General features: G+C 72.7%; 51 protein-coding genes and 1 riboswitch (2 of these 52 only partly in view). Of the genes, 38 read left to right on the top strand and 13 right to left on the bottom strand.

Annotated elements, in window-relative coordinates; translation table 11 throughout:
- From ACFXKZ_RS16635 to gcvP, 12 genes are all read left to right on the top strand, one after another.
- A protein-coding gene (locus ACFXKZ_RS16635) for a sugar phosphate nucleotidyltransferase (RefSeq protein ID WP_380000947.1) crosses the window boundary here: on the top strand, positions 1-398 show its 3' end. Its footprint begins 2,098 nt before the window's first position; only the last 398 of its 2,496 coding nucleotides appear in the window; the start codon falls outside the window, past its left edge; the stop codon is at positions 396-398.
- 223 nt (positions 399-621) lie between these two features.
- Positions 622-1,599, top strand: a complete 978-nt coding sequence (locus ACFXKZ_RS16630) for a DUF881 domain-containing protein (RefSeq protein WP_380000945.1) — start codon at positions 622-624, stop codon at positions 1,597-1,599.
- The gene (locus ACFXKZ_RS16625; protein ID WP_020548716.1) at positions 1,596-1,928 is read left to right on the top strand and encodes a small basic family protein; all 333 of its coding nucleotides are present in this window, start codon (positions 1,596-1,598) and stop codon (positions 1,926-1,928) included. The genes ACFXKZ_RS16630 and ACFXKZ_RS16625 overlap by 4 nt, the downstream gene beginning before the upstream one ends.
- A gap of 367 nt (positions 1,929-2,295) precedes the next feature.
- Entirely contained in the window at positions 2,296-3,234 is a 939-nt protein-coding gene (locus ACFXKZ_RS16620; protein ID WP_380001153.1) for a DUF881 domain-containing protein, read from the top strand.
- Between the two features lie 74 nt (positions 3,235-3,308).
- The gene (gcvH, locus tag ACFXKZ_RS16615) at positions 3,309-3,695 is read left to right on the top strand and encodes a glycine cleavage system protein GcvH (RefSeq protein ID WP_380000943.1); all 387 of its coding nucleotides are present in this window, start codon (positions 3,309-3,311) and stop codon (positions 3,693-3,695) included.
- Positions 3,696-4,074: 379 nt separating this feature from the next.
- Positions 4,075-4,593, top strand: coding sequence for an FHA domain-containing protein (locus tag ACFXKZ_RS16610; protein WP_126640676.1), 519 nt, complete (start codon positions 4,075-4,077; stop codon positions 4,591-4,593).
- Entirely contained in the window at positions 4,590-5,351 is a 762-nt protein-coding gene (locus ACFXKZ_RS16605) for a MerR family transcriptional regulator (RefSeq protein WP_380000941.1), read from the top strand. Before ACFXKZ_RS16610 ends, ACFXKZ_RS16605 begins: the two co-directional genes overlap by 4 nt.
- Positions 5,352-5,511: 160 nt before the next feature.
- Positions 5,512-5,985 carry a bifunctional nuclease family protein gene (locus ACFXKZ_RS16600; RefSeq protein WP_020548711.1) on the top strand — a complete coding sequence of 158 codons (474 nt, stop codon included), beginning with the start codon at positions 5,512-5,514 and terminating at the stop codon, positions 5,983-5,985.
- A 364-nt stretch (positions 5,986-6,349) separates the two neighbouring features.
- The gene (locus ACFXKZ_RS16595) at positions 6,350-6,964 is read left to right on the top strand and encodes a MerR family transcriptional regulator (RefSeq protein ID WP_380000939.1); all 615 of its coding nucleotides are present in this window, start codon (positions 6,350-6,352) and stop codon (positions 6,962-6,964) included.
- Between the two features lie 47 nt (positions 6,965-7,011).
- Entirely contained in the window at positions 7,012-7,698 is a 687-nt protein-coding gene (locus tag ACFXKZ_RS16590; protein ID WP_380000936.1) for a vancomycin high temperature exclusion protein, read from the top strand.
- Between the two features lie 97 nt (positions 7,699-7,795).
- Positions 7,796-9,196 carry a DNA polymerase IV gene (locus ACFXKZ_RS16585; RefSeq protein ID WP_380000934.1) on the top strand — a complete coding sequence of 467 codons (1,401 nt, stop codon included), beginning with the start codon at positions 7,796-7,798 and terminating at the stop codon, positions 9,194-9,196.
- A gap of 71 nt (positions 9,197-9,267) precedes the next feature.
- Positions 9,268-9,364, top strand: a riboswitch (glycine riboswitch).
- A 199-nt stretch (positions 9,365-9,563) separates the two neighbouring features.
- The gene (gcvP, locus tag ACFXKZ_RS16580; RefSeq protein WP_380000932.1) at positions 9,564-12,485 is read left to right on the top strand and encodes an aminomethyl-transferring glycine dehydrogenase; all 2,922 of its coding nucleotides are present in this window, start codon (positions 9,564-9,566) and stop codon (positions 12,483-12,485) included.
- Between the two features lie 37 nt (positions 12,486-12,522).
- Here gcvP and ACFXKZ_RS16575 read toward each other — a convergent pair whose 3' ends face one another.
- From ACFXKZ_RS16575 to ACFXKZ_RS16550, 6 genes are all read right to left on the bottom strand, one after another.
- Positions 12,523-13,122 carry a TetR/AcrR family transcriptional regulator gene (locus ACFXKZ_RS16575; protein WP_380000930.1) on the bottom strand — a complete coding sequence of 200 codons (600 nt, stop codon included), beginning with the start codon at positions 13,120-13,122 and terminating at the stop codon, positions 12,523-12,525.
- A gap of 184 nt (positions 13,123-13,306) precedes the next feature.
- The gene (locus tag ACFXKZ_RS16570) at positions 13,307-13,507 is read right to left on the bottom strand and encodes a DUF5999 family protein (protein ID WP_126640671.1); all 201 of its coding nucleotides are present in this window, start codon (positions 13,505-13,507) and stop codon (positions 13,307-13,309) included.
- A gap of 152 nt (positions 13,508-13,659) precedes the next feature.
- Positions 13,660-14,229 carry a hypothetical protein gene (locus ACFXKZ_RS16565; RefSeq protein WP_380000928.1) on the bottom strand — a complete coding sequence of 190 codons (570 nt, stop codon included), beginning with the start codon at positions 14,227-14,229 and terminating at the stop codon, positions 13,660-13,662.
- A gap of 222 nt (positions 14,230-14,451) precedes the next feature.
- Positions 14,452-15,438, bottom strand: a complete 987-nt coding sequence (locus ACFXKZ_RS16560; protein WP_380000926.1) for a hemolysin family protein — start codon at positions 15,436-15,438, stop codon at positions 14,452-14,454.
- Entirely contained in the window at positions 15,438-16,652 is a 1,215-nt protein-coding gene (locus ACFXKZ_RS16555; protein ID WP_380001151.1) for a hemolysin family protein, read from the bottom strand. Before ACFXKZ_RS16555 ends, ACFXKZ_RS16560 begins: the two co-directional genes overlap by 1 nt.
- Before the next feature lie 335 nt (positions 16,653-16,987).
- A complete protein-coding gene (locus tag ACFXKZ_RS16550; protein ID WP_380000924.1) occupies positions 16,988-17,773 on the bottom strand; it encodes a polysaccharide deacetylase family protein in 786 nt (261 codons plus the stop codon).
- Between the two features lie 352 nt (positions 17,774-18,125).
- Here ACFXKZ_RS16550 and ACFXKZ_RS16545 point away from each other — a divergent pair, with 352 nt between their 5' ends.
- From ACFXKZ_RS16545 to ACFXKZ_RS16485, 13 genes are all read left to right on the top strand, one after another.
- Complete coding sequence (locus ACFXKZ_RS16545) at positions 18,126-19,604, top strand: glutamate--cysteine ligase (RefSeq protein ID WP_380000922.1); 1,479 nt, start codon at positions 18,126-18,128, stop codon at positions 19,602-19,604.
- A 28-nt stretch (positions 19,605-19,632) separates the two neighbouring features.
- On the top strand, positions 19,633-20,436 hold the full coding sequence (locus ACFXKZ_RS16540; RefSeq protein WP_380000920.1) for a CPBP family intramembrane glutamic endopeptidase: 804 nt from the start codon (positions 19,633-19,635) through the stop codon (positions 20,434-20,436).
- A gap of 195 nt (positions 20,437-20,631) precedes the next feature.
- Positions 20,632-21,210, top strand: coding sequence for a hypothetical protein (locus ACFXKZ_RS16535; protein ID WP_380000918.1), 579 nt, complete (start codon positions 20,632-20,634; stop codon positions 21,208-21,210).
- Positions 21,211-21,309: 99 nt separating this feature from the next.
- On the top strand, positions 21,310-22,530 hold the full coding sequence (locus tag ACFXKZ_RS16530) for a hypothetical protein (RefSeq protein ID WP_380000916.1): 1,221 nt from the start codon (positions 21,310-21,312) through the stop codon (positions 22,528-22,530).
- Entirely contained in the window at positions 22,527-24,539 is a 2,013-nt protein-coding gene (locus tag ACFXKZ_RS16525) for a hypothetical protein (RefSeq protein WP_380000914.1), read from the top strand. Before ACFXKZ_RS16530 ends, ACFXKZ_RS16525 begins: the two co-directional genes overlap by 4 nt.
- A complete protein-coding gene (locus tag ACFXKZ_RS16520; protein WP_380000912.1) occupies positions 24,536-25,636 on the top strand; it encodes an AAA family ATPase in 1,101 nt (366 codons plus the stop codon). The genes ACFXKZ_RS16525 and ACFXKZ_RS16520 overlap by 4 nt, the downstream gene beginning before the upstream one ends.
- A gap of 3 nt (positions 25,637-25,639) precedes the next feature.
- Positions 25,640-28,333, top strand: coding sequence for an SAV_2336 N-terminal domain-related protein (locus tag ACFXKZ_RS16515; protein ID WP_380000910.1), 2,694 nt, complete (start codon positions 25,640-25,642; stop codon positions 28,331-28,333).
- A gap of 245 nt (positions 28,334-28,578) precedes the next feature.
- Entirely contained in the window at positions 28,579-30,537 is a 1,959-nt protein-coding gene (locus ACFXKZ_RS16510) for a hypothetical protein (RefSeq protein WP_380000908.1), read from the top strand.
- A complete protein-coding gene (locus ACFXKZ_RS16505) occupies positions 30,534-31,505 on the top strand; it encodes a hypothetical protein (RefSeq protein ID WP_380000906.1) in 972 nt (323 codons plus the stop codon). Before ACFXKZ_RS16510 ends, ACFXKZ_RS16505 begins: the two co-directional genes overlap by 4 nt.
- A gap of 3 nt (positions 31,506-31,508) precedes the next feature.
- Positions 31,509-33,338 (top strand): vWA domain-containing protein, encoded by a 1,830-nt coding sequence (locus tag ACFXKZ_RS16500; RefSeq protein ID WP_380000904.1) that lies wholly within the window; start codon positions 31,509-31,511, stop codon positions 33,336-33,338.
- Positions 33,339-33,395: 57 nt separating this feature from the next.
- Positions 33,396-37,223: a VWA domain-containing protein gene (locus ACFXKZ_RS16495; RefSeq protein ID WP_380000902.1), complete on the top strand. Its 3,828-nt coding sequence runs from the start codon at positions 33,396-33,398 to the stop codon at positions 37,221-37,223.
- Between the two features lie 5 nt (positions 37,224-37,228).
- Complete coding sequence (locus ACFXKZ_RS16490) at positions 37,229-38,026, top strand: PhzF family phenazine biosynthesis protein (RefSeq protein ID WP_380000900.1); 798 nt, start codon at positions 37,229-37,231, stop codon at positions 38,024-38,026.
- Between the two features lie 119 nt (positions 38,027-38,145).
- Positions 38,146-38,598: a VOC family protein gene (locus ACFXKZ_RS16485; RefSeq protein ID WP_380000898.1), complete on the top strand. Its 453-nt coding sequence runs from the start codon at positions 38,146-38,148 to the stop codon at positions 38,596-38,598.
- A 20-nt stretch (positions 38,599-38,618) separates the two neighbouring features.
- Here ACFXKZ_RS16485 and ACFXKZ_RS16480 read toward each other — a convergent pair whose 3' ends face one another.
- The gene (locus tag ACFXKZ_RS16480) at positions 38,619-39,530 is read right to left on the bottom strand and encodes a LysR family transcriptional regulator (RefSeq protein ID WP_380000896.1); all 912 of its coding nucleotides are present in this window, start codon (positions 39,528-39,530) and stop codon (positions 38,619-38,621) included.
- A gap of 128 nt (positions 39,531-39,658) precedes the next feature.
- Here ACFXKZ_RS16480 and ACFXKZ_RS16475 point away from each other — a divergent pair, with 128 nt between their 5' ends.
- Both ACFXKZ_RS16475 and ACFXKZ_RS16470 read left to right on the top strand, forming a co-directional pair.
- Positions 39,659-41,161, top strand: a complete 1,503-nt coding sequence (locus ACFXKZ_RS16475) for an MFS transporter (protein WP_380000894.1) — start codon at positions 39,659-39,661, stop codon at positions 41,159-41,161.
- On the top strand, positions 41,158-41,928 hold the full coding sequence (locus ACFXKZ_RS16470) for a siderophore-interacting protein (protein WP_380000892.1): 771 nt from the start codon (positions 41,158-41,160) through the stop codon (positions 41,926-41,928). Before ACFXKZ_RS16475 ends, ACFXKZ_RS16470 begins: the two co-directional genes overlap by 4 nt.
- A 76-nt stretch (positions 41,929-42,004) precedes the next feature.
- On the opposite strand, the gene ACFXKZ_RS16465 is transcribed toward ACFXKZ_RS16470, so the two are convergent.
- Positions 42,005-42,412, bottom strand: a complete 408-nt coding sequence (locus ACFXKZ_RS16465; protein WP_380000890.1) for an RNHCP domain-containing protein — start codon at positions 42,410-42,412, stop codon at positions 42,005-42,007.
- Positions 42,413-42,414: 2 nt separating this feature from the next.
- Complete coding sequence (locus tag ACFXKZ_RS16460; RefSeq protein ID WP_380000887.1) at positions 42,415-42,798, bottom strand: RNHCP domain-containing protein; 384 nt, start codon at positions 42,796-42,798, stop codon at positions 42,415-42,417.
- Between the two features lie 403 nt (positions 42,799-43,201).
- On the opposite strand from ACFXKZ_RS16460, the gene ACFXKZ_RS16455 reads away from it, so the two are divergent.
- Complete coding sequence (locus tag ACFXKZ_RS16455; RefSeq protein ID WP_380000885.1) at positions 43,202-43,693, top strand: GNAT family N-acetyltransferase; 492 nt, start codon at positions 43,202-43,204, stop codon at positions 43,691-43,693.
- 41 nt (positions 43,694-43,734) lie between these two features.
- Here the strand turns inward: ACFXKZ_RS16455 and gdhA are convergent, their stop codons facing one another.
- Complete coding sequence (gene gdhA, locus ACFXKZ_RS16450; protein WP_380000883.1) at positions 43,735-45,096, bottom strand: NADP-specific glutamate dehydrogenase; 1,362 nt, start codon at positions 45,094-45,096, stop codon at positions 43,735-43,737.
- A 192-nt stretch (positions 45,097-45,288) separates the two neighbouring features.
- On the opposite strand from gdhA, the gene ACFXKZ_RS16445 reads away from it, so the two are divergent.
- Both ACFXKZ_RS16445 and ACFXKZ_RS16440 read left to right on the top strand, forming a co-directional pair.
- Positions 45,289-46,239: a glutamate ABC transporter substrate-binding protein gene (locus tag ACFXKZ_RS16445; RefSeq protein WP_380000882.1), complete on the top strand. Its 951-nt coding sequence runs from the start codon at positions 45,289-45,291 to the stop codon at positions 46,237-46,239.
- Between the two features lie 97 nt (positions 46,240-46,336).
- Positions 46,337-47,254 carry an LLM class F420-dependent oxidoreductase gene (locus tag ACFXKZ_RS16440; protein WP_380000880.1) on the top strand — a complete coding sequence of 306 codons (918 nt, stop codon included), beginning with the start codon at positions 46,337-46,339 and terminating at the stop codon, positions 47,252-47,254.
- Positions 47,255-47,359: 105 nt separating this feature from the next.
- On the opposite strand, the gene ACFXKZ_RS16435 is transcribed toward ACFXKZ_RS16440, so the two are convergent.
- Complete coding sequence (locus ACFXKZ_RS16435; RefSeq protein ID WP_380000878.1) at positions 47,360-48,574, bottom strand: pyridoxal phosphate-dependent aminotransferase; 1,215 nt, start codon at positions 48,572-48,574, stop codon at positions 47,360-47,362.
- A gap of 341 nt (positions 48,575-48,915) precedes the next feature.
- Here ACFXKZ_RS16435 and ACFXKZ_RS16430 point away from each other — a divergent pair, with 341 nt between their 5' ends.
- The 3 genes from ACFXKZ_RS16430 to ACFXKZ_RS16420 all read left to right on the top strand — a co-directional run bounded on the left by ACFXKZ_RS16430 (position 48,916) and on the right by ACFXKZ_RS16420 (position 52,175).
- A complete protein-coding gene (locus tag ACFXKZ_RS16430) occupies positions 48,916-49,440 on the top strand; it encodes a GNAT family N-acetyltransferase (RefSeq protein WP_380000876.1) in 525 nt (174 codons plus the stop codon).
- A gap of 103 nt (positions 49,441-49,543) precedes the next feature.
- Entirely contained in the window at positions 49,544-50,545 is a 1,002-nt protein-coding gene (locus tag ACFXKZ_RS16425) for a ketopantoate reductase family protein (protein WP_380000874.1), read from the top strand.
- 280 nt (positions 50,546-50,825) lie between these two features.
- Positions 50,826-52,175 carry an SDR family NAD(P)-dependent oxidoreductase gene (locus tag ACFXKZ_RS16420; protein WP_380000872.1) on the top strand — a complete coding sequence of 450 codons (1,350 nt, stop codon included), beginning with the start codon at positions 50,826-50,828 and terminating at the stop codon, positions 52,173-52,175.
- A gap of 160 nt (positions 52,176-52,335) precedes the next feature.
- Here the strand turns inward: ACFXKZ_RS16420 and ACFXKZ_RS16415 are convergent, their stop codons facing one another.
- Positions 52,336-52,944: a PadR family transcriptional regulator gene (locus ACFXKZ_RS16415; protein WP_380000870.1), complete on the bottom strand. Its 609-nt coding sequence runs from the start codon at positions 52,942-52,944 to the stop codon at positions 52,336-52,338.
- A 157-nt stretch (positions 52,945-53,101) separates the two neighbouring features.
- Between ACFXKZ_RS16415 and ACFXKZ_RS16410 the strand changes: the two genes are divergently transcribed.
- The 4 genes from ACFXKZ_RS16410 (at position 53,102) to ACFXKZ_RS16395 (ending at position 55,773) form a co-directional block, all read left to right on the top strand.
- Positions 53,102-53,770: a class I SAM-dependent methyltransferase gene (locus ACFXKZ_RS16410; protein WP_380000868.1), complete on the top strand. Its 669-nt coding sequence runs from the start codon at positions 53,102-53,104 to the stop codon at positions 53,768-53,770.
- Between the two features lie 259 nt (positions 53,771-54,029).
- The gene (locus ACFXKZ_RS16405; RefSeq protein WP_380000866.1) at positions 54,030-54,353 is read left to right on the top strand and encodes a hypothetical protein; all 324 of its coding nucleotides are present in this window, start codon (positions 54,030-54,032) and stop codon (positions 54,351-54,353) included.
- 43 nt (positions 54,354-54,396) lie between these two features.
- Complete coding sequence (locus ACFXKZ_RS16400) at positions 54,397-54,828, top strand: proteasome activator (protein ID WP_380000864.1); 432 nt, start codon at positions 54,397-54,399, stop codon at positions 54,826-54,828.
- An 81-nt stretch (positions 54,829-54,909) separates the two neighbouring features.
- Positions 54,910-55,773: a thioesterase family protein gene (locus ACFXKZ_RS16395; RefSeq protein ID WP_380000862.1), complete on the top strand. Its 864-nt coding sequence runs from the start codon at positions 54,910-54,912 to the stop codon at positions 55,771-55,773.
- A gap of 38 nt (positions 55,774-55,811) precedes the next feature.
- Here the strand turns inward: ACFXKZ_RS16395 and ACFXKZ_RS16390 are convergent, their stop codons facing one another.
- Positions 55,812-56,690: an AIM24 family protein gene (locus tag ACFXKZ_RS16390; RefSeq protein ID WP_380000860.1), complete on the bottom strand. Its 879-nt coding sequence runs from the start codon at positions 56,688-56,690 to the stop codon at positions 55,812-55,814.
- Positions 56,691-57,018: 328 nt separating this feature from the next.
- On the opposite strand from ACFXKZ_RS16390, the gene ACFXKZ_RS16385 reads away from it, so the two are divergent.
- Positions 57,019-57,671, top strand: partial view of a TIGR03620 family F420-dependent LLM class oxidoreductase gene (locus ACFXKZ_RS16385; protein ID WP_380000858.1) — the 5' portion only. The gene runs 280 nt beyond the window's last position; the window shows 653 of its 933 coding nt (coding positions 1-653); it begins with the start codon at positions 57,019-57,021; its stop codon lies off the right edge, out of view.

Here is a 57,671-nt window from a genome sequence, read left to right as displayed (position 1 = left end):
GCGGCGACGGGCGCGGCGGGTTCGTCATTCCCGAGTTCAGCACCGTCTTCGACGGCACCGCCGCGTTCGTCCGGCTGATCGGCCTGGTCGCGCGCACCCAACTGACGCTGAGCCAGATCGACGCGCGCATTCCGCGCGCACACGTGCGCCGGCGGGACGTGGCCACGCCGTGGGCGGCCAAGGGCATGGTGATGCGCCGCGTGGTCGAGGCCGCGGGCGACCGGGAGATCGACACCACCGACGGCGTGCGCGTGGTGGAGACCGACGGCCGCTGGGCGCTGGTACTGCCGGACCCGGCCGAGGCGGTCACGCACGTGTGGGCCGAGGGTCCCGACGACGACGCCGCGGACGAACTCCTCGACGAGTGGAGCCGGGTGGTGGAGCACGCGGGCGACTGACGCCCGCTCACCCTCGCTCCGATCCCGCTCGCCGGCCGCCGCCGTCGGCGGTGGCCGGGAGTGTCTTGTAGGGTCTCTTCCGGCCGTGGATCGCCGCACGCGATCCGCGGCCGGATCCCGTATCGGACCCTGCAACGGGCACTCCGACCGGCATGGAACGATGGGGCGCATGTCAACGCGGGAGACACCGGGAACAAGCCGGTACAGGCGGCCGGACGCCTCGATGTCCCTGCTCGTGGACATGATGACCAACAGCCTCGACGCCGGCTACGCGGAGGCCACCGCGCGGCGTGCGGTGCGCGGCGACACCGGCATGAACAAGGGCCCGCTGGCCCGGATACTCGCGGTCGTCGGGGTCGCGCTGATCGCGATGATCCTGATGGTCGCCGCGATGAAGGTGCACGCCGCCGCGCCGCAGGCCGAGCGTGAGCGGCACCAGCTGGTCGACCGCATCCACGCCGACGAGGCCGAGGTGGACGGCCTCCAGTCCACCGTGGAACGGTTGCGCGACGAGGTGGACGCGATCCAGGAGGTTTCCCTGCCCAAGGGAGCCAAGGACCGCGTCGAACTGCTCGCGCTGCTCACCGGATCCGAACCGGTCGAGGGGCCGGGGCTGAAGGTGGTCGCCGACGACGCCAAGGGCTCGGACAACAGCAACGGCACCAGCGACCCGCGCCAGGCCGAGGCCGCGGCCAACGGCCGGATCCTGGACCGGGACCTCCAGCGGCTGGTCAACGGCCTGTGGAAGGCCGGCGCCGAGGCCATCTCGATCAACAACCAGCGGCTGACCGCGCTGTCCGCGATCCGCGCCGCCGGCGCCTCGATCCTGGTCGACAACCGCCCGCTGGCGCCGCCCTATACGATCCTGGCGATCGGCAACGCGAAGCCGATGCAGGTGGAGTTCATGGTCGGCGCGGACGGGCGGTATCTGCGCCAGTTGCAGGAGAACTACGGGATCCGGGTCAACCTGAGCGCGCAGAAGAAGATGAAGCTGCCCGCCGCCCTGGGTACCTCGCTGCGCTACGCGAACCCGGCGGGCGCACCGCCGCCGGCCCCGCCGCCGAGCACCCCGGCCAAACCGACCCCGAGCCCACCGCCCGCCACGCCCACGGGCACCGGCGGACCGCCGAGCGGTTCGGCCCGGCCGACCGGCGCGCCGACAACGTCGCAAAAGGCGACCGAACGAAAGGGTAAACAGTGATCGCGGTCCTCGGCCTGGTCCTCGGGGTCGTGGTCGGGTATCTCGCCCGACCCGTGATCCCGCACGAGCTGGAGCCGTACCTGCCCATCGCGGTCGTGGCCGCCCTCGACGCGGTCTTCGGCGGCCTGCGCGCACTGCTCGACGGCATCTTCGACGACAAGGTCTTCGTGGTCTCGTTCCTGTCGAACGTGGTCGTGGCGGCCCTGATCGTCTTCCTCGGCGACAAGCTGGGCGTCGGCGCGCAGCTGTCCACCGGCGTGGTGGTCGTGCTCGGCATCCGGATCTTCTCCAACGCGGCGGCCATCCGGCGGCACGTCTTCCGGGCCTGACGGGGAGTCACACATGGCCGACGAAACGGACGAGACGCGCGGGCGACACGCCCGCCATGACGAGGACCCCCGTGAATTGGGGCTCCCGCGCCCGCCGGAGGAGCCGCAACGCCCGCCGGCGCGGGAACCTGCTCCGGCTCCGGCTCCGATTCCGGATCCGGACCCCGATCCGGAACCGGTGCCGGCCCCCGGGATCGAACCGGAGCCGGAGGCGCCGTCCGCCCGCAAACCCACGATCGAGACCCGGCGCCCGGTCGACCTCTACCACGAGGGCCGGCACATCCGGGAGCGGATCCGCGAGCAGGCCGCCGAGGTGACCTCGGAGATCGCGCCGATCACCGCGCCGGTGCGTGAGTCCGCACACGAGATCCGGCACAAGCTCCCGGCGCGCGAACCACGTGAAACGCCCGAACCGGGCGACCCGTCCGAACTCCCGCACGCGGGGGCGCGCGCCGAAGCGCGCGACACGCCCGGGCCGGAATCGGATTCGGTCGGGGCCGCGCCGCCCGACGGGGCGGACCGGGTCGATCCGCATCCGGTCGCGTCGCACGCCGCCGAGCCGGTCGACGACCAGCCGGGTCGGCGCCGGCTGATCGAGGCGTTCTGGCCGCCGCGCGTGAGCCGGGCCCAACTCGTGGGCGCCGTGCTGCTGTTCGCGCTCGGCGCCGGGCTGGCCATCCAGGTCAGATCGAACAACGAGTCGAACCCGCTGCGCGGCGCGCGGCAGGAGGACCTGGTCCGGGTGCTGGACGAACTCAACGCGCGCACACGGCGGTTGGAGGACGAGAAGCACCGCTTGGAGAACAGCCGCACACAGCTGCAGAGCAGCAACGACCGGGTCCAGGAGGCCCGGCAGCAGAACGCGGCCAAGGCGGACGCCCTGGGCGTGCTGGCGGGCACCGTCAAGGCGAGCGGGCCCGGCATCACACTGACGATCACCGATCCGCAGCGGCAGGTCACCGGCGACGTGCTGCTCGACACGCTCCAGGAACTGCGTGCGGCGGGCGCCGAGGTGATCCAGATCAACGATGTCCGCGTGGTGGCCGGTACCTGGTTCAATGGCACGCCGCCGGGTGACATCGTGATCGACGACGTCAAGGTGCTGCCGCCGTACGTGTTCAAGGTGATCGGCAATCCGCAGGATCTCCAGCCCGCGCTGAACATCCCCGGAGGCGTGGTGAAGACGCTGGAGAAGAAGCAGGCGGGGGCCATCGTCACCCCCTCGCAGGACGTGCAGATCGACGCCTTGCGGCCTGCGAACAAGCCTGGTTACGCTCGCTCGGCACCGGGCGCCGGTAACGGGTGAGCACACCTGACAGAATCAGTCCGCCGGTCGCCGTCGGTGCATCACTCATCAGGCAAGAAGGGCAGGCTGTCCGCATGTACCCCGCAGATCTCGCGTACACGACGGAGCACGAATGGGTGCGCGTCATGGAAGAGATCTCCGGGACGGTGCGGATCGGCATCACCGAATTCGCGCAGGACGCGCTCGGTGACATCGTCTACGTCACGCTGCCGCCGGTCGGCACCCGCGTCGTGGCCGGAGAGCCCTGCGGCGAACTGGAATCGACCAAGAGTGTCAGCGACCTCTTCGCGCCGCTCGACGGCGTCGTGACCACCGTCAACGACGCGCTCGACGGTGCACCGGAGTTGGTCAACTCCGATCCCTACGGCGATGGTTGGATGTTCGAGGTGCGCCTCGACGACCCCGCCGCCCCGGCCGCGCTCTTGGACGCGGCCGCCTACCAGAACAGCCTGGGCTCCTGACGGCCCGGCGAAGCGGTAGGCAGTCCATCACCACGACCCACTCCTCCTGCCCCACGGGCGGGCCAGGTTCTCTCGGGGAGGTTCGCCCGTGAAGTTGTTCGCGAAATTGTTCGGTCGTTCCCGTCGCTCCGGCGACGCGCCGGCTGCCGATGCGGGAAGGTCCGGCAATCCGCCGGCCGCCCCGCCGACGATGCCGCCGGGTTCCCCTTACGGGGCCTCCACCGGCGCGTCGCCCGCTCCCGCCCCCGCCCCCCGGATGGGCGAATCCGACGCCACCGCCGGGCATGTCGCTGTTGACCAGGAACACACGGCGCGCATAAGTTTCGGACAACTCTCGACCGAAGGTCGAGGTTCGACCGGGACAGGTCAGGAGGCCGACGTGGTCGTGTGCGGCACCTGTGGGCATCACAACCCGCCCGGCGGCCGGTTCTGCTCCAACTGCGGCGCGCGCCTGGGCGCCGGCGCCGAGCGGGCGTCGGAGCAGACCTCGACCATCTCGATCAGCGGCATCGAGGCGCTGGACGCGGAACCCGCGCCCCGCGAGATCCTGACCCCCGAGGCGCAGGCCGCGGTGGACGCGCTGCCGCCGGGGACCGCGCTCCTCGTGGTGCGTCGGGGCCCCAACTCCGGCAGCCGCTTCCTGCTCGACTCGGACCGCACCACGGCCGGTCGGCACCCGCAGAGCGACATCTTCCTCGACGACGTGACGGTCTCGCGCAAGCACGCCGAGTTCCGCCGCACCGCCGGGGGCTTCGCGGTCGCCGACGTGGGCAGCCTGAACGGCACCTACGTGGGCCGCGAGCGCATCGACGAGGTCCCGCTGGCGCCGGGCGACGAGGTCCAGATCGGCAAGTACCGGCTGGTCTTCTTCCCGAGCAGGCAGGGGCTGATGGGGTGAGTCCGGCGGCGGCCGGATCGGTCTCCTCGAGCATCGGCGGGGTGTTGACCCTGCTGCGTCCCGAGTTCCCGGACATCAGCATCTCCAAGATCCGGTTCCTCGAGGCGGAAGGGCTCATCGAGCCGCAGCGGAGCCCGTCGGGCTACCGCAAGTTCGGCCCCGCCGACATCGAACGACTGCGCTACGTGCTGCGTGTGCAGCGCGACCGCTACCTGCCGCTACGGGTGATCAAGGACCAGCTCGACGCGATGGATCGTGGGCTCGAACCGGCCGGCCCGACCCCGGCCGAATCCGAGCACCCCCAAAACGGGGGCGGCGATCCCGGAGCGGCCGGCCGGGACGGGGGCACGGTGCTCCTGGACCGGCCGGGGCTGATCGCCGCGGCCGGCATCCAGGACGCGGACCTGGCCCGCCTGGAGGAGTTCGGCCTGATCCAGCCGCACCGGCCGCGCCCCGACGAGGCCGGTGCGGACGCGGCCCAGGAGGGTGTGGTCTACGACGGGGACGCGCTCGTGGTGGCCCGCCTGGTGGCCGCGCTCGGCCGCTACGGCGTCGAGCCGCGCCACCTGCGCCAGGCCAAGGCCGCGGCGGACCGCGAGGCCGCCCTGGTCGAGCAGATCGTCGCGCCGCTCCTGCACCGCAGGGGCGCCCGCGCCAAGGCGGGCGCCGAGGAGACCGTCCGCGACCTGCTGGCGCTCACCTCGCGCCTGCACACCGTCCTGGTCACCTCCGCGCTTGCGCCACGCCTGGGCCGCTGACCGGCGCGCCCGCTCGGCGCCCTACCCCGGCGTACGGTCGCCGCCGGGCCCCGGACCCGCGCCGGCCCCCGGCGGCGCCACGAAGAAAAAACGACGAATCCCCGACCTATTCGGCCCCCGGGGATCGGTCACCGACAGTCGGGCGCGCTAGTGTGGCGATGTGAACGAGCTAGAGGTTGTGGGCGTCCGGGTGGAGATGCCCTCTAACCAGCCGATCGTGCTCCTACGGGAGACGGGGGGCGATCGTTATCTCCCCATCTGGATCGGCCCGGTAGAGGCGACGGCCATCGCGTTCGCCCAACAGGGCGTGGTACCCGCGCGTCCTCTGACGCACGATCTCTTCCGGGACGTGCTGGAGGCGTTGGGGCAGGAATTGACCCAGATCCGGATCACCGACCTGCGCGAGGGCGTGTTCTACGCCGAGCTGGTCTTCTCCGGCGGCGTGGAGGTCAGCGCGCGCCCGTCGGACGCGATCGCGCTCGCGCTACGCACCGGGACGTCGATCGTGGGCAGCGACGCGGTCCTGGACGAGGCCGGCATCGTGATCCCCAACGAGCAGGAGGACGAGATCGAGAAGTTCAGGGAGTTCCTGAACGACATCTCGCCCGAGGACTTCGGCACCACGAGCCAATAGCCGGCCCCCGGCCCGGCGCATCCTCGGAACCGTCGACCGACCCCCTCGCCTCCTCGGCGACCGGGTCCCGGTCGGCGGTTCTTCGCGTCTCGGACCGATCAGGGTCGATCGGTTCCGGGCAGAAGCGATCAGTGGCAAAGCCGGCAGACCTACCCGTGTGCGCCGGGATCAAACCACTCGTGCGAGCAGCGTCACTCGGCGTGCCGAACGGCCCGGTCGTTGACGCGCTGTTGGTGACTGCCTACCGTCGAAATCGACAGTTCCGGGATGACCCCTGCGCGTTGCACCTCGCCGCCTGCGGCCCGGGACTGAAAGAGACTCCTCGCGCCGTACCCGGGCGCGCGGGGACGAAAGGGAGGTCGGCGTGAGCAGCACCGGCGACATCACGGCGGCGGAGCGCGCCCGCACGGCACGTCCTCTGCCGGCGACCGACCCCGGTGCGGGCCTCCGGCGGCCGGACGTCGTCCCACCCGGCACTCCGTCGGAGGACGTGGGCTACCGCGGCCCGACCGCCTGTGCGGCGGCCGGCATCACCTACCGGCAACTCGACTACTGGGCCCGCACCGGCCTGGTCGAGCCCACGGTCCGCTCGGCCCACGGCCCGGGCACGCAGCGGCTGTACGGCTTCCGCGACATCCTCGTGCTGAAGATCGTCAAGCGGCTCCTGGACACCGGCGTCTCGCTGCAGAACATCCGGATCGCGGTCGCCCACCTGCGCGGACGCGGCATCGGCGACCTGGCCGGGATGACCCTGATGAGCGACGGGGCGAGCGTGTACGAGTGCACGTCCTACGACGAGGTCATCGACCTGGTCCAGGGCGGCCAGGGGGTCTTCGGCATCGCGGTGGGGGCGGTGTGGCGCGAGGTCGAGGGCTCGCTCGCGCAGCTCCAGGGCGAGCACACCGGCACCGGGGAGCCGACCCCGCAGGTTCATCCGGGTGACGAATTGGCCCGCAGGCGTCGAGATCGCGCGGTCTGAGCGGCGACACCGCCGATGGGAACCGGCGCGCGGGGCGGGACGTCCACGTGGATGTGCCCCTTCGTCGCCCCACCCTGCCCCGCTCACGGCGTGCCCAACGGCGCGGCTACCAGGCCGTCGTCCTGCTCACGGCGGCCGGACTGGCCCCGATGACGGGGCTGCATCTGTACGCCGGGGACCGGGTGCGCTCGGTGGAACGGGTGCCCGCGCGCGACGTCACGATGGTGCTCGGCGCGGGCGTGCGGGGGGATCGGCCGTCGGATCTGCTGGCCCGCCGCCTCGACGTGGCGTTGCGGCTGTACCGGGCCGGCAAGACCCGGGTGATCCTGGTCAGCGGCGACGGCGGCGGCAACCGCTACGACGAGACCGGGGTGATGCGGCGCTACCTCGTCGAGCGCGGAGTCCCGGACAAACGTGTCGTGAGCGACGATTCGGGATTCTCCACCTGGGAGTCCTGCACCCGGGCGAAGCGGATCTACGGCATCGAGCGGATGATCGTGGTCACGCAGAGCTTCCATCTGCGGCGTGCGCTGGCGCTGTGCAAGGCCGCCGGTATCGATGCCTACGGTGTTCCGGACCGATCCCTGACGTGGGGCCACATCGGGCCCACCGTGTACGGAACCGGTCGTGAGGTGCTCGCCGCGATCAAGGCGACCGGAACGATCGTGTTCAAGCCGGACCCCCGGGTGACCGCCGGCCCCAGCGACGCGATCCGGCGCGCGCTGGAGGACTGACCGCCGGGACGACCGGCCGCCGCCCGGTGTCTCGCTTCGGCGCGTCCGAACGACCGTTCACCGAAGATGTCGGAGCGGTGCGTCATGATTGCGCGGTGTGAGACAGGCGCCGGGCATCCTCCACCTCGACATGGACGCGTTCTACGCGTCGGTCGAGCAGGTCGCCAAGCCCAGCCTGGCCGGCAAGGCGGTGATCGTGGGCGGCATCGGCGCCCGGGGTGTGGTGGCCACGGCCTCCTACGAGGCCCGGGTCTTCGGCGTACGCTCCGCGATGTCCATCGGCGAGGCCCGTCGGCGCTGCCCCAACGCGGCCTTCCTCAGCCCCCGCTTCGGCCTGTACCGGCAGGTCAGCGACACCGTGATGGAGCTGCTGCACCGGCTGTCCCCGCTGGTCGAACCGCTCAGCCTGGACGAGGCGTTCATCGACCTGGACGCGGGCCCGCACGGCGACGCCCTGGACACCGCCCGGGTCACCGAGATCGCCGTGTGCCTGCGCGCCGACATCCACGCCGCCACCGGCCTGACCTGCTCGGTCGGCGCGGCGACCTCCAAACTGCTGGCCAAGATCGCCTCCGAGGCGGACAAGCCCGACGGGTTGTGCGTGGTGGTGCCCGGCACCGAACGGGCGATGCTCGACCCGCTCCCGGTGCGCGCGCTGCCCGGGGTCGGCCCGGCCACCGGCGACGTGCTGCGCCGGGCCGGCCTGGACACCGTTGCCGACCTGGCCGCGGTGGACGAGAGCGAACTGGTGCGCCTGCTGGGCCAGGCGCACGGACACGGCCTGCACGTCCTGGCCGCGGGCCTGGACGCGCGCCCGGTGGTGGCCGACCGGGACGCCAAGTCGGTGTCGGTCGAGGACACCTTCGCCACCGACCTGGTCGACCGTGAGCGGATCACCAGGGAGTTGGACCGGCTCTCGATCCGCTGCGTGGAGCGGTTGCGCGCGGCCGGCCGCTCCGGCCGCACCATCGTGTTGAAGCTGCGTCGCTACGACTTCAGCACGCTCACCCGCTCGGAGACGTTGCGCGGCCCCACCGACGACCCGGGCGTGGTGCGCGAGACGATCCGTCGCCTGGCCGCCCAGGTGGACGTCACGGGCGGGGTGCGGCTGCTCGGGGTGGGTGTCAGCGGCCTGGCCGACTTCGCCCAGCAGGACCTGTTCGGCGTCGCCGACACGCCGGCGGAGGGGCCGGAGGACGACGACGCGGGGCCGACGGGGGAGGAGCCCGCCGAGGCCGGCCCCGAGCGGGTCTCCTGGTCCCCCGGCCAGGACGTGGTCCACGAGGACTTCGGCCCCGGCTGGGTCCAGGGCAGCGGCATCGGCCGCGTCACGGTGCGCTTCGAGGTCCCGGGCGGAAAACCGGGCCGGGTGCGTACGTTCGCCCTCGCCGACCCGGCGCTGCGACCGGGGGAGCCGCTGCCCCTGCCGGGCACGGGCGCCGAGCCCGCCGAGCCCGCCGACCCCGGCCCACCGCCCCCGTCACTCCCGTCGACCTGACAACCCGCACCCCTCCGGCCTGGCGTCCCGTCCGCATCCGATGCCACGCTGATACCGTTGAAGCCGCCCATTACGTTCGCGCGGGAGAGTCCTCGTGTCGTCCGCACGAGGCGCCGAAGGAGCAACTCCTCCCCGGAATCTCTCAGGCACCCGTACCGCGTGGTCGTGGGCACTCTGGAAAGCAGGATCCGCACGTGGCTCGCCGAGTCGGGTCGGATCCTCGCCGACGGTGCAAATCGCGTTCGTGGGACCGGCCCCGCCGGTGTTCCGGGCGGGGTGAAGCTCTCAGGTACCGATGACAGAGGGGGAGGCCGGTGGGCGCGCGACCCGCGTGTCCGTCCAGGAGCGATCCAGGAGGCCTTTCGCGATGACACCGCGCACCCCTGCCCCGACGCGTGCTCACGCCGTACTCCCCTCCGGCCCCGGCTCGTTGACCGGCCTGGAGGCCGCGTCGCCGTTCACCGGCCGGCACATCGGTCCGGACACCGACGAACAGGCGAAGATGCTCGCCGCGATCGGCTACGGGTCCCTGGACGAGCTGACCGACGCGGCGGTGCCCGCCGCGATCCGCGCGCTCGCGGGCTTCGAGTTGCCGGCCGCGCGCACCGAGGCCGAGGTGCTGGCCGAACTGCGCGAGCTGGCCTCCCGCAACACCGTGCTGACCTCGATGATCGGGCTCGGCTACCACGGCACCTTCACCCCGCCGGTGATCACCCGCAACGTGCTGGAGAACCCGGCCTGGTACACCGCCTACACGCCCTACCAGCCGGAGATTTCCCAGGGCCGGTTGGAGGCGCTGCTCAACTTCCAGACCGTGGTCACCGACCTGACCGGCCTGGACGTGGCCGGCGCCTCGCTGCTCGACGAGTCCACCGCCGCCGCCGAGGCGATGACGCTGGCCCGCCGGGCGGGCCGGGCCAAGAGCGACGTGTTCGTCGTGGACGCGGCCACGCTGCCGCAGACCATCGCCGTGGTGCGCACGCGCGCGCAGGCGCTGGGCATCGAGGTCGTGGTCGCCGACACCGCCGACGGGTTGCCCGAGGGCGGCTGCTTCGGGGTGCTGCTCCAGTACCCGGGCACCGACGGTCTGGTCCGCGACCTGACCCCGGTGATCGAGGCCGCGCACGCGCAGGGTGCCCTGGTGGCGGTCGCCGCCGACCTGCTCGCGCTCACCGTGCTGCGCGCGCCCGGCGCGATGGGCGCCGACATCGCGGTCGGCACCACCCAGCGGTTCGGGGTGCCGATGGCCTTCGGCGGCCCGCACGCGGGCTACCTGGCGGTCCGCGAGAAGCTGACCCGCAGCATGCCGGGCCGCCTGGTGGGGGTGTCGGTGGACGCCGACGGCGCGCCCGCGTACCGGCTCGCGCTGCAGACACGCGAGCAGCACATCCGCCGGGAGAAGGCGACCAGCAACATCTGCACCGCACAGGTGCTGCTCGCGGTGATGGCCGGGATGTACGCGGTCTACCACGGGCCGGACGGGCTCGCCTCGATCGCGCGCCGCACGCACCGCTACGCGGCGGTGCTGGCGGGCGGGCTGCGGGCCGGCGGCGTCGAGGTGGTGCACGGCGACTTCTTCGACACGGTCACCGCCCGGGTGCCGGGTCGGGCCGAGCAGGTGCTCGCCGCGGCCCGCGCGGCCGGCGTCAACCTGCGGCCGGTGGATGCGGACCACGTGGCGATCACGTGTGACGAGACCACGCTGCGGGCGCACGTCGAGGCGGTATGGGGTGCGTTCGGGGTGAGCGGCGACGTGGCCGCGCTCGACGCCGAGACCGCCGACGCGCTGCCCTCGGGGCTGCTGCGCGACACCGAGTTCCTGACCCACCCGGTCTTCCACACGCACCGCTCCGAGACCGACATGCTGCGCTACCTGCGCCGGCTCGCGGACAAGGACTACGCGCTGGACCGGGGCATGATCCCGCTCGGCTCGTGCACGATGAAGCTCAACGCCACGGTCGAGATGGAGCCGATCACCTGGCCCGAGTTCGCGAACATGCACCCCTTCGCGCCGGTCGACCAGGCGGCGGGCTACCTGGAGTTGATCGACGGGCTGGCCGACTCGCTGGCCCGGATCACCGGCTACGCCAAGGTCTCGCTCCAGCCCAACGCCGGATCCCAGGGCGAACTCGCCGGGCTGCTGGCGGTCCGCGCGTACCACCACGCCAACGGCGACACCGCGCGCGACGTGTGCCTGATCCCCTCCTCCGCGCACGGCACCAACGCGGCCAGCGCGGTGATGGCGGGGATGCGCGTGGTGGTGGTCAAGACCGGTGAGAACGGCGACGTGGACCTGGCCGACCTGCACGCGAAGATCGAGCAGTACCGGGACACCCTCGCGGTGCTGATGGTGACCTACCCGTCCACGCACGGCGTGTTCGAGGAGGGCATCGAGCAGGTGTGCGCGGCGATCCACGAGGCCGGCGGCCAGGTGTACGTGGACGGGGCGAACCTGAACGCGCTGGTCGGCCTGGCCCAGCCCGGCGGCGCGATCGGCGCCGACGTGTCGCACCTGAACCTGCACAAGACCTTCTGCATCCCGCACGGCGGCGGCGGTCCCGGCGTCGGCCCGGTCGCGGTGCGCGCGCACCTGGCGCCGTACCTGCCCAACCACCCGCTCCAGCCCACCGCGGGCCCGGAGACGGGCGTGGGACCGATCTCGGCGGCCCCCTGGGGCTCCGCGGCGATCCTGCCGATCCCGTGGACCTACCTGCGCCTGATGGGCCCGGAGGGGCTCAAGGAGGCCACCCAGGTGGCCGTGCTCGGCGCCAACTACATCGCCAGGCGGCTCGCGCCGCACTTCCCGGTGCTCTACACCGGCCCGAACGACCTGGTCGCCCACGAGTGCATCATCGACCTGCGCGGGATCACCAAGGCCACCGGCGTCAGCGTGGACGACGTGGCCAAGCGGCTGATCGACTACGGGTTCCACGCGCCGACGATGTCCTTCCCGGTGCCGGGCACGCTGATGATCGAGCCGACCGAGAGCGAGAACCTGCACGAGATCGACCGGTTCTGCGACGCGATGATCGCGATCAAGGGCGAAATCGACCGGGTCGCCTCGGGTGACCTGCCGGCCGACGACAACCCGCTGGCGAACGCCCCGCACACCGCCGCGCTGCTGGCCGGCGAATGGGCGCACGCCTACACGCGCGAGGAGGCGGTCTTCCCCGCCGGCGTGGTGCCGGCCGAGAAGTACTGGCCGCCGGTGCGTCGGATCGACGGCGCCCAGGGCGACCGCAACCTGGTCTGCTCGTGCCCGCCGATCGAGGCGTACGGCGCCAACTGATCCGCAGCGCCCGCGCGGCCCGTCCCCGAGCCACCGCTCAGGGGCGGGCCGCGCCGTATGTCAGCAGCCGGGCCACCGAGGTGGCGAAGCCGGGCTTGGCGGCCAGGTCGCTGCCCAGGACGCCGAACATCAACGCGCCGCTGAGCGATTCGAACAGCAGATCCGCGTCCAGGTCCGGGCGGGCCTGACCACGCGCGATCGCGTCCGCGACGAAGGCCCGGAAGATTGCCCGGACCGGATCCATCCGGGCCACGAGCAGATCCTTCAGCTCGGGCTGGTCGCGGTACTCGGCGAGCAGCCCGGGCACCGCCGCCGCGGTCTCCGGGCGGCGGAAGGAGTCGAGCGCGGCCTCGGCGAAGCGCGACACGCCGGTGGCGAAGTCCTCGTGCGGCAGCGGCCGAAAGCTCATCTCGCGGGCCGGGTACACCGCCTCGTGCACCAGGTGCGCCTTCGACGGCCAGCGGCGGTACACGGTCGGCCTGGTCACCCCCGCGCGGCGGGCGACCGCGTCGATACTGACCCGGTTGTACCCCTGCTCGGCGACCAGTTCGCGGGCCGCGGCCAGGATCGACTCGTCGGTGCGCGGGTCACGCGGGCGACCGGGCCGAGGGGTGTCGCCAGTGTCGCCAATGCCCATGGGGACAAAACTCCGAGTCGTCGCGCGTAGCCGGTGCCGCTCGGACTGTATCGGGACCGCGGGCGCGGGGATGCCGGGTCGACCCGGGCTCCGGCCACGAGCCGCCGTCGGACCGGGTTGCGGGCAGACGAGAGCCGGAGGTCGTTCCGAGGGACCTCCGGCTCGTCAGGGCCGTGCGAACGGTTCAGGCCGCCGAAACCAACCCCACGCGGGGTCGGTGCGGGGCGATGGTGCGTCCGTCCGGCAGCAGTTCGCCCGTGTCCTCGAACAGGACGACGCCGTTGCACAGCAGGCTCCATCCCTGTTCGAAATGAGCGGCCACGACGACGGCGGCCTCACGATCGGGGCTGTCCGCCGGGGGGCAATGCGGTCGGTGCTGGCACATCCTCGTACCTTCTCTGTCTGCGCGGAGCGCGCCGGGCCCCATTGCCCGGCAGATCACAGTCTCCGCCTTGAAACCGCCTCGCGCAGGACTTATCGCGGTTCTCACCCGACTGCGCCCAAGATGTGACCACACGTGTGAACGGTCGGGTGTGATCAGCTGTCCGGAGCCCCCACGGCGGCCGGCCGGCGGGTACGCGCGGCCAGGACTTCGGCCAGTTCGGCCGCGGTGTATCCGCGCAGCGCCTGCACCCCGCAGGGCGCCGGGGCGAGCGGGATGAGCAGGTCGACACCGCCCGCCTCGTCCGCCAGCCAGAGCGCGACCATGTACATCCCGGGGACGTTCAGCAGGCGCGCCTCGTCGCGGCGCAGCAGGGTCCCCGGCAGTGCGCGGGCCGCTGCGGCGGCGGGCGCGGTGGCGACGGTGAACGGGCCCTCGACGAATCGGCCGACGCCGTGGCCGGTCGGGCCGGTGCGGACCTCGATGCCGCCGACGACCGTGTCGCCGGACCACATGAGCCAGCGCCAACCCACCTGCCGAGCGCTGCGGACACCGCGCTCGGAGACCAGGTCGAGCAGGTCGATCTCGAAGACGCGGTGCGGGAATCCGGCCGTGAGCGCGGCTTGATCGGCGCGGCAGTCGACGGGAAGCGATTCACGGGAATCGAGCACGGCTCGCGCCGCTCGTCGGGCCGATTCGGGAGCCTCGGGCACACGCAGGACCATGAGACCGCCTCATTTCGATGCAGAGTCCAAGAAACCCGGAAAATCCGGGGAGGGGAAAGCGGCGCTGTGCTGTGGGGAACCGGGTATCCGACCGGGGGACGACCCGGCGGCGTACAAAGGGACCCGGCAGGGCCGGTCAGCGCATTGTACCGAAACAGCTGCGAAAAGTAACGGTGTATTGCGAACTGACACCCGATTGAAGACCTTTTGGAACAGTCTCGATCAGGGGAAAAGTGAGGACATCACGTCGTCGAGGGTGACCAGGCCCAGCGGCGCGGAGTCCGGCGCCAGTACCAGGGCCAGATGGGTGCGGGAGCCGCGCATGCGGGCCAACAGGCCGGTCAGCGCGGTGTCCGGGGTGACGGTGACAAGCGGATAGACCGGTACCGAACCGTCCGTTTCGGGCGCCAGTACATCGAGCACGTGGACGTAGCCCTCGGGGTGCCCGGCGGGGTCCAGGACGGGGAAGCGGGACAGGCCGGTGCGTACCGCGACCTCTTCGAGGGCGGCCGCCGACACCGGAGCGGGCAGCGCCACCACGTCGGACCACGGGCGCAGCACCTCGGCGGCCGTACCGGAGTGCAGCGCGAGCGCGCCGGCGAGCCGGTCGTGCTCGTCCACGTCGAGCAGGTCGTGCTCGCGCGACTCGGCGAGCAGCGCCGGAAGTTCCTCGACCGTGTACACGCTGCGCACCTCGTCCACCTGCCGCACCCCGAAGACGCGCAGGCACAGGTTGGCGGCGTGGTTGAACAGCCACAGGATCGGCGCGGTCACCCGGGCGAACACCAACAGCGGCGGGGTCAGCCACATCGCGCACTCCTCGGGCCCGGCCAGCGCGATGTTCTTGGGCACCATCTCGCCGAGCACCATGTGGCAGAACACCACCACGGCGAGGCCCACCACGAAGGCGATCGGGTGCACCGCGCCGGCGGGCAGGCCCAGCGCCTCGATCGGGGCGCCGAGCAGGTGCGCGAGCGCGGGTTCGGCCACGGCGCCCAGGCCGAGCGAGGCCACCGTGATGCCGAGTTGGGCGGCGGCGAGCATGGTGGACAGCCGGCCCATCGCGGTGAGCACCATGGTCGCCCGGCGCGAGCCGGCCTCGGCCCGGGGCGCGATCCGGGTGCGGCGGGCGGAGATCACCGAGAACTCGGCGCCGACGAAGAACGCGTTGGCCGCGAGCAGGACCAGCGACAGCAGCAGGTCGCCCATCACCCGTCGGTCTCCGTCCGCAGTTCCACCTCGTCGATCCGGTGCCGGTCCATCCGGACCACGGTGAGCCGTCGGCCGGCCACGTCCACGTGGTCGCCCACCTGTGGCAGCCGACCCAGTTCGGCCAGGACCAGGCCGGCCAGCGTGTTGTAGTCGCCGACCGGCATGCGCCAGCCGCCGGCCTCCTCGACCTCGTCGGCGCGCAGCAGGCCGGACAGGCGCAGCACGTGGGTGCTCGGGGGGCGCTGCGGCGGCGCGTCCGGCTCGTCGGCCGGGTCGTGTTCGTCGGCGAGGTCGCCGACCAGTTCCTCGGCCAGGTCCTCCGCAGTCAGCACGCCGGCGGTGCCGCCGTATTCGTCGACCACGACGGCCAACTGGGTGCGGCCCTCGCGCAGGCGCTCGACCGCGCGTTGGAGGTCGAGCGAGGTGGGCACCAGGACCGGGGCGCGGGCGATCCGGGTGAGCGGGGTGTGTGGGCGCTCCGCGGCGGGCACGCGCAGCGCGTCGCGGACCACGGCCACGCCGACGATCTCGTCCAGGTCCTGGCCGCGCACCGGGATGCGGCTGTGGCCGCACGCCCGGGCGGTGTCGAGGAGTTCGGTCACCGATGCGGTCGCGGGCAGGGTGACCAGTTCGGTGCGCGGGGTCATCGCCTCGGCGGCCTGTTTGCCGGCGAAGCGAAGGGCGCGGTTCAGGATCCGGGCGGTGCCGACGGGCAGCGCGCCGGCGCGGGCCGAATGCCGGACCAGTTGGGCGAGTTCGTCGGGGGAGCGGGCCGAGCCGAGTTCCTCCTGCGGCTCGATCCCGAGCTTGCGTACGAGGACGTTGGCGGAGCCGTTGAGGAAGACGATCAGCGGGCGGCAGAGCCGGGAGAAGCCGATCTGGAACGGGCCGGCGACGCGGGCGACGCCCAAGGGGCGGGCGATCGCGGCGTTCTTGGGCACGAGTTCGCCCAGCACCATCTGCAACGCGGAGGCCAGCACGAGGGCGGCGAACCTGGGGAGGCGGAACGCGGCCTCGGCGAGGTAGCCGGCGATCAGCGAGGTCAGCGTGATGCCGAGTTGGGCGCCGGAGAGTTGGAAGGAGAGGGTGCGCAGGCCGTGGAGTACCCGACGGGCGCCGCGGTCGCCGGCTTCGGCTCGGGCGGCGACGTCGCTGCGCTCGACGGTGACGAGGGAGAACTCGGCGGCGACGAACATGCCGTTGCCGGCGATGAGGACTAGGAGGAGGCCGATGGCGAGGGGGGTGTCGATGGGGGCCTCCGGGGGAGCGAGCGCTTGTGCGCTCCTGCCCGGTGGGCGCGGGAGTATGCGTTCGGCCGCCCATCCGGGGGCCTTGTCCTCAAACGCCGGACGGGCTGGGTTTGGTGGCGCCGTGCGTGGAGGTTGCGGCTGCGGGTTGCTTTGTCCTCAAACGCCGGACGGGCTGGATTGGTGGTGCCGTGTGCGGAGGTTGCGGCTGGGTGGTGCGTTGTCCTCAAGCGCCGGACGGGCTGGGTTTGGTGGCGGCGTGTGTGGGGTTGCGGTTGTGGGGTGCGTTGTTCGGGGGGCTACGGGGTTACGAAGGTGTAGCCGTTGGACTTTAGTTCGGGGATTATTTGTTCGAGCATTGTCATGGTTTGGCTGCGTTCGCCGCCGCCGTCGTGGCACAGGATGATGCCTCGGGGGCCGAGTTGGCCGTGGACGTTCTGGAGCATCTTGGGGACGCCGGCCTTCTGCCAGTCGTTGGTGTCCACCGTCCAGTGCAGTGAGCCCATGCCGAGCGACGCGGCGGTCTGGCGGACCTCTTCGGACCAGTTGCCGCCCGGGGCGCGGAACCAGCGCACGGGCGTGCCGGGGGAGGCCTTGTGGATCCACTCCAGGGTCTCCTGCATCTGGCCGTGCATCTCCTGCGGCGTGCGCTTCTTCAGGTTGATGTCGTGCGTCATGCTGTGGTTGCACAGCGTGTGGCCGGCCGCGACCACCTTGCGGACCAGGTCCGGGTGGTCCTTGGCCTGCTGGCCGACCATGCAGAAGGTGGCCTTGACGTCGTTGCGGGCGAGGATCGACAGGGCCTTGTCGGTCCACTCGGGCCACGGCCCGTCGTCCAGGGTCAGGGCGACCACCTTGCCCTCGCCCTTGACCTTGCTCACCAGGGTGGAGTCGACCGGCGGCTGCTGCGCGGCCGGCGGTGTGGCCGGCTCCTGTGCGTTCGGGCTGCCCGGTTGCAGCGGTGCCTGTATCTCCTTGGGCGCGTTGCCGGCCTGGGGCGAGGCCGCCGCCGAAGACCAGCGACCGTCGCCGGCGACATTCCACACGAGTGCGCCACAGACGAGGATCGCGATGACCGTGACCACTGCCTGGAATCGCAGACCCTGTATCGGCAGTGCCCGAATCAACCCCCGCACGACAACCCCCAAAAAGATCTCGCTTCGGCGCCTTGGGAAGAGGCCACCCTAGGTGATCGCCGACAAGGCTTGAAGATCGACCACCGGATGCATCCTCGATGTGATCAGTGACGTGGTTGTCGGCCTCGTGGTTCCCCTGTGATTCGTCACGGTCGATCGGTAATGTTCCCAATGTCGGCCCGATGCATCGGTTGAGGCGAACGTCGGCGGGAACGTTCGGCACGTCCCGATCCGACAGGTACCGGATTGCGACCACTCGACCGGCTCCGTACCGGAGTCGGGTTCCTGGGGAGGGGCATTCATGGGCGAAAAGGTCGAGGTCACCGAGTTCGGCCGGTCCGACCGGCAGCGCTACCGGCACAAATTGCGTCGATGTCTGGAAACACTCCAACGCATGCTCGACGAGAACCGCTTCGAGAGCGCTCGAAAGCTCATGGGTGTCGAGATCGAACTCAACCTGGCCGATGCCGCGGGGCGGCCTCGGATGAGCAATGCCGAAGTGCTGCGCCGGATAGCCAGCCCCGATTTCCAGACCGAACTCGGCCTCTTCAACATCGAGGTCAACATTCCGCCGCACCGGCTGACCGGACCGGTGTTCTCCGAATTGGTGGAGGAACTGCGCACGAGCCTGGACTACGCGGATCGCAAGGCCGCCGAACTCGACGCGCGGATCGTGATGATCGGAATTCTGCCGACCCTCACCGACGCGCACATGGCGTTCGAGACGATATCCGACAACGCGCGCTACACGCTGCTCAACGACCAGATCCTGAACGCCCGGGGCGAGGACATCCGGCTGCGCATCGACGGCGTCGAGCGGCTGGACACCACCTCCACCACGATCGTCTCCGAGGCCGCGTGCACGTCCGTGCAGTTCCACCTCCAGGTCACGCCACGCAATTTCGCCCCGTTGTGGAACGCGGCGCAGTCCATCACCGGCGTGCAGTGCGGCATCGGCGCGAACTCGCCGTTCCTGTTCGGTCGTGAGTTGTGGTGCGAGACCCGGCCGATCCTGTTCGAGCAGGCGTGCGACACCCGGCCGGAGGAATTGATCGCGCAGGGTGTTCGGCCGCTGACCTGGTTCGGCGAACGCTGGATCGATTCGGTGGTCGACCTGTTCGAGGAGAACCTGCGGTATTTCCCGTCGCTGTTGCCGATCTGCGACGACGAGGATCCGATCGAGGCGCTGGATCGGGGCGACGTGCCGCATCTGCGTGAACTCAAGCTGCACAACGGCACCATCTACCGGTGGAACCGCCCGGTGTACGACGTCGCGCGCGGAAAGCCGCATCTGCGGGTGGAGAACCGGGTGTTGCCGGCCGGGCCGACCGTGGTCGACATCATGGCCAACGCGGCGTTCTATTACGGCCTGGTGCGCTCGCTGGTGGACGACGAGCATCCGGTGTGGGAGCGGATGCCGTTCGAGGTGGCCACCGCGAACTTCCACGCGGGTGCCCGCTTCGGCATCGACGCCGAGTTGAACTGGCCCGGCCACGGCACCGTTCCGGTCACCCGACTGGTCCTGGACGACCTGCTGCCGCGCGCGTACGAGGGGCTGGATCGGTGGGGCATCGACCCGCGCGAGCGGGACGAGTACCTGGGCATCATCGAGCAGCGCTGCCTGCTGCGGGTCAACGGGGCCGGCTGGCAGAGCGCGCAGTACCACCACTACCGCGACGCCAAGGGCATGGACCGGCTGGAGGCGCTGCGTGCGATGACCCTGCGCTATGCCGAGCACATGCGCGGCGGGGACCCGGTGCACACATGGCCCGTGGGCTGACGGCGGGCTTATCCGCGCTCGATACCGTGTGCCTGTGATCACCGAGCCCGCGTCCGAGACCGTCGAGACGCCCACCGAGCCCCGGCGCCGCGTGCTGCGCTCCGAGGTGGTGCTGGTGCTGGCCCTGTCCCTGGGGGCGTCCGGGGTCTCCTCGCTGATCTCCTTCCTGGGTTCGCTGACCGCGCCGGGCGGGCTCGGCCACAAGGCCGCGGTGTTGAACGGTTCGCGCGCGGTGGATCGGCCCTGGTTGGACCTGGCCTGGCAGCTGTTCGGGATCGCCACCGCCCTGGTGCCGGTCTTCCTGGTCGCGCACCTGCTGGTGCGCGAGGACTCCTCGCTGCGCGGCCTGGGGGTGGACCGGACCCGTCCGTGGTGGGACCTGGGGCGCGGGACGGCGGTCGCCGCGGCGATCGGCGGGTCCGGCCTGGCGCTGTACCTGGGCGCGCACGCGGCCGGGGCGAACCTGACCGTGGTGCCCACCACGCTGCCCGACGTGTGGTGGCGGATCCCGGTCCTGGTCCTGTCCGCGATCCAGAACGCGGCCCTGGAGGAGGTGATCGTCCTCGGCTATCTGCTGCGCCGGCTCGACCAGTTGCGGGTGCCATGGGTCAAGGCGGTGGCGATCAGTGCGGTCGTGCGCGGCTCCTACCACCTGTACCAGGGCATCGGCGGGTTCTTCGGCAACGTGGTGATGGGCGTGCTGTTCTGTCTGCTCTACCGGCGCTGGGGACGGGTGATGCCGCTGCTCGTGGCGCACGCGCTGATCGACATCGTGGCGTTCGTGGGATACGTGCTGCTGGCGGGCCGAGTGGACTGGCTGCCGACGGCCTGACCCGGCGGCCGGCCCGGCCCGACTCCGGGGCCGGGCGGCCTTGTCGTGGTCGGTCGCGACGATCGATTTGTGGACTCGTGGGTACGTCTTGTGGGCGTCGTTGGTGTCTGATGGGCATTGTGGGCAGACCTCCATCGAGCGGGGTTCGCCGGCGGACAGGCGCATATCGGGCGACGCGGGGACGCAGGGGGTCGTATGGACAACCGGAGGCGGGCGGAGTTCTTCTCCACACCGAACCCCATCGGCGGGCGGCCGCGCGGGCGGTTCGGGTTGAACGCGCTGAGTCGACACCCGGTGCGGATCCTGATGGTGGCCGGCGGGTTGATCCTGCTGGTGATCGTCTTCTTCGTGGCGCTGCTCACGGTGGACGGCGGCGGATCCGACGACAAGAAGAAGTCGGCGGACGCGACCGGCGGCAAGAGTTCGTCGGCGTCGGCGAGTGCGAGCAAGTCCGGTACGGGCAAGGCCACCACCGGGCCCGGGCAGAGCGCGGCGGGACCCAAGCCGGGCTCGGTCGCGGCCACCGTGCACACCGGCGGCCAGTTGGTGCTGTACAAGGGCACGTCGTACCAGTCGGACAAGGTCGTGCAGATCAAGACCGGCACCGAGGTGCGCGCGAACTGCCACACGGAGGGCTCGATCGCCTACTACGCGGGCTCCTCCAGCAAGACCTGGGCGCAGATCGACGTGGAGGGCAGGACCGGCTTCGTGCCCGCGATATTCCTGGACACCGGTGGCGACGTGAGCAAACAGATCCCCGCCTGCACACATTGAGCGATCGCGGGGGCGCCTCGGAACACACTCCATCGGGTCGGTTGGATCACTAGCGTACGGCGGGCGGGGCGGATCGAGATCGACTCCGGGGGAGAGCCCATGACCACGCTCGTCTTCGTGCACGGAACCGGGGTGCGCGATGTGACCGACTCGGCTGCGGTCCGCACCATCACCGCCAGGGTCGCCGCGCGGCTGCCGGGGGTGCGGGTGGAACCGGTTGACTGGGGCGCGGCGTTCGGCGTCGAGGTCTCGCCCGCACTGCGCGCGCTGATCGGGATCGCCGACCCCGCCGAGGGCGGACCGGCCGCCGAGGTCGACCCCGAGGAGGCCGAACTGCGGTTGTGGGCGGTGTTGGAACGACACCCCCGCCACGAACTGCGCGAAGTGGCCGCGGGCGCGGTGCCCGGCGGGCGACGGACCGAGGCGGCGGAGGACCTGCGCTGGGCGGTGGAGCACGACGTGGTCGGGATCGACCTCGCCGCGGTGTTGCCCGGCGTGCCGCCCGAGTGGCCGGACGTCTTCGCCGCGGCGGCGCGGGACGTCGCCGACTCGGCCGAATTCACCGCCGCCGTCGAGGCGTTGGCCGCGAGCGCCGACTACGACGTGATCGGCCGGGCGGTGGTGGCCGGCTTCGAGCAGGCGCTCGCCGCGCGGTCCAAGGCGCCGACCGCGTGGTCGCCGGAGTGGCGCGACACCCTCGTCGCCGCCGTGCGCGACGCGTGCGGCGGTACCACCGCCGGCGGCACCTGGGTCGGCCGGACCTTCAAGAGCGGCCTGATGTACGCGAGTTGGCCGCTGCAGAACACGCTGCGCGGCGGCACTCTGGGCGGCAGCGTGCCCGCGATCGGCGACATCCTCCACTACCAGGCGCACGGCGCGACGCTGCGCGCCTACCTCGCGGCGCGGATCGCCCGGATCGAGGGGCCGGTGGTGCTGCTCGCGCACTCCCTGGGCGGGATCGCCTCGTTCGAGACGCTGGCCGAGGCGGCCGGGCCGGACACGCCCGAGCGGCGGCGCCATCCGCTCCCGGGCGTGCGGGCGCTGATCACCGTCGGCTCGCAGATCGGCTACCTCGGCGCGGTCGGCGCGCTCGCGACCCATCCGGCGCAGGCGGACCCGCCGAGCCGGTTGAGCATTCCGTGGACCAACGTGTGGAACGCCCGCGACTGGTTGTCGTTCCGCGCCGCGCCCGTCTTCGGGACGGCGGTGCGCGACGTCGAGGTCCGGGTGCGCCGACCCTTCCCCCGGTCCCATGGCGCCTACTGGCGCTGCCCGCGGCTCTACGACGAGATCGCGCGCGCGGTGGAGGGCGCTCGGTGACGGTGCACGCCCTGTTCGTCTGCGTCGAGCACTATCCGGCGCACGAGGGCGGGCCGGGCGATCTGCCGGGCGCGCTCGCGCAGACCCTGGAACTGGTCGAATGGCTGCACACGAGCGGCGCCTCCGGTGCCGAGCGGATCACCGTACTCGCGTCGGTGCGGGCCGCGTCCGAGCCGACCGCCGAGCGGCTGCGCGAGCTGATCGCGGCGGATTCGATCCTGGTCGGACCCGGCGCCGGGCCCGGTGAGCTGCAACACGTCGATTTCGAGCGGGTGCTCGGCGGGATCGGGGAGCACTGGCGGGACGGCGACCGGTTCCTGCTGCACTGGACCGGCCACGGCCGGCTGGACGCGCACGGGCGGTGGCTGGAACTGCCCGCGTTCCATCTGGCGGGTGACTCCCGGCTCGCGGTCCGGGCGATCGCCGTCGACGAACTCCTGGCCCGTTGCGGCGAGGTGCCGCGCCGGGTCGACCAGTTCCTGGTCTTCGAGACCTGCGCCGACCGCCGGGGTGAACCCGGGGCCATCCCGCTGAACCTGACCGCGGCCGGCCCGAGCGAGAAGTCGGCCAAGGCCCGTATCTCCGCCGTCTTCGCCGCCGACGACGGCCAGTTCGCCTACCGCCCGGCGGATCGGCCCGCGTTCACCACGGCCCTGATCGAACACCTGACCCTGCGGGGACCGGACGCGCTGACCGTGCCGGCCTTTCGCGAGATGTTCGACGAGATCGACACCCGGCTCGCCGCGAGCGGTCCCGCGGGCCGACCGCTGCGCCAGTCGCCGATGTACCGCGGGCCCGGCACCGCCGACTGGCGCGAGGGCGAGCGCGACCCCGAGAACCAGTTCGGCCTGTACCGACACCGCCTGCTCGCGCTCCTCGCCGACCTGGACATCGGCGCCGGCGAACCCGCCGTGCTGCGCACCTACCTGCGCGAACGAGGCGTCCCCGAGTGGGTCTTCGCCGGCGCCGACCTCCCTGCGTGGGGAGCGGCGCTGATGTCGCTGCCCGGGCCGCCGGGCCGGCATCCGATCCGGCACCTCCTGGAGTGGCTGTACGCCGGATGCCACCAGACGCATGTCGCCGACTGGGCCGAGCAGTTACGCGAAGCCGGACACATCGACGCGTTCCGCCCGGCCGAGGTACGCGAACGGCAACCGCTGACGCTCGTGGTGTTCATCAGGGAGAACGCATATTCGTCCGACGGGCCTGATCGGGTGCGCTACGACGCCGAACCGCGGTTCTACGTCGGCCTCGAACATTTCGAGGCACCACCGGGCCTGCCCTCGGGCACCGGCCTGCCCCGGGAGCGACTCGCCGACCACCTCGCCGACTTCTACCTGACGATCCGCACCGGCTGGACCTCCCTGGCCAAGGCCCGGGTGCAACTGGTGCTGCCGACCGAGTTGTTCAACGAACCCTTCGAGGCGGTCCGGATCGGCGGCGCCGACGACCACATCGTGCTCGGCGAACACCACGAGGTGGTGCTGCGGCCGATCGTGCGGCACGGCGTGGCCCGGCCGATGCACTACGACACCTGGGCCGAATCCGCGAACCTGCGCGCCAATCCGGCGGTGCGGCACCTGAATCGGCACCTGTGCGGGGGCGGCAGCCACGACTGCGAGGACGAGGCCGTCGGCTTCCTCCAGGACTACCGGTGGGAGCACCGACCGGACCGACCCGGCGCGGTCGAGAGCGCGGTCGGCCGCGGCGACTGGGCCCTGCTGTGGACGCACGGGACCACCTGTACCGACGCGTGCGCCGGCACGAACGGCGCGCACGGCGGTTGCTCCGGTGCCGCGGTGGGGCGGACCCTGTACCGGATGCTGGAGCAAAAGAACCGAAACCTGACCCAACTGCCTTCCGCCGTGACCCTCCTGCGGCGCACCCTGGGGCGCAGGGCCACGCCGCCGGAGCGGGTCGTGCTGGTGTTCGACGATCCCGGTTGGCGTCCGTGGCAGGGTGCGGGACTGCTGCGCGGCGCCCCGGCGGGCAGGGGGGACGAGCGATGAGCCAGGCCACGACGAGCACCGTCGGGGACCACGATCCGGGTGAGCCCGCCGCGCCGTGGTGGATCTACCGCGGCGACGCCGGCGGCACGACCGGGGCCCAGGCCGGGACCGGTCCGGTCGAACTCCCGCCTCCACCGCCGTGGCGGCTGTTCGGCACCGACGACGTCGGGGACCACGTGCCGGAGCCCGCCGCGCTGCCCGGCGAACGCGCCGGCGAGCCGTACTCGGGCGAATTCCACGGCGACCGCCGCGTCTACGACCTCGTCAACGCCGCGATCCACCTGCGCCGGCCGCTCCTGGTCACCGGCCGCCCCGGCACCGGCAAGACCACCCTGGCCCGCAGCATCGCGACCCGGCTGCGCCTGGGCCCGGTGCTGCGCTGGGGGATCACCAGCCGCTCCACCCTCCGCGAGGGGCTGTACGGATACGACGTGCTCGCCCGCCTGCACGACATGAACCTGCGCGCCAAGGGCGCGGCGGGCCCGGCCGGCGCCGACGTCGACGACATCGGTGCCTACATCACCCTCGGCCCGCTCGGCGACGCCCTGCTGCGCCGCCCACACCCGAGGGTGCTGCTGATCGACGAGATCGACAAGAGCGACGTCGACCTCCCCAACGACCTGCTGCACGTGTTCGAGACCGGCGGCTTCGAGATCCCCGAACTGCGCCGGGCCCGGCTGCGCAGCGCGAAGGTGACACCGTACGACGGCGACTTCGGAGCCCGGGTCGAGGTGCGCGACGGCACCGTGCGCTGCGCCGCGTTCCCGATCGTCGTCCTCACCAGCAACGGCGAACGCGCCTTCCCGGCCGCGTTTCGGCGGCGCTGCGTGCCGCTGGAACTGCGCGCCCCGGAGCGCGACGTGCTCAAGCGCATCGTGCGCAGCCGCCTGCCCGAGGGAGTGCCCCTCGACGAGTCGTTGCTCGACCACTACCTGGAGTTGGCGAACGGCGTCGACGGGCCGCTGCTCTCCCCCGACCAGCTGCTCAACGCGATGCAGTTCCGCGACGGGATCCGCGAGCGCGCCGGACATGCCGACCACCTGCCCACCAACGACACGCTGGCCACCCTCCTGTTCCACGACCTGAACGGGGGATGAGCGATGGCGGAGGAGGACCCCGCCGGGGTCACCGTCGACGCGGTCCTGGACTGGGCGTGGTTGACCGCCGTGATCGACACGAGCGGCGGCCCGCCCGCCGCGGCGGCCGAGATCGCGACGCCGGCCGGCCCGGCGCCCGCGGCCCCCGGGCCCGCGCCGCCGAGCGTGCCCGGACCGGAGCCCCCGCCCGCGCCGATCGCCCGTCGCCCGCCGCCGGCGGTGCGCGGCCCCCGCCCGGAGACCTCCCTCGCCTTCACCGCCGTTCCCGACTCCGTCGAGTCGATCGAGCAGATCGGCACCGGCCGGGCGGCCGCGACCGCACCGCGCCTGCCCGCATGGCTCGACGAGGCCCGGCCACCGGCCGCCTCGATCCTGCCCGACCGGCTCGAACTCGCCCGCCTGCTGCGCCGGTTGCGCCGGCACGGCGCCGCGCCCGACGCGGTGGTCCTGGACGAGGAGGCCACCGCGGAACACGCGGCGCTGACCGACCTGATCGTGCCGGTGCTCGAACCGGCCAGGGAGCGCTGGTTCGAACTCGCCCTCGTCGTGGACACCGCGCCCTCGATCGCCCCGTGGCGGCGCCTGCTCGCCGAGTTCACCCGACTCGTGAGCGGGAACGGCACGTTCCGCGCGGTGCGTTCCTGGTCCCTCGACACCGACGTGCCCGGCCGCGCGGTATTGCGCACGCCGTTCGGCACGCCGGCCCAACCCGCCGCACCGGCCGGCCCCACCGGACGGCGGATCATCATGGTGATCACCGACGGGGTCGGCCGCGCCTGGTCCCACCCGCAGACCGCGGCCATGCTCGCCTCGTGGGGGAGGCAGTGTCCCGTGGTGCTGCTGAACCTGCTGCCCAAGCGCTGGTGGGATCGCGCGCGGATCCCGTCCACCCCGGTCGTCTTCCGCGGCCGAGGCGCGGGCGCCGCCCGCCGATCGGCCTTTCGGCTCCGGCACGACCCCCACTGGACGGGCCCGCCCGAACGGGTCGCCGTCCCGCTGATCGGCCTGCACCCCGAGGGCCTGTGGGCGGACGACCCGGCGGATCGCCGAGCCGGCCGATGGAGCGAACTCTCCCGCTGGGCCCGGATGATCACCGACGAGCGCGGTCGCGAGTTCGCGGGCCCCGCGTGGGTGCTCGATCCGCGCGGGGCGGCGGCCGGGCCCGCGCCGACCCCGGTATCGGCCGAGGACCGGCGCACACCGGCGGTACGGCTCGCCGAGTTCCGCGCCGGTGCCTCCCCGGACGCCGTCGAACTGCTCGGGAAACTCGCCGCCGCGCCGATCAGCCCGGCCACGATGCGCGTCGTGCAATCGGCGGTGCTCGCGCGGGAGGACCCCGCGTTCGTTGCCGAGGTGATGCTGAGCGGCCTGCTGGTCGAGTCGCCGGATCGGGACGAGGCGGCGCGACCGGACGACGTGGTGTACGACCTGGACGAGCAGGTCCGGGAGACGTTGCTGACCGCGATGAGCCGACGGTCGGCCCTGGAGGTGTACTTCCGGGTCGCCGAGTTCCTGCACGATCGAAACGGCCACGCCGAGTTCGACTTCCAGGACCTGCTCACCGCGCGCGAGCCCGCCGCGGTCGGCCTGCTCGGCCCGCACAGCCGCCCGCTCGCCCGGGTGGGCGCGACGCTGCTGGATCGCCTCGGACCCGACTACCGGCCCCGGGCCCGACGCCTGGAGGCCCGGGCGAACGGCCCGATGTTGCGCCGGCGCGAGCTGACCCGGGCGTGGACCACGCGGATGAGCCACTGGATCCGGGCGCGGCCGGTGGTCACGGACGGGCTGATCGTGGTGCAGGACGTGGCGGGGACGCTGGTGGTCCTCGATCCGCTGACGGGGATGGCTCGGTGGACGGTGCACCTGAGCGCGCCGTCGCGCTGTGCGCCGGTGGTGGCATCGGGACGGGTGTGGGCGGGGCATGACGACGGTGGGCTGTATCGGTACGACCCGACGAGGAGGTCCGCGCCGGACACCGTGGTGAGGGTCGGCGACGCCGCCGTGGTGGCGCTGGTGCCGGGGCCGATTGGTACGGACGGGTTGTTCGTCGCCACTTTGGACGGCCGCGTCGTGTGGCTCGACGGCGCGAACGACACGACGGAACTCGGGGGGACGCGCTCGGGCATACCTGCCGGATTGTGTGTCTCGGCGGATCGGACCGCGGCGGTGGATCGGGCGGGCGGGGTCGGGGCGTGGCACGCGGGCTCGGAATCCGCCTCGTGGTCGCAGGACCTGTCCGAGGCCGTGCACGCCGCCCCGGTGGCCGACGAAGAGCACGTGTACGTCCCGCTCGCCACCGCCGGGATCGCGGCGCTGCGCTGGGCAGACGGGGAGGTCGTCTGGCGGGCGCGGTTGCCGGGTGGGGTGTTGAGCACACCGGGGGTCGGCGCCGGGTTGGTGGTGGCGGTGACCACCGACGGTTTCCTACACGCGTTCGACGCCGGGTCGGGACGTCGGGTATGGCGCACCGCCGATGTGCCGCAACCCGGGCTGCGGGTGACCCTGGCGGACGGGCTGGTCCATGTGGCCGGGGAGGCCGGCGGCATCCGTACCCACGACCTGGCCACCGGTCGCCGAGTGGCCGAAATCCGTTCCGACGTGGGGGTGTCCGTGGCGGTCGCCGCCCGGGGGCGGCTGATCCTCGCCGGGCTCGACGGCACGGTGACGTCGCTGGAAGGGCCCGTGGTGGTCGACTGACCGACGCTCGGATCACGGGCCGGCGGACGACTGATCACAACCCATGGGAAACGCTTCGAGTCGGCCATGCGCGGGACTACGATCGGCCACTGCGGGTAAGTGGTCGTCACCGCGTGCAGGGTCGTTCGCCGACCCGCGAGGTCGACATACCCGGGGCTCCACGACCGGTGAGGCGTCGGCGGGGTGCTCCGGAGGGGACGAACGGGGGGATTCGTGCCGGGAGTTCAGCGACGGGTCGGTGAGCGGTGAGCACGGCGTCGACGGGTCCGCGCGCGCCGGGCGAGCGGGACACGATCCCGGAGGCGGTGTGCCCCGTCTGCTGGGGGCCGGCTCCGGTCGTGGGCCCTTGCCGGACCTGCGCGTGGCCGCCGGTCGATCCCGGGCCCACCGCCTACCAGGACGCGGCGCGGGCCTTCGATTACGCGGCCGTGCTCCGGATCGCGCATGCGCGCGGGTTGACCGAGGTGCCCCGGGCGCCGGCCGATCTGGTCAGGTTCGGCCCGGTGGTCCCCGAGGCTCCGTTGGCCGTCGCCGCATCGGTCCCGGGGACCGGACGGGCCGCGGTGCTCACCCTGCTCACCGCGCTGACCGCCGGCGAACTGGACCTGGTGTTGTTCGTGGACATCGGGACCCGGTACCTGGCCGCGCAGTGGGTGACGCTCGACGAACGCGGCTTCCTCGGCGCGCCCTCGGCCAACCGGACGCGCCACGACTGGCGCGAGGTGGTGCCCTGGCTGCCCGAGGACGACGCGGCCCGCGACCTGACCCTGGCCGGCGGGGTGGGTCGGCGACCGGCCGTGGGCACGGCCGAGGCTCCCGAGGCGCTGGCTTCCCGGGCCCGGTCGACGCTGCGGGACAACTGGGCCGATCCCAGTGGTTGGCGCGCGCTGCCGGGTGGCCCCTGGGAGCGGGCCTGGGCCCTGGTGCTGGTGGAACGCCGCCCGGAGTGGACCTGGTGCGCGCTCGCGGCCGAGGTGGTGCGGGAGCAGGTGCGGCCGGCCGCCGTGCTCGGCGGCGCTCCCCTCGACGACGAGAGCATCGAACTCCCCGACCTGATCGAACTGTTGGCCCTCGACGTGCCCGCCCGCCACCCGCTGCACCTGGTCGGCGTCGACCCGGGATCGGAGGACTCGGATCGAACCCTGCTCCTCGATCGAGGCGCGACGCCGGGTGCGGCCGACGGCCCCCCGCTTGCCGAGATCACCCTCGGCCTGCGCGGCGAAGGCCCGGACGGGCACGACGTCGCGGTGGCGGTCGCCGACGTGGCCGACCCCGGCGCGTGGTCCGAGCTGGAACGGGTCACCGTGTTCGCGCCACCCGGTGAAGTCCGGCTCACCGTGCGGATGATCGGGCCGGGACGGGTCGACGTCACCGCCTCCGGCGGGGCCGCCTGGGTGCTGGGCGCCGGCCGCACCGATCTTCGGCCGGCGGGGCCGCAGGCCGCCGTGGCCGCGCTGCCCCGTCCCTTCTGGCGGCCGGACCCGTCGACCGTCTACGACCTCCTGTGCGTGGTCGAATTGGGCGGCACCCCCGAACAGAGCGCCGCCCGGCTCGACTTCGTTCGCGCGCTGCTGGCGAAGGCGGCCCTCGGGGATCGGTCCGTGTGCTGGGAGCGGGCCGCCGTGCTCGGCTACGACGACCACCCCCGACCCCGGCGCAGCCGCCACGACCCGCTGCGCCGGGTCGACTTCGCCCCGCCCGACACGACCCGGGCGGCGATCGCCGACTGGGTCGGGACACCCGCGGTGGACCCGTACGCCGCACCCCTGGAGCGGGTGTGCGCACTGCTGCGCACGAGCACGCTCGGCCGGCGGGTGCATCGACCCACCCTCGTGGTGACCGTCGGCCTGCGCGGCCCGCACCCCTACGTGCAGGGCCTGGACCCGGCGCAGGCGTACGGCGGTGGCCGATGGGACGCGGACCTGGCGGCCCGACGGGCGGCCCGGCCGGACGATCGGTACCTGCTGGTGACCGACGACCCCGGATATGCGGGCGCGGCGGACCCCCGGGTCCACGATCGCACCCTGAAGGCGTGGCGGCTGCTGGGCGCGGACGGGTGTTTCACGCTCGGCCGCACCACGCCCGCCGACCTGCTGCGATTCGGTCGCGCCGCGCTCACCGGCACGACCGGCGCGCCGCTGCTGCTCGACGTGGTCACCAGGGCCTCGACCGGCGAGTCGGGTGGGAAAGGGGTGCGCCGATGACGCGGTCGTACGGTACCCGGGACGGGGAGCCGACCGGTGGCGCGGTCCTGGAGAAGCGGATAGCCCTGTGGGGCGCGCCGGAATCGGGCCGCACCACGTTCGTCGCGATGATCCCCGAGGCCGCCGAGGAGCGCTCGCGCGCACTCGGGCACGGCGGCGGCCGAAACCACGTGCGCCGGTGGAAGGTGTTCGGAACGGACGACGCCACCCAGCGCTTGCTCCGGCACACCGACCAGGCGCTGCTGCACGAACACCGGTTCCCGGACGAGCCCGACGGGAGCGTCGATACCGCCGAGCCGACGCGATACCGCTTCCTCTTCCGGCGCGACCCGCGCGTCGTGCCGCTGCACCGGCTCACCGACCACTGCCGATTCGTGGCCACGATCACCGAGCTGCCGGATCCGAGCACCCGGCGCGACGCGGTCAAGCAGACCCTGGCCGACTGCACCGGCCTGATCGTGCTGTTCGACCCCACCGACGCGAGCGGCGCGGGCGAGGACGCGATACACGCGCTGGACCGCGTGCTCACCGAAGCCGCCGCCGACCTCCAGCCGCGCACCGACCCCCGCGGCCTGTTGCCCTTCGAACCGGCCGTGTGCGTCACCAAGATCGACGACATGACGCTGTATCGGGAGGCCCGCCTGGGCGCCTGGGCCGAGTTGGGCCGCGACGGGCGGGTCCGGGTGCGCGACCCCGAGGCGTACTTCCGCCGGTTGTGCGAGCGCGACGGCCCGTGCCCGAACCCCGCCGCCGCCGAACTGCCCGGCATCCTGGAGCGACACTTCGGCCGGATCCGCTACTACGCCACCTCGGCGGCGGGCTTTCGCCGCTCCGCGGGCCGGATCGACCCGGAGAATTGCCGCAACGTCGACCCGCACGGCAACCGCCTCGACGGACCGCCCCACCCCCAGGGTGTGCTGGAACCCATTCTCGGCATGCGCGCGGTGCGCATCGCGAAGAGGGGATGACCGATGTCCCGAATCGCCCTCAACCCCCGCCGGCCCCGGGCCCGTACCCGGCTCGTGGTCCCCGTGCTGTCGCTGATCCTCGCGCTGTGCGCGGCCGCGTCCCCGGCGCACGCCATCGCCCGGGCCGACGGCGAGCCGCCCGCCGATTCGACCGCACGACTGCTGGACGAGTTGGGTACCGACGCCCAACCGGCCGACTTCTACATGGTGCTCGACGTGTCGACGTCGATGCGGGAGAACGGCGGCTACGACGAGGCGAAGACGGCGCTGCGCAACCTGTTGACCGCGATGCAGCCCGGGGACCGGATCTCGGTGATCCGATTCGGCGCGACCACCACCGTCTTTCGGCCACTGGACGCGGCGCCCCGGGGCGAGGCCGCGGTCTCCGCGTTCCTCGCGGGGTTGCCCAAGCCGAACGACGTGGAGAGCGACTTCGGCGCGGCCATGGTGTCGGTGTCCGGGATCGTCGCCGCGGCCCAACCGTCGGCGGGCGGATATCGGCCGCCCACCGCGATCGTGGTGCTCACCGACGCCGATCTGTACGCGCCGAACAACCCCCGCTTCGCCGACGAATCGGCTCCGGGGTGGGAGGCGTTGCGGCAGGAGTACGCCAACGCGGTCGCCGAACGCGGCCCGATCGCCGCGTACGCGATGCCGCTCGGCGACAACGGGCGCGGGGTCAACCTGATCGCGAAGGTGCTGCCCAGGGCCGAGACGCTCAGCGGCTCGGTCGCCGAGCAGGCGGCCCGGGTGCGCGCCCTCGAACAGGACGCACGCGTGCGCAAGGGGGTCGCGGTGGTGCAGGCGGACCGGGACGCGACGGTCCGGGCCCGGTTCGCCCCGGCGCCCGCACACCCGCGAGGCGCCCGCCCCACCGACGCCGACTGCGCCGGCGCCGAGCCGCCGGTCGACCCGATCGACCTGTCCGCCCGCGGCACGCTCTGTCTGACCCTGGTCTCCACCGCGCACCGCATCCGGTTGACCGTCGCCGACCTGCACACCGGCGATCCGGCGATCGATCGGGCGCTGCCGCGCGACCCGATCACCCTGGAACCCGGGGTGCCGCGACACTTCCCGATCGAGGTGCGGGCGCACGAGCGCACCCGCACCGACCTGTTCGCCCGATCGCGGACCTACGCCGCGTCGACGACCGTGCAGGGCACCGTGACCGCCACCCGGGCCGCCGAGTTCGCCGACCTGCTGCGGGTGCCGGGCCCGTACGCCGCCGCCGGCCTGCGCGACGGCCGACTGGCCTACACCGGCCGGGTGCGCGGATCGGTCATGTGGTCGGTGTGGGCCCTCCTGGTGGCGGCGATGGCACTGGTCGCGGCGGGGGGAACGGCGGCGTGGCGCTGGTTCCCGGCCGGTGTGTACATCGAACTGAGCATGGAGGAGGAACGATCGGAGTTCCCCGAGGGCACGGCACATCCGGCCCTGGGAATGCGCCACCGCTGGACCCACGAGCACGATCCGGCGGCCGGCGCGATCACGTCCTTCCTGGCCCGGGGCCGTCGGCCGCGCTCCGGACGCGGTGTGACGTTGACGGCGCGCCACGAGCGCGACGGGCGCGTGCACACGTCCCGACGGCGGCTGGGCGTCGACGACGCCACCATGCTGTACGGCGTCCGCGCCCGGGTGTTGCGCCGGCCGCCCGCACCGCGGCCCGGCGGCGCCGACCCGGAGTCGACCACCGCGGAGCCGGCTCCGATCGACACCCCCGCGCAGAACGGCCGGTACTCGGGGATCACCCGGCCCGATCCCGGGGAACAACACACACCGGTAGCACCGGCAGGATTGATCCCCCCGACCCCGACCCCCCGGCCGCCTCGCTGACATCGTGTGCGGGCACCGGACCCGACCTCGACCGGCATCCCGCACGGAAAGGTTCACGTGGACGCGACCGACCGACACGACCGCCCCCGCGAGACCGCGGGCACGTTGCGGGCGCATTGGGCCTGGTACCACGACGGCGCGGTGCCGGCGTGCAGCGCGGGACCCGAACGGCGGGAGCATTTCGAGCGGTTGGTGCGACCCACGCTGGACGAGTACGCGCCGCCCGGCTGGGTCGGGGTGACCGGCGCCGGGCGCGAGGACTCGTTCGTCGCGATGACGCTGCGCGATCCGGAGGGGGTGCGCTACTTCACCGCGCCCTACGCCGAGATCGCCGCCGCCGGTGCCACGTACACCGCACTGTGGCTGGCCTTTCGCGGCATCGACCTGCCCACCGACCGGGAACGGCCGCTCCGGGTACGGCTGCCCGGGCCGCCGCCGGCCGTCGGCTTGCACCCGGCCGACTTCGAATGGCTCGCGGGGGTCGCGGCGGCGGTCCTGGCCGGCCCAGTGGTGATCACCGGCGCCGACCGCCTGGACAGCCGGGCCCGGCTCGAACTCCTGGACCGGATCACCGCGTTGCTCCCGTACGGCTGCCGTGCCGGACTGCGCTTCGCCACCTCGCTCGGCCCCACCGGCCGACTGCGCCCCCGACTCGCCTTCGGCCGGGTGCCCACGCCGGGGACGGTCCGGGTCGCCCTGGACGGCGTGCCGGCCGTGCCCGACCTCCCCGCCGCCCGTGCCTACCTGGGCGAACTGACCATGCTGCGCCGCCGCATCGGGCTCGACGCGCTGGTGGCCGCGCTCGCGACGCTGCGCGAGGCGGGCACGCCGGTGGCCGGGGACCGCCTGCTCGGGCTGCTCGCCGAGGTGGGCGCTCGGTTCGGGCCGGACGCGGGAGCGGGGGGCGCGAGCGGGTCGGGCGTGCGGGTCGGGTCGGCCCCGGGGGCGGAACCGGGCCGTGCAGCCGCCCGGTTCGCCGCCGGCGATCCGGCCGGGCCGAGTTCGCGTGCGCCGGGCGTGGAGGCGCGGGCGGCATCGGCACGCCCGTCGCCGTCGCCCGCCCGGCCGGCGTCCCCGCCACCGGCACGTCCGTCGCCCCCGTCGCCGATGGAGCGGCTGCTCGGCGGCGACGTCGCGCTGGCCGCGCCGATCGCCGAGCGCTGGCGGGCCGAGGACGGCGACGAGGTGACTCGGGACATGGCCGCCGCGCTGCGCGCCCGCCCGGCGAGCCTGGCGCTGGGGTGGAATACGGCGGTGGCGGCCGGGCGCGGGGATCGGCTCGTGCACGTCCTGCTCGGCCCGGTGCCGCCGCTCCTGGCCGGCTCCACCCCGCCCGCCGGCCTCGACGCGCGGGCCCTGCGCGTGCCCGAACCCTCGGTCAACGGCGCGGGTAAGGCCGACGCGGACGTGGTCTCCCCGGAGGCGCTGGTCGCCGATCTGTGCCGACTGCTGGGGCCCACCCCGACCACCGAGGTGCCCGCGCTCTACGACGCGTTGTGGAACCACCCCGTGGTGCTGCGCCGCCTCCTGGACACCGCGGGCGCCGACCTGGGCGCGTGGTTGGAAGTGATCCGCCCGTGGGACGACCGGGCGCCGGAGTGGTTGGCGCCGTACGCGCTGCTCGCGGGCGAGCGGTTGCGGCCGGCCGAGATCCCGCCCGCCGAGGCGGTGTTCACCCTGCGCGTGGCCGGACACACCGACACCGCCACGATCGCGGCGGTGCTGCACGACCTGTGGCCGACCCTGGTCCCGCTCACCGAGCAGCGCGCCGACCCCGCCGCGCGCGGACTGGCCGCGCTCCTGGAGAAGCCGCTGGGCCCCGGGGCGCCGGTCGCCGCGCGCGTGCGGGCCGACGTACTGCGGCTGGCGCTCGGCGGTGCGCCGACGGACGGACCCTATGTGGCCGCCGATCTGCTGGCGCTGCGGCACGAGCCGGTCGCCGAGGGGCGGTTCGCCGGGTGGATCGCGGCGCTGCTGCGCGCGGTGGCGGTCACCCCCGAACTGCTCGGCGAACTGGTGCGCGCCGGCGATCCGGCGGTCACCGCCGCGGTCGCGGACGCGGTGCTCGCCGATGCGCGGCTCGCCGAACTGCCCGGCCTGGACGACGCGTGGTGGGCGGCGATCGCCCGGGCCCGCCCGGAGTTGGCCGGGCGCGCCGCGAGCGGCTGGTTCCGCAACGCGCTGCGCGGGGTGGACGCGGTGGCGGCGGCCGGGGTGTGGGCGGGCGAGATCGTGGACGGCGCGGGCCGCCCGCGGCGCGACCTGTACGTGCACGAGGTCGGTCGCTGGTGGCATGCCGCGCCCGACCGCGAACGCGACCTGCTGCTGCCGAGCCTGGAACGGGAGTTGATCGTGCGCGGCGGCACCCCGGCGCAGGCCCGGGAGGAGCTGCGCGCGATCCGGGTGTCGATCGCCGCGCACGCGTGGGGGCCGGAGGCCGCGGCGTCGATCGTCGAACGCGAGCAGGAGGAGTTCGAGACGTTCCGCCGCCACCTCAAGCAGTTGCGGACCGCGCTCAAGCACGGCGACGCGCTGCGGGTGCTGGCGATACCGGCGATCCTCGCGCTGATCGCCCTTTTGGCCGCGGTGCCGCCGGGTGGTGCCGCGGCCGCCGCGCGCCCCACGACCGCGAGGACCGAACCGCCCGACCCCTACGGCGCCGAGCGCCTGATCACCACCCTGGGCGCGGACCGGGAGCGGGTGAACTACGTGATCCTCGTGGACACCTCGGCCTCGATGCAGCGCACCGGGCGTTATGCCACGGCCAGGTCCGCGCTTACCGCTTTCCTGGCCCGGCTGTCCGCGCGCGACCGGGTCGCGCTGGTCACCTTCGACGGTGTGGCGACCGAGCATGGCAACGGCCTGGAGCCGGTCACCGACCCGGCGGCGATGGCCGCGCGCCTGCCCCCGCCGCGCCCGAGCGAGCCGGCCGACGGGATCCCGGCGGGCGGTGCGCCGTCGATCAGGGCCGAGCCGCCGAGCGATGTGCACGCGGCGCTGGAGCGGGCCCTTGTGGTGTTGCGCACCTCCGCGCCGGATTCGGTCGACGGGGTCGTGCTGATCTCGGACGCGGCCCGCGACGCGGTGGGCCCGGACCTGCGCAAGGACTTCGACCGGCTCGGCGAGGAGGGCCGTGCGGTGTCCGGCTTCGCCGTCCCGCTGGCCAGTGACAGCAGTGCGGGGCCGGCCCTGCAGCGGGTGTTGCCGAACACGCGGGTGTTGCGCGACGATCCGGCCGACCCGGGCGTCGCGCTGGCCCAGGTGCGGACCGGCCTGTACCTGCGGCACGCGGCCCGGTTCGTCGACGCGGATCGGGACAAGGGTGTGCAGGCGACCTGGCTGATGCCGCCGCCGGAGCAGCCGGACGCGGTGGACTGCCGTGCCTTCCGGCCGGTTCCGCCGGACCGGCGACTCGATCTGTCCTCGGGGCGCGAGATGTGCCTGCGCCTGGTGGCCGGCACCACTCGGGTGCCGCTCCAGGTGACCCGGTTGCGGGTGGACGGGGTGGGTGTGGTCGGTCTCAAGGACGGCGCGCCGCTGCTGGCTCCCGGGCAGCCGGTGTACTTCTCGGTCAATCTGGCCGCGCGTACGCACCGCACGGACGGCATGTGGGCGGACGCCGGTCACTACGACGCGCGGGCGCGCGTGGTGGGGGAGGTGCACAGTCCGCTGGCCGAGACGATCAAGGAGCAACTTCCCGACGCGCGGCTCGCGCCGCGCACGGACGTCGCGGGCGACGAACTGCTCTACCGGGGCGACGAGCGGGTGGACCTGAGCTGGTGGCCGTGGCTGCTCGCGGGCCTGGGCACGCTCGCCGTCGCCGGGGTGGCGTGGTTCGGATGGTCCTGGGTACGCCCGCGTGTTCGACGTCGTTGGGTACGGTGAGCGGCATGCGCATTTACGTCGTGGACGCGTTCACCGACCGGCCGTTCCGGGGCAATCCGGCGGGGGTGTGCCTGCCCGACGCGGCACATGCCGACGACGTCGCCTGGATGCAGTCGGTGGCGGCCGAACTGGGCTACTCGGAGACCGCGTTCGCGGTGCCGGCCACGGGCGACGCGGCGGACTTCGGGCTGCGCTGGTTCACCCCGCAGACCGAGGTGGACCTGTGCGGGCACGCGACGCTGGCCACCGCGCATGTGTTGTTCGGGCAGGGGTCGGCGCCGGCGTCGCGAATCCGCTTCGCCACCCGCAGCGGGGTGCTGACCGCGTCGCTCGACAGCGCCGGCGTGGTCCTGGACTTCCCGGCGCTGCCGCCGCGCGAGGTGCCGATCCCGACCGAACTGGGCCTGGCGCTCGGGGTGGAGCCGATCCTGGTCGCGGCCGGCGGTGACGACCTGCTGGTGGAGGTGGCGTCGGCGGCGGCGGTGCGTACGGTGGCGCCGGACCTGGCGATGCTGGCCACGCTGCCGTATCGGGCGGTGATCGTCACCGCCGCGGGGGAGGGGCGGGTCGACTTCGTCTCGCGGGTGTTCGCGCCCTCGGTCGGCGTCGCCGAGGACCCGGTCACCGGCTCGGCGCACTGCGTGCTCGGCCCCTACTGGGCCCCGCGCCTGGATCGCCGCCGGATGACCGGCGGGCAACTGTCCGCGCGTGGCGGCACGGTCGGGGTGGAGCTGGTCGGCGACCGGGTACGGCTGTCCGGCGCGGCGGTCACCGTGCTCGAAGGCGACCTGATCACCGACTGAGCCCGGGGGCGACCGGCGGGTTCTCCGCCCGACACGGTGGTGGATCATTGCGCCCGTCGTTGCTAGCGTGCGGGCACCACTGGACCTGACGCACCGTCAGCAACCTCGGGAGTCGCGCCGTGTCCGACGCCGTCAGCTATACCCCGTCCCACCTCGGCGTGTGCGTCACCGACCTGGATCGGGCGCTGCGGTTCTACCGCGACGGCCTGGGCTTCGCCCCCGTGGCCCGCTACGACGTGGGCAACGAGGTCGCACACACCCTGGAGGTCGAGGGTGACGTACGCCTGGTCTCCCAGCTGATCGCCAAGGAGGGCATGGTCGTCGAGCTGCTGTACTACGCCTCGCCCGAACCGCAGGGCGAACCCTCGCGGCGGCGCAATCAAATCGGGCTGACCCACCTGTCCTTCCTGGTCGAGGACGTGGACGCCGCCGCCGCCCGGTTGGTCGAACACGGCGGCACGCTGCTGGCCGGGACCCGGGCGAGCCTGCCGAGCGAGACCGGATCGACCGAACTGGTGTTCCTGGCCGACCCGGACGGTACCCGGATCGAACTCATGCGCCTCGACGGCTGACCCGACCGCCCCGCGCGCCGTCACGTCCTGCCCGCCGTCAACACGTCGCGCACACACCCCCGCAGCCACGCGTGCCCCGGATCGGCGTCGTGGCGCGGATGCCAGGCCAGTCCCATCGGCAGCGGTGGCAACGACAGCGGAACCTCGAAGGTGCGCAACCCCCGAGCCTCGGTCAGGCCGATCAACTGCGCCGCGACCAGGCCGACCAGGTCGCCTTCCAGCAGGATGAACAGCGAGGACGGGTAGGTCGGCACGGCGCCCACCACCCGCCGGGTGAGCCCGAGTTCGGCCAGCGCGGTGTCGACCGGGCCGTGCAGCTTGCCGCGTCGGGACACGATCAGATGCTCGGCCGCGGCGAATCGCTCCGGCGTACACCGGCCGCGCAGGAGCGGGTGCCCGGCCCGGACGCAGCCGACCATACGGTCGTGGAACAGATGCTCGGTCAGCACCTCCGGCGCGGTGGCGTCGATCACGCCCACCTCCAGGTCGGCGATCCCGTCGCGGAGCGCCTGGGTGTCGGTGTGACTCTCCGCCAGGAACTTCAGCCGTACCCCCGGGGCTTCCCGCGCCGCGCGCGTGAACAGCTCCGCGGCGCAGGCCGCGGTGAACGCGTCGTGCGACAGCACGGTGAAGGTGCGGGACATCGTCCGCAGGTCCACCTCGCCGGCCGCGGTGAACAACGTCCGGGCGCGCTCCAGTACCACCCGCACCTCGGATCGGATGGCCAGCGCGTGCGGCGTGGGTACCATCGTGCGCCCGGCCCGGACCAGGACCGGGTCGCCCAGCGCCTTGCGGATCCGGCCCAGTGTGCGGCTCATGGCCGGCTCGGACAGGTGCATCCGCTGCGCCGCGCCGGAGACGCTGCACTCCTCCAGGAGCGCGTCGAGCGCGGTGAGCAGGTTGAGGTCCATCCCGGATTGCGTCACACGCATCCTTTCCATGCGATACATGCATTGGAGTAAATCGGTGCCCCAGCCTACGGTGAAGGAGTCCGGACACGCAGTTCCCCGCACCACCCGTGCTTCCTTTCCTTCGCAGACAGTCAGTTCCTGGGGGACCCATGTCCACGCCCGTCCTGGGCACGTCGGCGCGGCGCGCCGACGGTGCCGAAACCGAACGCGCCGGTTCCTCGCGCGCCGTGCTGATCGCGATGTGCGCCTGTGTGCTGGTCGCGCAGAGCATGGTCGCCGCGATCAACCTGGCCATTCCGCAACTGGCCGCGTCCCGGCTGCATCCGTCCGCCGACAGCATCCTGTGGATCGTCGACGCCTACGTGATCGTCTTCGCCGGCCTGCTGATCCCCGCCGGCGCGCTCGGCGACCGCTACGGCCGCAAGGGCGCGCTGCTCGCCGGGCTCGGCGTGTTCGCCGCCGGGGCCGCGGTCAGTGCGCTCGCCACGAACTCCGCGACGCTGATCGCCGGTCGCGGCATCTCCGGCGCGGGCGCCGCGCTGATCATGCCCGCGACCATGTCCATCCTGATGCACGTCTTCCCGGCCGAACGCCGCCCGCAGGCGATGGCCTCCTGGACGCTCGCGGTCGGACTGGGCGGCCTGCTCGGCAACGTCGGCGGCGGTCTGGTCCAGGAGTACCTGCCCTGGCAGGGCCTGTTCTGGATCATGGTCCCGCTCGCCCTGGTGCTCGCCGCGGTCGTGCAGTGGGTCACCCCCCGCACCGAGACGCATCCGGCCGCGCTCGACCCGATCGGCGCCGCGCTGCTGATCGCCGGTCTGGTCGCGGTGTTGTACGGGATCATCGAGGGCCCGGAGTTCGGCTGGGGCTCCACGCACGTGATCGGCGGCTTCGCGCTGGGCGGCGTGCTCTTGCTCGGCTTCGTGCTGTACGCGCTGCGGGCGAGGAACCCCCTGCTCGACCCGCGCGTGTTCAAGTCCGCCAAGTTGCGGGCCGGCGTGCTCGGGATCGGCGCGAGCTTCTTCGGACTGTTCGCGCTGTTCTTCATCAACGCCCAGTACCTGCAATACGTCAAGGGCTACTCGGCCATGCGCACGGGCTTTGCGATCGTCCCGCTCACGGTCGGCATGGCGCTCGCGCCCAAGGTCGCGGTCAAGGCGCAACAACGCTTCGGCGCCCGGCCGTTGGTGGTGCTGGGCCTGGGCCTGATCGGGGTCGGGTTGTTGTGCATGGCGACGGTGGACGCCCGCACCCCGTACGCGATCTACGCCGCCTACCTGCTGATCCTGTCCGCGGGCATGGGACTGTGCGCGCCCGCGCTCTCCTTCGGCGTGGTCTCCGAACTGCCCAGGCACCAGGCGGGGTTGGGCTCCGGTCTGAACACCGCCGCCCGTGAGATCGGCGCCGCGCTCGGGGTCGCGGTGTTCGGCACCATCCTGGCCGTGCGGTTCGACGGTCAGCCGGCGGTGGAACTGTCCAGGGCCCGCGGCGCGGAACACGCCCGCGTGGTGGACTCGTTCACCGACGCGATGTCGATGGGCCTGCTGGTGGTCGGCGTCCTGGTCCTGGTGGCCACCGCCGCGGTCGCGGTGGGCTATCGCGACCGGGCCGGCACCTCGGCCGTCCGGGTGTCCTCCGGGAGCGCCGCATGAGCCCTGAGACGAGTCGGCGCCGGGGGCCGATGAACCGACTGCTCGACCGGGTGTTCCTGTCCGGCACGATCGTCGAGACCGAGTCGATCGCGGCCCGGATGCGCCGGATCCGGATCGAGGACGCGGGGTTGCGCGGGGTGGCCTGCCGGCCCGGCCAACAGGTCCGGGTGCACGTGAACGACGTGCTCTCGATGACGGGTTGGCGCAAGGGGATGGGCAACCTGCTGCGCACCTACTCGGTCTGGGCCCACGACCCGGCGGCCGGGACGCTGGATCTGTGCGTACTGGACCACGACGGCGGCACGGGGCCGGGAGCCGCGTGGGGTCGGGCGGCGCGGTGCGGTGACCGGGTCCGGTTCGGCCGACCCGAGGGCGGCTTCGTGCTGCGTCCCGACGCGCCGTACCACGTGTTCGTCGGCGAGGAGACCGCGTCGGTGGCACTGGGCGCGATGCTGGCGGCGGTGGGCTCCGGGGCGCATGTGTACGGGGTGATCGAGACCGCGGGCGCGGCCGATCGGCTGCCGATGCCGCACGCCGAACGGCTCACCTGGCTCGAACGCGGCGACGCGTCGGCGGCGTCCTCGGCGACCCTGGCCGCGGCGGTGGGCCGACTGGCGCTGCCCGCGACGCCCGGGGTGGCGTATGTGGCGGGCGAGGCGAGGACGGTCAAGCTGGTTCGGGACCGCCTGGTCGCCGACCACGGCTGGGACCGCAGATCGGTGCTCACCAAGCCCTTCTGGTCGCCGGGACGCACCGGCATGGAGTAGCGGGCCGGGCGTGAACGGGCGCCGGTCGAGCCGTCGACGGCTCGACCGGCGCCCAACCGCCTTTCCGGGCGTCGCCCTACAGCGTGAGCAACGCGCGGATCGGTCGGGTCGAGTCGGTCAGCGGGCGCAGCGCGAGCCGCAGGAGGGCGAGCGGATTGTCGTCGCCCGCGATCCGGTTCGCGCCCAGCTCACCGCAGGACTGGCACTGATGGATCAGCTGCCACTCCCCGTCCGCCCGAACGGACATGCTCAGCACGGTCATCCGTCCCCGGCACTCGGCCGCGCGGTCGCCCGGGACGCGGCGGTCGAGATGCAGGCTGGTCAGACAGTGCGGACAGTGATTGCGATGGGCCGTGCCGGGAGCCGCCAGCGGTACGTCGAGCCGGCACGCCACGCACCGGAATGCGTCGCCGCGCCCGGACCGGCCGTGCGTGACGTCCTTGTACCGCTGGGGGCGCCGGCCGCTCGACCTGTGTCGGCCCATGCTCACAGCTCCCCGAACACTTCGAGCGGGAACGGTGGTTGGGCCAGCGGTCGCACGGCCATCCGGATCAGGATCAGCTGGTTGTCGTCCGGCGCGATGGCACTGGAGGTCAGCTCGTCGCAGCGGATGCACCGATGCACGAGCATCCAGTCGCCGTTGCGCAGCACCGCGATCGAGATCGGCGACATGCGCGCACCGCACTCGGACGGGCCGCCCTCGACGTGGTCCACCACGTGCCGCGAGTGCAGGCAACTCGGGCAGTGGTTGCGCCGGTCGCCGGCGGGGTCGACGGTGGTCACGGTGAGGCCGCAGCGCACGCACCCGAAGGTGTCGACGCGCGGTGACGTGGGGTGATTCCGGCCGGAATCGGTGGTGCCGGTGGACACTCGGAAATCTCCTTGCCGGGAGGTGGGATCACTGGCAGCAAGGAAGCGCCGAGCGGTCTCGGAAGGGTCGTCGCCGCTGTCCTTCACGCGCCGCGCGGTGCGCTGCGGGTGGGGACGGGCGAGCCCACCGGGGGATCAGTGCGGCCCGGGAGGTTTCCCGGTGTCGGATCCGACCGCGGTCGTACGAGGCGCGCTCGGCGCGGGCACGGGCATCAACACCTGATTTCGGTGGAAGGGGGCCGCGCGGGTCGGCGCGGGCAGGACGCGGCGAAGGTAACAGCGGGCGCGGAGCCGGGGCCAACGATTTTCCACACGGGGGCGCGGCGGTGCGGCGGGTGCGGACGGGCCGCGGGCCGGGCGACGGGGTCGCCGGCCGGGCGATCGTTCCTGGCAGACTCGGCGGATGATCGTCAGACTCGCGCAGCAGGCCGATCGGCCCGGATTCCTGACCCTGGCCGCCGAGGTCGAGCACTGGTTCGGGCCGATGGTCGCGGAACCCGGCTTCCACGCGGCCCTGGACGAGCACGTGCGCGACCATCGGGCGCTGGTGGTGCCCGACGACGGGGATCCCGCCGGCGGGCTCCTGGGCGGCCTGCTGTTCGGCACCGAGGCGCCGGTGTACCGGGTGCACTGGCTGGTGGTGTCGGAACTCGCCCGGGGGCGCGGGGTGGGTCGTGCGCTGATGGCCGAGGCGATGCGCCGATTCGGTCCCGGCACCGTCGAACTGGTCACCTTCGGGGCCGACCACCCGGGCGCGGGCGAGGGCGGCTCCCGCGCCTTCTACACGTCCCTGGGCTTCACCCCCGCCGAACCCGCCGCACCGGGCCCCGAGGGCGGCTCCCGGCAGGTGTTCCGCCGCACCGTGGAGCGGGACGTGTCCGTGCGCCCCGAGTAAGTCGGGCCCGCCGCCCGTACGTGGACGGCGGGCCCGGTGGGTCACACCACGCCGAAGGCGGTCATCGCCTCGGCGACCCGCAGGAAGCCGGCCACGTTGGCGCCCAGGACGTAGTCGCCCTCGCGGTCGTGCTCGGCGGCGGTGGCCAGGCACGTGGCGTGGATGTCGCGCATGATCGCGCCGAGCCGGGCGTCGGTGTCGGCGAAGCTCCACGAGGTGCGGGCCGCGTTCTGCGCCATCTCCAGCGCCGAGGTGGCCACCCCGCCGGCGTTCGCCGCCTTGCCCGGCGCGAACGGCACGCCCGCCGCCTTGAACACGTGCACCGCCTCCGGTGTGCACGGCATGTTGGCACCCTCCGCGACCGCCATCAGACCGTGCTTGACCAGGTGCGCCGCGGCGGCCCCGTCCAGTTCGTTCTGCGTCGCGCAGGGCAGCGCGACGTCGCACGGGACCTCCCAGACGGAGCCGCCGTCGACGTAGCGCGCGTGCGCCACCCGGTCGGCGTACTCCGCGATCCGCCCGCGTCGGGTCAGTTTGATCTCCTTGAGCAGGTCCAGGTCGATGCCCTTGTCGTCGACGATGTAGCCCGCCGAGTCGGAGGCGGCGACCACCCGCGCGCCGAGTTCGCGGGCCTTCTCGATCGCGAAGACGGACACGTTGCCCGAACCGGAGACCACCGCCCGCCGGTCCATCAGGTCGTCGCCGCGCACCCGCAACATCTCGGCCAGGAAGTAGACGCAGCCGTAGCCGGTGGCCTCGGTACGCACCTGCGACCCGCCCCAGCCGAGCCCCTTGCCGGTGAGCACCCCGGCCTCGTAGCGGTTGGTGATCCGCCGGTACTGGCCGAACAGGTAGCCGATCTCCCGGCCGCCGACCCCGATGTCGCCGGCCGGCACGTCGGTGTGCTCGCCCAGGTGCCGGTACAGCTCGGTCATGAACGACTGGCAAAAGCGCATCACCTCGGCGTCGGAACGACCCTTCGGGTCGAAGTCCGAGCCGCCCTTGCCGCCGCCGATGCCCAGGCCGGTGAGCGCGTTCTTGAAGATCTGCTCGAAGCCGAGGAACTTCACCACGCTCAGGTTCACCGACGGGTGGAAGCGCAACCCGCCCTTGTACGGGCCGAGCGCGCCGTTGAACTCGACGCGGAAACCCCGGTTGACCCGCACCCGACCGGAGTCGTCGGTCCACGGCACCCGGAACATCAGCTGCCGCTCCGGCTCCACCAATCGCTCCAGGAGCGCAGCGTCGGCCAGCTCGGGACGCCGGGCCAGCACCGCGCCGAGGCTTTCCAGCACCTCGTGCGCGGCCTGGTGGAACTCGGGCTCGCCGGGGTTGCGGCGCAGCACTTCGTCGAAGGTCGCCGCGGCCGGTCCGGTCAGCTCGGCGAATGCCTGGTGGCTCATGGGTGGTTGTCCTTTCGTCGAACGGGCCCGTCGCGCGCGATCGGGTGCGGTTACGCTATCCGCCGCGCGGCCCGTTCCGATCCGCGCCGGACCGCGGCGCCGGTCAGAGGGAACGCCCTCAGTGATCGCGAACCGCGACCTGGGATGCTGCATTCCGTGTGGCCCAAAAGACTTGATGCAGCGTCACTTCCCGTGGCGGCCCTGGCGACGGTGCTCCTCGCGTCCGGATGCGGATCCGGCGGCGGGGGCGACTCCGGCGCGTCGTCCGCGCCGCCTGCCCGATATGCACCGATCGAGGTGGGGGTGCCGGATCCCAAGCTCGCGTCCCCGGTTCCGGCGCCGCCGTGCGACCCGAGTCGGAGCCTGACCCCCGCCGGCCCGCCCCGGGCGGGCGCGATGCCGACCGGCTCGACGATGCGCGCGATCCAGGACCGGGGTCGGCTGGTGGTCGGCGTCGACCAGAACACCCGGATGTTCGCCGCGCCCAACGAGGACACCGGAAAGCTGGAGGGCTTCGACATCGACCTGGCCCGGAAGGTGGCCGAGGCGATCTTCGGCGACGTGGACCGCGTCCAGTTCAAGACCATCCCGCCGGGTCGACGGATCGACGTATTGCTCAAGAACGAAGTGGACATGGTGGTGGACGCGATGACCATCACCTGCGAGCGCCGGCAACAGGTGGACTTCTCCGCGGTCTACCTCGAGGACGCGCTGCGTTTCCTGGTGCCGAAGCACTCGAAGGTGCAGAGCCTGGACGACCTGGCCGGGAAGTACGTGTGCGTGTCCTCGAACACCACGCCGGAGCGCCGGGTGGCCGAGTCCAAGGCCAAGGTCTACGCGGTGTCCGACCGGACCGACTGCCTGGTCGCACTCCAGGAGGGCCGGGTCGCCGCGGCCTACACCAACGCCTCGCTCCTGGAGAGTCTGCGTGAGCAGGATCCGAAGCTGGAGGTGACGGGACCGAAAACCGTCGAGGAGGTCAAGGGCATCGCGATACCCAGGGGCCAGGAGGATTTCGTGCGTTTTCTCAACGCGGTGATGGAACGCATGAAGACCGACGGCACCTGGCAGCGGCTCTACGACACCTGGCTCGCTCCGTCGCTGGGCGCGGCCAAGCCGCCGGCGACCACCTATCGCGACTGAGCGGGGCAGGCGCCGATCGTGGTGCCGCGATCGGGGCGGACGGCCGCTGTGGCAGCGGTTACTGACGATGCGTCAGGTCGCTGCTACGTTGCCGCCCATGTTCCTTTCCCTCGGACTGCCCACGCACCTGGTCGAGGCCGGCGCCGATCTGATTGGCGCCGAGGCCGTGATGGAGATGTCCCGCGCGGCCGAGTCCGCCGGGTTCGACGCGGTCTTCACCACCGACCACCCGTTTCCCGGCGACCGCTGGCTCGCCCACGGCGGCCACCACACGCTGGACCCGATGGTCACGCTGTCCTTCGCGGCGGCGGCCACCACCCGGCTGCGCCTGCATACCAACCTGTTCGTCCCGGCGTACCGCAATCCGTACCTGTCCGCGAAGATGATCTCCTCACTGGACGCGCTCTCCGGGGGCCGGCTGATCCTGGGCGTGGGCGCGGGCTACCTGGAGCCGGAGTTCGCCGCGCTCGGCGCCGACTACGCGAATCGCAACGACGTGTTGGACGACGCGCTGCGGGCGATGCGCGCGGCCTGGACCGGGGAGAGCGTCGGGGGGAACACGATGCGGCCGCGGCCCGCGCAGGACCGCATCCCGGTGTGGGTGGGCGGCAACAGCAAGCGGGCGATCCGCCGGGTGGTGGACCTGGGCGACGGCTGGCTGCCGATGCCCGCCCCGGCCGGTGCGTCCCGGCACCTGAAGACCCCCGGCCTGGAGACGCTGGCCGATCTGGCCGCCCGGCTCGACTACGCCCGGGAGTACGCCGCCTCGGTCGGCCGCACCGATCCGATCGACGTCACCTTCATGCCGCGCGGGATGAGCATGTTCGACGGCGACGGGTTCGACCCCGAGGCGATCGTGGCCGACCTGACCGAGCAGGCCGAGGTCGGGGTCACCGGGGTGACGCTGACCGTGCCGGCCACGACGCGGGCGCAATACCTGGAGCAGACCTCGGCGCTCGGCGAGTCGGTGGTGCCGAGGGTGAAGGCGCTGACGGTGCGCCCGCTGCTCGGCTAGCGCGGGCGCAGAGCGCCCCCGCCGGGCGCGGCCGGGCGCCCCACGACACGCGGACCGGCGTCGCGACGACGACGCCGGCCCGCGCGCTCGCCGACCGGCGCCCGATCACTGCCGGTAGGACCCGATGAACTCGCCGATCCGGGTGATCGCGTCGGTCAGGTCGTCGACCTGGGGGAGGGTCACCACGCGGAAATGGTCCGGCTGGTGCCAGTTGAATCCGGTGCCCTGCACGACCAGGATCCGCTGGCTCTGCAGCAGGTCGAAGACGAACTTCTCGTCGTCGACGATCTTGCACACGTCCGGATCGATCCGGGGGAACGCGTAGAGCGCGCCCTTGGGCTTGACGCAGGTCACACCGGGGATCGAGGTCAGCGCCTCGTACGCGGCGTCGCGCTGGGCGTGCAGCCGGCCGCCCGGCAGGATCAGGTCGTTGATGCTCTGGTAGCCGCCGAGCGCGGTGGCGATCGCGTGCTGCGAGGGCACGTTCGCGCACAGGCGCATGTTGGCCAGGATGTTCAGGCCCTCGATGTAGCTGGTCGCGTGCCGCTTGGGGCCGGACAACATCAGCCAGCCGGATCGGAAGCCGGCCACCCGGTACGCCTTGGACAGGCCGTTGAAGGTCAGGCACAGCAGATCGGGCGCGAGGGAGGCGATCGGGACGTGCACCGCGTCGTCGTAGAGGATCTTGTCGTAGATCTCGTCGGCGAGGAGGAGGAGTCCGTGCCGGCGGGCCAGGTCGACGATGCCCTCGAGGATCGGCTTCGGGTAGACCGAGCCGGTCGGGTTGTTCGGATTGATCACCACGATCGCCCGGGTGCGGTCGGTGATCTTGGCCGCGATGTCGTCGAGGTCGGGATACCAGTCGGCGCCCTCGTCGCACAGATAGTGCACCGGGGTGCCGCCGGACAGGCTCACCGCCGCCGTCCACAGCGGGTAGTCCGGCATCGGCACCAGTACCTCGTCGCCGTTGTTCAACAGCGCTTGGAGTGCCATCACGATCAGCTCGGAGACGCCGTTGCCCAGGTAGACGTCGTCGACGTCGACACCCTCGATGCCGCGCGTCTGGTAATGCTGGACCACGGCCCGGCGGGCGGAGAGCACACCCTTGGAGTCCGAGTAGCCCTGCGCGGCCGGGAGGCTGCGGATCATGTCATGCAGGATCTCGTCGGGTGCCTCGAAACCGAACGGCGCGGGGTTGCCGATGTTCAGCTTGAGAATCCGGTGCCCCTCGTCCTCGAGGCGTTTCGCCTCGTCGAGAACCGGGCCCCGGATGTCGTAACAGACGTCCGCGAGCTTGCCCGACTGGCGCAGCTCGGGCATCGGACGATTCTGTGGCTGCGACAACTCTTCGACGCTCACCTGGATATCTCCTCCTCGCAGGGCGGTCGCCCGCGCGACCTCGAACACACGGCGAGCGGGCGATCCTGCGAGTCTTCCACGCCGGCGGTGCGGAACGCAGTGGGATATCTGCCACGTGGGCGGCTCGGAGCCCGCTCGTGACCGGTCCGGCACCCCCTCGTGATCGGTCCGGCACCCCTTCGCGACCGGTCCGGTGTCCCCTCGTGACGCCGTCGATCGGCCGCCAAGTGTTCATCCGAGCGTTGCCCGCGTGGCAGATCCAAATCACTCCGTGGCGCCCTCGTGGTGTCACCCTGCCGCACATGGACGTGTCGTACTTCTACGGAACAGCGGGCGAAATCGACGCCGCGAGTCTGTACCGGCTGCTCACGCTGCGCAGCCGGGTCTTCGTGGTCGCACGCCGGCAGCCCTGGCTCGATCCCGACGGCCGCGACATCGAGCCCGGGACCGCGCACCTGTGGGCGGAAGCGGACGGCGTGGTGGTGTCCACGCTGCGACTGACCGAGGAGGGGGACGGCCTGTTGCGGATGGGCCGCGTCTGTACGCTCCTGTCCCATCGACGCCAGGGGCACGCGACGGTATTGGTTCGGCACGCCCTGGTCCTGGCCGGTCCGCGACCGGTGATCGCCGACGTGTACGCGCGCAGCGCCGACTGGTTCACCCGGCGCGGCTTCGAGCCGCGCGGCGGGCGCACGGTGGTGGAGGGCGAGGCGCACACCTCGATCCAGCACGTGCCGGCGGCCCGGCGCGCGGCGGCGGTACAGGCCGGCGGGAGCGGGGCCGGGCAGCGCGGCGGCGGGTACGTGCCGGCCTGGGCGTCGACCTGAGCCGAGGCCGGCTTCGGGAGACCGGAAAACCGGCGGCCGCGGCGGCCCCACGGCGCGGCCTCGACGTGTTTGGATGGGTCCTCGCGTCGGGGAGGGATCGGCCATGCGATTTGTGGTTCTGGGGGCCGGAGCGATCGGCAGCGTCCTCGGCGCCCGCCTCGCCCGGGCGGGGCACGACGTGCACCTGGTCGGTCGGCGGGCGCACGTCGACACGATTCGCGCCCACGGCCTGCGGGTCCGCACGCCCGACGGCGAGGACGTGGTCCGCCTCGACGCGGTGACCACGATCGCGGCCCTCGCGGCGCGGCCGATCTGGTCCGAGGTGGACGCGGTCGTGTTGTGCGTCAAGTCGCAGGACACCGCCGGCACGCTGCGCGAGCTGGCCCGACACGCCGAGCCGGAGCTGCCGATCCTGTGCGCCCAAAACGGTGTGGCCAACGAGGACACCGCGCTGCGCCTGTTCGCCAACGTGTACGGCGTGCTGGTCGCCTGCCCGACCGCGTATCTGGAACCGGGCGTGGTGCACGCCTACTCCGCGCCGGTGACCGGGGTGCTGGACATCGGGCGGTATCCGCACGGTCGGGACGCCTTCGCGGCCCAGGTGTCACGTGTCCTGTCCGGCGCCGGATACGGCTCCGAGGTGTACGCGGACATCACCGCGTACAAGTACGGCAAACTCGTCACCAACCTCGGCAATGCGGTCGAGGCGCTGTGCGGCCCGAACGCGCGCGGTGGGAATCTGGACCGGCTGGCCATGGACGAGGCCCGCACGGTGCTCTTCTCGGCCGAGATCCACGCCGAGTTCGCCCCGGTCAGCCCGCTCGTCCAAGTGCGCCCGGTGGGCGGCGAGCGGCGGCCCGGCGGCTCGTCCTGGCAGAGCCTGTACCGCCGCACCGGCGGCATCGAGACCGACTACCTCAACGGCGAGATCGTGCGCCTCGGCCGACTGCACGGGGTGCCGACACCGGTCAACGCCGAACTCCAGCGGGCGGCCAATCACCTGGTGGTGTCGGGGGGCGAGCCCGGCTCGGTGTCCGAATTGGAACTGCTGCGAGCGGTGGTGGACGGGAGGGGGCCGGGCCCGGGGCATCGAGAGGCGGACTGAGCGACCGGGCCGGGCGGGTCGGGCGCGGCCGACCCGTGGCATGTCCGCCGGGGAAAAACCGGTGACCCCCGGCGCGTGGGATCGCTAGCCTGACGGTCCGTCGGCGGTGTGCCGACGTGCCGACCGGTGTCTCGGGCGGCGCCGTGCCCACGACGCGTGCGCGAAGGAGTGAGCCCATGGGAGAGCAGCCGACACCTTCGCCCGCCGTCCCCCTGGCGGCCGGCTCCGAGCCATAGGGCCGGTCGCCGGAGCCACCGCAATGCCCTCGGGGGACCCCATCATGACCGACGCGGACACACTGCCCACCACCCCGTCCCTCGAGGATTGCCTCGCCGTGCTCGGCGCGCTGTCCGACCTCGCGCCGGACGCCCCGGAGCGGCGCGCGATCGAGCGGGCCCTGGCCTCCTTCAACCGCTCGGGCCGCCATCGTCGCCGCGCGGAGCAGCGCGAACTGCGTACCCGGGAGCGGACCGAGGTGACCGAGCGAACCGCGCTCGGCGCCGCCGACCGGGTCGAGGACGTCGCCCTGGACGACACCGGGCTGCCCACCTGCGTCGGCGTGGTCGAGAGGGGCCTGCGCTGCTACATCTGCAAGCAGCCCTATCGACGCGTCGACGGCTTCTACCACCGGCTGTGCCCGTCGTGCGCCGCGGAGAACCGGGAGCGCCGACACGCGCGCACCGACCTGAGCGGCCGGCTGGCGCTGGTCACCGGCGGGCGGGTGAAGGTCGGCCACGAACTGGTGCTCAAACTGCTGCGCGACGGCGCGGAGGTGATCGTCACCTCCCGGTTCCCGCACGACACGCGTCGACGATTCGCCGCCGCGCCCGACCACGACCGCTGGGCGCACCGGCTGCGGGTGCACGCGATCGACCTGCGCGATCTGGGCGGGCTCGTCGCGTGGTGCGATCGCCTGGTGGCCGAGGGGCGCCCCCTGGACATCCTGGTCAACAACGCCGCGCAGACGATCCGTCGACCCGCGTCGGCGTACGGGCCGCTGCTCGCAGCCGAGCGGGCGGCGTTGGGCGCGGGCGCGTTCGTCCCCCGGTTCGAGCTCGGCGCGGCGCCGGGGGCGCTCGTGCCCGGGTACGAGCCGGGGTCGGATCCCGTTTTGGTGGACCCGGCCGGGCTGATCCCGGACCGCGCCCCGGCCAACTCCTGGTCCAAGCAGGTGGACGAGGTGGATCCGGTGGAACTGCTCGAGGTGCAGCTCGTCAATGTGACCGCGCCGTTCGTGCTGGTGGGTCGGCTGTTGCCGCTACTGCGCGCGGCCCCGGCCGAGCGGCGCTACATCGTCAACGTGTCGGCGGTGGAGGGCCAGTTCGGGCGCGCGTACAAGTCGCCCGGGCACCCGCACACCAACATGGCCAAGGCCGCGCTGAACATGCTCACCCGCACCAGCGCCGAGGAACTCGCCGCGCAGGGCGTGTACATGACGAGCGTCGACACGGGGTGGATCACCGACGAGAAGCCGGCCCCGGACAAGGAGCGGGTCGCCGCGGCCGGGTTCCGCACGCCCCTGGACATCGTGGACGGCGCGGCCCGGGTGTACGACCCGATCGTGCGCGGGGAGCGGGGGCAGGCGCCGTTCGGCTGCTTCCTCAAGGATTATCGAGTCGCGCCCTGGTGATTCGGGTCACCCCGGTGATCGTTCACCGAGCCGGGTGTAGTGCCCCGCAGCGCGCCGCGGCGGTCGGTCGTGACCGCCGGGACGCGCTGCGGGGGATCGCCGGGATCGGCGATCGGGGCCGGGCGCCGGGGGCGGCGCCCGGTGGTTCGGGCGGCCGACATCAGTCGGCTTCGGCCAGGATCAGGTAGAGCCGCTTGCGGGTGTCGGTGATCACTTCGAGTGCCTTGGCCCGCTGGGCCTCGGTGCCGTTGGACATCAACTGGCGCAGTGCGTCGCCGATGCCGTGCATGGCCGAGCGCATGTCGTGGACGGCCTCGAAGTCGACGCCCTGGCTGGCCTCGTCCCACGGCTTGGAGTCCTCGGGCAGGGCGGCGGCCTCCTGGCGGCCGGCGTCGGTCAGCGTGAACAGCTTGCGGCCGCTGCCCTCGACGCCCTCGATCACGCCCTCGTCCTCGAGGAGCTGCAGGGTCGGGTAGACCGAGCCGGGGCTGGGCTTCCACACGCCGCCGGTGCGTTCGCCGATCTCCTGGATCATTTCGTAGCCGTGCATCGGCCGTTCGGTGAGCAGGGCCAGGATCGAGGCCCGCACGTCGCCGCGGCGGGCACGACCGCCGCGCCCGCGGCCTCGCCCGCGCCCCTCCGGTCCGCCACGCCCACCGTGACCGTGCCCGCGCCCCCACGGGCCCTGGGGCGGCGGGCCCCACGATCCGAAGGCCGGGCGGTTGTGCTCTTCGTCGCCCCAACGGGAGCGTCCTTTGTTGCGGTGCATGAGTTTTTCTCCTTGATTCGACGCGGATGATCCGATGGTCCTCCGCGATCTTGTGAACGTATCGCGATCGTTCGCGATGGCTCAACGATATATCGGTACTGCTCGTTACGCAAGCATGGACCGCGGGCCGGTCGTCCGCTCTCGTAGAGTCGCCGGCGTGACCGAGCCCTCCTACCTCGCCGCCGTCCGGGAGTCGTACGACACCGTCGCCGCCGACTACGCCGAACGGGTCAAGAGCCCGGCCGACCTGGATCCGTTGTCCCGCGCGATGCTCACCACGTTCGCCGAGATCGTGCGCACGGCCGACCGCGGGCCGGTCGCGGACCTGGGCTGCGGGCCAGGCAAGGTCACGGCGCATCTGGCGGACCTGGGGGTGCCCGTATTCGGCATCGACCTGTCCCCGAAGATGATCGATCTGGCCCGGCGGGCCCACCCGAGCCTGCGCTTCACCGTGGGCTCGATGACCGCGCTCGCGATCCGGGACGACGAACTCGGCGGCATCCTGGCCTACTACTCCACGCACCACACGCCGCCGGAGCTGTTGCCCGTCGTGTTCGCCGAATTCCATCGCACGCTCGCACCCGGCGGCTCCGTGATGGTGGCCGGCCACGTGGGAGACGGTGTGCGTCTGCGACCGACGCGGGCATATGGCGGCCATCCGGTGTCGTACGAGTCCCACCTGCAACCGCCGGATCGCATCGTCGCGCTCCTGGAGCAGGCCGGCCTCGTCGTCACCTCGCGACTGCTGCAGGAACCGGACGAAGGAACGACCAGGACGATCGCCACCCTTTTGGCCCACAAACCCGAACCGTCCTCGCTGCCATAGGGTGATTGGGGCGGGGGATTCGGGGCAGGACGCTGCGGCGGTGGGGAATCGAGTCCGTTGTGCGCGAGGGGAACTTCGCCCGGGTGTCGGGCGTCCTTCGAAGGCATGGGTTCGTCGTGATCGATCCGCGCGGCGAGCCTTCGCAGGTTCTCCACGGAATCCGCACGAGCCGGGCGCACAAGACGCGTTGGGCGAGCCTCGCTTACGGGTAGATTTCGGTTGATTGCTCTTGGTGAGCGGCTGACGTGGGGAGAGGGCTGTGTGGACCTGGTTGGCGGTGGGGTCGGCCGCATACCTCGCGTTCCTCGCGTGCGTGATCGTGGTGCTGCGCGCGGCCAAGGCCCGCGCGCGGGCGGAACGGGCGGTGGACGCCCGGGAGTTCGGGTCACCCTCGCCGTCGCCGCCCGCGGTGGAGCGGGCGGGGCCGGCTGCGGATGGTCGGCCGGCGGAGGCTTCCGTCGAGGACGAGGCGGCGCGGGCGCACCCGGACCCGGAGCCGGGCGAGTCCGGCGAGCCGGTGCGGGGATGTGTACCCGGGCCGGTGGCACCGCCGAATCCGCCCACGTCTCGGTTGCGGGGCTGAGGTCGAGCCGTTTCCCCCGACCCGCTCGGGGTAGGGGCGGCGCATGGTCGACCCGACGCCCGCCGCCGCGCCCGATGACGAGGACCGACGTCCGCTGGGCGAACTGGTGCCAGCACCCGATCGGGTGATGCGCATCGCCGAGATGGTTCGCCGACTCATGGAGGAGCTGCGCGACGCGCCGCTGGACGAACCGGGGCGCGGCCGGGTCCGGGCGGTCTACGAACGTTCGTTGCCCGAGCTGCGCCGTTCGCTCGCGCCCGACCTGTACGCCGAACTGGAACGCCTCGCCGCGCCGTTCGCCGGCCCGGACGCCCCGAGCATGGCCGAACTGCGGATCGTGCACGCGCAGTTGGTCGGCTGGCTGGAAGGGTTGTGGGGCGGCATCCGGCTGACCCTGACGATGGGGCCCGGAGGCGGCGAGATCGGCCCGCTGCGGCCGGTTTCGGACGACGGTGACGACGGCTCGTATCTGTGACGGTTGCCTGACTGTGTCAAGCTGATGGTGGGTCAGCCGAGTGCTGACGATACGTCAGCCGAGCACCGTGGAGTGGCCACCATGACCGAGCAGGCAGCCGCCGAGACCGCGCCGACCCCGGAGGACGGGACGCGCTACGAACTCGACCGGGACACCACGTGTGTGGCCCGCCCGGACGCCCCAGGCGCCTTCGACACCACACTCTCCGCGGACTGGGCGTTCGGCATGGGCGTCAACGGCGGCTACCTGCTCGCCCTCGCCGCCCGCGCGCTCGGCACGAGCCTGCCGCAACCGGATCCGTTCACGATCACCGCCCACTACCTGACGGCCTCGCGCCCCGGACCGGCACAGGTGCACACCGAGGTGCTGCGCGCGGGACGCACGCTGGCCACCGGCACCGCGCGGATCGTCCAGGACGGCGAGACCCGGGTACACGTGACCGGCACCTACGGCGACCTCGCCGCGCTGGATCCCGAGGTGCGCACCAGCGCCCGGCCGCCGGAGTTCCCCTCGTTGGCCGAGTGCGCGGCGGGCGGCGCCCTCCCGGCCGCGTTCCGACGCAACGCCTTCATGCACCGCAGCGAGCAGTTGCTCGATCCCGCGACGGTGCGCTGGGCGGCCGGCGAGCCGTCCGGGCGCGGCGAGATCCGGGCCTGGTGGCGCCTGGCCGACGGGCGCGACCCGGATCCGCTCGCGCTGCTGCTCGCGGTCGACTCGCTCGCGCCGACCGCGTTCGACCTGGGCCTGCGGGGTTGGGTGCCCACGGTGGAGTTGACCGTGCATGTGCGGGCCAGGCCGGTGCCGGGGTGGTTGCGGGTGTCGTTGCGCACGCGCAACCTGGCCGGCGGCTTCCTGGAGGAGGACGGCGAGGTGTGGGACGCGGCGGGGCGACTGGTCGCCCAGTCCCGGCAGTTGGCCCGGGCGCCGCGGCAGCGGGAAGTGTAGGTCCGGTCCGGCGCGGGGGTCCGGATGCCCCGCCTCGGTCAGCGCGGCGGTCCGTACGGTCCCGGTGGGCCGTAGGGTCCCTGTGGGCCGGGCGGACCGTACTGGCCGGGCGGGGGGCCGTACGGGCCCGGTTGTTGCGGCGGCGGGGGCGCGGTGCCGTGCGGGCCGCCGGGGCCGGCCCAGTTGTTGTTCTGGAAGCCGTCCCGCCCCATGCCGAAGTAGCGGTTGCCGTCCGTCGCGGTCAGGTTCGCGGGCAGGATCTCGCTGGGCTGCACCACCACGTAGCCCTCGCCCATGAAGGCCATCGTCCAGCCCTCGCCGGTCTGCCGACGGCGCCGCCAGATGCGCTGGGACGTGGTCTGCGCCTGGAGGCTGGTCTGCAGGCCGGCGGTCCACGCGATCACCGCGTCGGCGTCCGCGAACACCTCACGATCGTGCGAGGCGCGCAGCACGAGCGGTGCGCCGGAGGTGGTGATCACGATTTTGCCGGTGCCGCCGATCTGCATCGAATACGCGCCCATGCCGCCGACGTTGTAGGCGGCGTCGATCTGGATCACGCTCCAGTTGAGCGTGCCGTCCAGGGCCAGCACGTTCTCGTCCTCGACGATCAGCGCCTCGTTGTTCAGGTTCAGGATGTGGATGCTCTGCGCCTGGTTGGCGAGGTAGACCGTGCCGTGCCCGTGGCAGCGCATCAGGTCGAGCATGTCGCCGGTGAGCGCGCCGGTGCGCAGTTCGGCGGCGGTCTGGAAGGCGCCCTCGAACTGCACATTGCCCTGGTAGGCCACCATCGCGCCCTTGCGGGCCAGCACCTCCGTGCCGACCTCCGGGGCCAGCAGGACCCGGAGCATGTGCGCACTCTGCAGGCTGTAGCGCTCTGCGGACTGGCTCACCGTGTGGTTGAACAGCGGACTCTGCACGAGGTCTCCGACGGATCCGGCAACGGCGTTGGCGTGGTGGATGTGGCGGGCGTGGTGGGTCGACGGCGCGGGCGGGCGGCCGAACCGGTGAACGCCCGTTCACAGCACAGGACTCATGATTCCCCGTCGACGGTTCCGGCGGAAACCAAGGGCTGTCCATGTCGGGTGGCGGGGTGTGGGAAAGGGTCTCTGTTACAGCGTTACAGTGCGCCGGTACAGTGCGGTGGCGCGGCGTCGCGTCGTGTCGCGGCGCCGCGTCGGGGCCTCGCGACGCAGGCCGCGTCGTGTTGGTGCCGCCTCTTCGTTCCACGACCTCTCGGGGGTTCCCATGACCACGCCATCGCCCGGTGTACCGGCCGCGCATCGACCCGTTCCGGAGCTGGGGCGGATCGGCCTGTGGACCGCCGCGCTCGACCACATGCCGGTGTCGCGACTGCGCGAGACGGTGGCCGAACTCGACGAACTCGGCTACGGCACGCTGTGGTGGGGCGAGGCGGTGGGCCGCGAGGCGTTCACGCAGGCGCTGCTCGTGCTCGGCGCCGCGCCCCGGATCGCCGCCGCGACGGGGATCGCGAACGTCTGGGCGCGGGACGCGATGGCGGCGAACGCGGCGGCGCGGACCGTCGACGACGCGTACCCGGGTCGGTTCCTGACCGGGCTCGGGATCAGCCACGACGGCCTGGTCGAGGGCCTGCGGCCGGGCGGGCGCCGATACGAGAAGCCGCTGGCACACCTGCGCGAGTACCTGGACGCGATGGACTCCGCCCTGTACCTGGCGGCCGGCGCCGACACCCCGCGTCCGGCGCGGGTGCTGGCCGCGCTCGGACCGCGCATGCTCGACCTCGCGCGCGAGCGGGCCGAGGGCGCGCACACGTACCTGGTCACCCCCGAGCACACTGCGAAGGCGCGCGCGGCACTGGGCCCGGACCGCCTGCTCGCGGTGGAACAGGCGGTGGTGCTCTCCGACGATCGGGAAACCGT

Source organism: Embleya sp. NPDC059237 (genome assembly GCF_042754105.1).
Classification (GTDB): domain Bacteria; phylum Actinomycetota; class Actinomycetes; order Streptomycetales; family Streptomycetaceae; genus Embleya.
The sequence above is the reverse complement of the archived record's forward strand: the minus strand, read 5'-3'. Positions and strand labels throughout refer to the sequence as shown.

What these genes read in the sequence shown, in the direction of transcription:
- ACFXKZ_RS16630 (WP_380000945.1), top strand. Translation starts at nt 622, where the DNA reads ATGTCCCTGCTCGTGGACATGATGACCAACAGCCTCGACGCCGGCTAC.
- gcvH (WP_380000943.1), top strand. Translation starts at nt 3,309, where the DNA reads ATGTACCCCGCAGATCTCGCGTACACGACGGAGCACGAATGGGTGCGC.
- gcvP (WP_380000932.1), top strand. Translation starts at nt 9,564, where the DNA reads ATGACACCGCGCACCCCTGCCCCGACGCGTGCTCACGCCGTACTCCCC.
- ACFXKZ_RS16575 (WP_380000930.1), bottom strand. Translation starts at nt 13,122, where the DNA reads ATGGGCATTGGCGACACTGGCGACACCCCTCGGCCCGGTCGCCCGCGT.
- ACFXKZ_RS16570 (WP_126640671.1), bottom strand. Translation starts at nt 13,507, where the DNA reads ATGTGCCAGCACCGACCGCATTGCCCCCCGGCGGACAGCCCCGATCGT.
- ACFXKZ_RS16565 (WP_380000928.1), bottom strand. Translation starts at nt 14,229, where the DNA reads ATGGTCCTGCGTGTGCCCGAGGCTCCCGAATCGGCCCGACGAGCGGCG.
- ACFXKZ_RS16560 (WP_380000926.1), bottom strand. Translation starts at nt 15,438, where the DNA reads ATGGGCGACCTGCTGCTGTCGCTGGTCCTGCTCGCGGCCAACGCGTTC.
- ACFXKZ_RS16545 (WP_380000922.1), top strand. Translation starts at nt 18,126, where the DNA reads ATGGGCGAAAAGGTCGAGGTCACCGAGTTCGGCCGGTCCGACCGGCAG.
- ACFXKZ_RS16535 (WP_380000918.1), top strand. Translation starts at nt 20,632, where the DNA reads ATGGACAACCGGAGGCGGGCGGAGTTCTTCTCCACACCGAACCCCATC.
- ACFXKZ_RS16530 (WP_380000916.1), top strand. Translation starts at nt 21,310, where the DNA reads ATGACCACGCTCGTCTTCGTGCACGGAACCGGGGTGCGCGATGTGACC.
- ACFXKZ_RS16520 (WP_380000912.1), top strand. Translation starts at nt 24,536, where the DNA reads ATGAGCCAGGCCACGACGAGCACCGTCGGGGACCACGATCCGGGTGAG.
- ACFXKZ_RS16515 (WP_380000910.1), top strand. Translation starts at nt 25,640, where the DNA reads ATGGCGGAGGAGGACCCCGCCGGGGTCACCGTCGACGCGGTCCTGGAC.
- ACFXKZ_RS16505 (WP_380000906.1), top strand. Translation starts at nt 30,534, where the DNA reads ATGACGCGGTCGTACGGTACCCGGGACGGGGAGCCGACCGGTGGCGCG.
- ACFXKZ_RS16500 (WP_380000904.1), top strand. Translation starts at nt 31,509, where the DNA reads ATGTCCCGAATCGCCCTCAACCCCCGCCGGCCCCGGGCCCGTACCCGG.
- ACFXKZ_RS16490 (WP_380000900.1), top strand. Translation starts at nt 37,229, where the DNA reads ATGCGCATTTACGTCGTGGACGCGTTCACCGACCGGCCGTTCCGGGGC.
- ACFXKZ_RS16480 (WP_380000896.1), bottom strand. Translation starts at nt 39,530, where the DNA reads ATGCGTGTGACGCAATCCGGGATGGACCTCAACCTGCTCACCGCGCTC.
- ACFXKZ_RS16475 (WP_380000894.1), top strand. Translation starts at nt 39,659, where the DNA reads ATGTCCACGCCCGTCCTGGGCACGTCGGCGCGGCGCGCCGACGGTGCC.
- ACFXKZ_RS16470 (WP_380000892.1), top strand. Translation starts at nt 41,158, where the DNA reads ATGAGCCCTGAGACGAGTCGGCGCCGGGGGCCGATGAACCGACTGCTC.
- ACFXKZ_RS16465 (WP_380000890.1), bottom strand. Translation starts at nt 42,412, where the DNA reads ATGGGCCGACACAGGTCGAGCGGCCGGCGCCCCCAGCGGTACAAGGAC.
- ACFXKZ_RS16455 (WP_380000885.1), top strand. Translation starts at nt 43,202, where the DNA reads ATGATCGTCAGACTCGCGCAGCAGGCCGATCGGCCCGGATTCCTGACC.
- gdhA (WP_380000883.1), bottom strand. Translation starts at nt 45,096, where the DNA reads ATGAGCCACCAGGCATTCGCCGAGCTGACCGGACCGGCCGCGGCGACC.
- ACFXKZ_RS16440 (WP_380000880.1), top strand. Translation starts at nt 46,337, where the DNA reads ATGTTCCTTTCCCTCGGACTGCCCACGCACCTGGTCGAGGCCGGCGCC.
- ACFXKZ_RS16435 (WP_380000878.1), bottom strand. Translation starts at nt 48,574, where the DNA reads ATGCCCGAGCTGCGCCAGTCGGGCAAGCTCGCGGACGTCTGTTACGAC.
- ACFXKZ_RS16430 (WP_380000876.1), top strand. Translation starts at nt 48,916, where the DNA reads ATGGACGTGTCGTACTTCTACGGAACAGCGGGCGAAATCGACGCCGCG.
- ACFXKZ_RS16425 (WP_380000874.1), top strand. Translation starts at nt 49,544, where the DNA reads ATGCGATTTGTGGTTCTGGGGGCCGGAGCGATCGGCAGCGTCCTCGGC.
- ACFXKZ_RS16420 (WP_380000872.1), top strand. Translation starts at nt 50,826, where the DNA reads ATGACCGACGCGGACACACTGCCCACCACCCCGTCCCTCGAGGATTGC.
- ACFXKZ_RS16415 (WP_380000870.1), bottom strand. Translation starts at nt 52,944, where the DNA reads ATGCACCGCAACAAAGGACGCTCCCGTTGGGGCGACGAAGAGCACAAC.
- ACFXKZ_RS16400 (WP_380000864.1), top strand. Translation starts at nt 54,397, where the DNA reads ATGGTCGACCCGACGCCCGCCGCCGCGCCCGATGACGAGGACCGACGT.
- ACFXKZ_RS16395 (WP_380000862.1), top strand. Translation starts at nt 54,910, where the DNA reads ATGACCGAGCAGGCAGCCGCCGAGACCGCGCCGACCCCGGAGGACGGG.